At 72.5% G+C, this 57,671-nt stretch carries 45 protein-coding genes; 27 read left to right on the forward strand and 18 right to left on the reverse strand.

Annotated features, from left to right (window positions below):
• Positions 1–67: 67 nt before the first annotated feature.
• Positions 68–871, reverse strand: coding sequence for a Bax inhibitor-1/YccA family protein (locus M3147_RS00585; RefSeq protein WP_251201597.1), 804 nt, complete (start codon positions 869–871; stop codon positions 68–70).
• A gap of 155 nt (positions 872–1,026) precedes the next feature.
• On the opposite strand from M3147_RS00585, the gene M3147_RS00590 reads away from it, so the two are divergent.
• The 4 genes from M3147_RS00590 to M3147_RS00605 all read left to right on the forward strand — a co-directional run bounded on the left by M3147_RS00590 (position 1,027) and on the right by M3147_RS00605 (position 6,866).
• Positions 1,027–2,052: a glycerophosphodiester phosphodiesterase family protein gene (locus M3147_RS00590; protein WP_251201598.1), complete on the forward strand. Its 1,026-nt coding sequence runs from the start codon at positions 1,027–1,029 to the stop codon at positions 2,050–2,052.
• Between the two features lie 126 nt (positions 2,053–2,178).
• Positions 2,179–3,189: a hypothetical protein gene (locus tag M3147_RS00595; protein WP_251201599.1), complete on the forward strand. Its 1,011-nt coding sequence runs from the start codon at positions 2,179–2,181 to the stop codon at positions 3,187–3,189.
• A gap of 46 nt (positions 3,190–3,235) precedes the next feature.
• Positions 3,236–5,704, forward strand: coding sequence for an ATP-dependent helicase (locus tag M3147_RS00600; protein ID WP_251201600.1), 2,469 nt, complete (start codon positions 3,236–3,238; stop codon positions 5,702–5,704).
• 58 nt (positions 5,705–5,762) lie between these two features.
• Positions 5,763–6,866 carry an FUSC family protein gene (locus M3147_RS00605; protein WP_251201601.1) on the forward strand — a complete coding sequence of 368 codons (1,104 nt, stop codon included), beginning with the start codon at positions 5,763–5,765 and terminating at the stop codon, positions 6,864–6,866.
• On the opposite strand, the gene M3147_RS00610 is transcribed toward M3147_RS00605, so the two are convergent.
• Positions 6,863–7,585: a VIT1/CCC1 transporter family protein gene (locus M3147_RS00610; RefSeq protein ID WP_251201602.1), complete on the reverse strand. Its 723-nt coding sequence runs from the start codon at positions 7,583–7,585 to the stop codon at positions 6,863–6,865. The two genes, M3147_RS00605 and M3147_RS00610, sit on opposite strands and share 4 nt — an antisense overlap.
• Before the next feature lie 151 nt (positions 7,586–7,736).
• Between M3147_RS00610 and M3147_RS19450 the strand changes: the two genes are divergently transcribed.
• From M3147_RS19450 to ddaH, 9 genes are all read left to right on the forward strand, one after another.
• Positions 7,737–7,982, forward strand: a complete 246-nt coding sequence (locus tag M3147_RS19450) for a helix-turn-helix transcriptional regulator (protein WP_251201603.1) — start codon at positions 7,737–7,739, stop codon at positions 7,980–7,982.
• A gap of 107 nt (positions 7,983–8,089) precedes the next feature.
• Positions 8,090–9,253, forward strand: a complete 1,164-nt coding sequence (sucC, locus tag M3147_RS00620) for an ADP-forming succinate--CoA ligase subunit beta (RefSeq protein WP_251201604.1) — start codon at positions 8,090–8,092, stop codon at positions 9,251–9,253.
• A gap of 13 nt (positions 9,254–9,266) precedes the next feature.
• A complete protein-coding gene (sucD, locus tag M3147_RS00625) occupies positions 9,267–10,169 on the forward strand; it encodes a succinate--CoA ligase subunit alpha (protein ID WP_251201605.1) in 903 nt (300 codons plus the stop codon).
• Between the two features lie 139 nt (positions 10,170–10,308).
• Positions 10,309–11,793 (forward strand): hypothetical protein, encoded by a 1,485-nt coding sequence (locus tag M3147_RS00630; protein ID WP_251201606.1) that lies wholly within the window; start codon positions 10,309–10,311, stop codon positions 11,791–11,793.
• A 58-nt stretch (positions 11,794–11,851) separates the two neighbouring features.
• A complete protein-coding gene (locus M3147_RS00635) occupies positions 11,852–13,171 on the forward strand; it encodes a cell division protein PerM (RefSeq protein WP_251201607.1) in 1,320 nt (439 codons plus the stop codon).
• Between the two features lie 2 nt (positions 13,172–13,173).
• Positions 13,174–13,767 (forward strand): phosphoribosylglycinamide formyltransferase, encoded by a 594-nt coding sequence (gene purN, locus M3147_RS00640; protein WP_251201608.1) that lies wholly within the window; start codon positions 13,174–13,176, stop codon positions 13,765–13,767.
• A complete protein-coding gene (gene purH / locus M3147_RS00645; RefSeq protein WP_251201609.1) occupies positions 13,764–15,374 on the forward strand; it encodes a bifunctional phosphoribosylaminoimidazolecarboxamide formyltransferase/IMP cyclohydrolase in 1,611 nt (536 codons plus the stop codon). The genes purN and purH overlap by 4 nt, the downstream gene beginning before the upstream one ends.
• Positions 15,375–15,498: 124 nt before the next feature.
• On the forward strand, positions 15,499–16,593 hold the full coding sequence (locus M3147_RS00650; protein ID WP_251201610.1) for a Glu/Leu/Phe/Val dehydrogenase family protein: 1,095 nt from the start codon (positions 15,499–15,501) through the stop codon (positions 16,591–16,593).
• A gap of 89 nt (positions 16,594–16,682) precedes the next feature.
• On the forward strand, positions 16,683–17,972 hold the full coding sequence (gene ddaH / locus M3147_RS19225) for a dimethylargininase (protein ID WP_285872731.1): 1,290 nt from the start codon (positions 16,683–16,685) through the stop codon (positions 17,970–17,972).
• Here ddaH and M3147_RS00660 read toward each other — a convergent pair.
• Genes M3147_RS00660 through M3147_RS00675 form a run of 4 tightly spaced genes read right to left on the reverse strand, consistent with a single transcriptional unit; the run spans position 17,944 to position 25,113 of the window.
• Entirely contained in the window at positions 17,944–18,660 is a 717-nt protein-coding gene (locus M3147_RS00660) for an ABC transporter ATP-binding protein (RefSeq protein ID WP_251201611.1), read from the reverse strand. The two genes, ddaH and M3147_RS00660, sit on opposite strands and share 29 nt — an antisense overlap.
• Positions 18,657–19,706, reverse strand: a complete 1,050-nt coding sequence (locus M3147_RS00665; protein ID WP_251201612.1) for an ABC transporter ATP-binding protein — start codon at positions 19,704–19,706, stop codon at positions 18,657–18,659. Before M3147_RS00665 ends, M3147_RS00660 begins: the two co-directional genes overlap by 4 nt.
• Positions 19,703–22,450 (reverse strand): FtsX-like permease family protein, encoded by a 2,748-nt coding sequence (locus M3147_RS00670; protein ID WP_251201613.1) that lies wholly within the window; start codon positions 22,448–22,450, stop codon positions 19,703–19,705. The genes M3147_RS00665 and M3147_RS00670 overlap by 4 nt, the downstream gene beginning before the upstream one ends.
• Positions 22,447–25,113, reverse strand: a complete 2,667-nt coding sequence (locus M3147_RS00675; protein ID WP_251201614.1) for a hypothetical protein — start codon at positions 25,111–25,113, stop codon at positions 22,447–22,449. The genes M3147_RS00670 and M3147_RS00675 overlap by 4 nt, the downstream gene beginning before the upstream one ends.
• A gap of 690 nt (positions 25,114–25,803) precedes the next feature.
• Between M3147_RS00675 and M3147_RS00680 the strand changes: the two genes are divergently transcribed.
• The 4 genes from M3147_RS00680 to M3147_RS00695 all read left to right on the forward strand — a co-directional run bounded on the left by M3147_RS00680 (position 25,804) and on the right by M3147_RS00695 (position 32,387).
• On the forward strand, positions 25,804–27,582 hold the full coding sequence (locus M3147_RS00680; RefSeq protein WP_251202125.1) for an ABC transporter ATP-binding protein: 1,779 nt from the start codon (positions 25,804–25,806) through the stop codon (positions 27,580–27,582).
• Positions 27,579–29,384: an ABC transporter ATP-binding protein gene (locus tag M3147_RS00685; RefSeq protein WP_251201615.1), complete on the forward strand. Its 1,806-nt coding sequence runs from the start codon at positions 27,579–27,581 to the stop codon at positions 29,382–29,384. Before M3147_RS00680 ends, M3147_RS00685 begins: the two co-directional genes overlap by 4 nt.
• Positions 29,385–29,769: 385 nt before the next feature.
• Positions 29,770–30,435 carry a response regulator transcription factor gene (locus M3147_RS00690; RefSeq protein WP_251201616.1) on the forward strand — a complete coding sequence of 222 codons (666 nt, stop codon included), beginning with the start codon at positions 29,770–29,772 and terminating at the stop codon, positions 30,433–30,435.
• A 152-nt stretch (positions 30,436–30,587) separates the two neighbouring features.
• Complete coding sequence (locus M3147_RS00695) at positions 30,588–32,387, forward strand: sensor histidine kinase (protein ID WP_251201617.1); 1,800 nt, start codon at positions 30,588–30,590, stop codon at positions 32,385–32,387.
• A gap of 200 nt (positions 32,388–32,587) precedes the next feature.
• Here M3147_RS00695 and M3147_RS00700 read toward each other — a convergent pair whose 3' ends face one another.
• The 3 genes from M3147_RS00700 to M3147_RS00710 all read right to left on the reverse strand — a co-directional run bounded on the left by M3147_RS00700 (position 32,588) and on the right by M3147_RS00710 (position 35,047).
• Positions 32,588–34,108 (reverse strand): HNH endonuclease signature motif containing protein, encoded by a 1,521-nt coding sequence (locus M3147_RS00700; RefSeq protein ID WP_251201618.1) that lies wholly within the window; start codon positions 34,106–34,108, stop codon positions 32,588–32,590.
• A 100-nt stretch (positions 34,109–34,208) separates the two neighbouring features.
• A complete protein-coding gene (locus tag M3147_RS00705) occupies positions 34,209–34,586 on the reverse strand; it encodes an MGMT family protein (protein ID WP_308201026.1) in 378 nt (125 codons plus the stop codon).
• 8 nt (positions 34,587–34,594) lie between these two features.
• On the reverse strand, positions 34,595–35,047 hold the full coding sequence (locus M3147_RS00710) for a GNAT family N-acetyltransferase (RefSeq protein ID WP_251201619.1): 453 nt from the start codon (positions 35,045–35,047) through the stop codon (positions 34,595–34,597).
• A gap of 217 nt (positions 35,048–35,264) precedes the next feature.
• Between M3147_RS00710 and M3147_RS00715 the strand changes: the two genes are divergently transcribed.
• The 9 genes from M3147_RS00715 (at position 35,265) to nagB (ending at position 46,472) form a co-directional block, all read left to right on the forward strand.
• Entirely contained in the window at positions 35,265–36,482 is a 1,218-nt protein-coding gene (locus M3147_RS00715; RefSeq protein ID WP_251201620.1) for an NADP-dependent isocitrate dehydrogenase, read from the forward strand.
• A gap of 188 nt (positions 36,483–36,670) precedes the next feature.
• Positions 36,671–38,563 (forward strand): heavy metal translocating P-type ATPase, encoded by a 1,893-nt coding sequence (locus M3147_RS00720; RefSeq protein ID WP_251201621.1) that lies wholly within the window; start codon positions 36,671–36,673, stop codon positions 38,561–38,563.
• A gap of 82 nt (positions 38,564–38,645) precedes the next feature.
• Positions 38,646–39,863 (forward strand): ROK family transcriptional regulator, encoded by a 1,218-nt coding sequence (locus M3147_RS00725; protein ID WP_439954172.1) that lies wholly within the window; start codon positions 38,646–38,648, stop codon positions 39,861–39,863.
• A gap of 65 nt (positions 39,864–39,928) precedes the next feature.
• A complete protein-coding gene (locus M3147_RS00730; protein WP_251201622.1) occupies positions 39,929–41,194 on the forward strand; it encodes an extracellular solute-binding protein in 1,266 nt (421 codons plus the stop codon).
• Positions 41,195–41,376: 182 nt separating this feature from the next.
• Complete coding sequence (locus M3147_RS00735; RefSeq protein WP_251201623.1) at positions 41,377–42,369, forward strand: carbohydrate ABC transporter permease; 993 nt, start codon at positions 41,377–41,379, stop codon at positions 42,367–42,369.
• Complete coding sequence (locus tag M3147_RS00740) at positions 42,366–43,280, forward strand: carbohydrate ABC transporter permease (protein ID WP_251201624.1); 915 nt, start codon at positions 42,366–42,368, stop codon at positions 43,278–43,280. Before M3147_RS00735 ends, M3147_RS00740 begins: the two co-directional genes overlap by 4 nt.
• A complete protein-coding gene (locus M3147_RS00745; RefSeq protein ID WP_251201625.1) occupies positions 43,277–44,782 on the forward strand; it encodes a glycoside hydrolase family 3 protein in 1,506 nt (501 codons plus the stop codon). The genes M3147_RS00740 and M3147_RS00745 overlap by 4 nt, the downstream gene beginning before the upstream one ends.
• On the forward strand, positions 44,779–45,702 hold the full coding sequence (locus tag M3147_RS00750) for an ROK family protein (RefSeq protein ID WP_251201626.1): 924 nt from the start codon (positions 44,779–44,781) through the stop codon (positions 45,700–45,702). The genes M3147_RS00745 and M3147_RS00750 overlap by 4 nt, the downstream gene beginning before the upstream one ends.
• A complete protein-coding gene (nagB, locus tag M3147_RS00755; protein ID WP_251201627.1) occupies positions 45,687–46,472 on the forward strand; it encodes a glucosamine-6-phosphate deaminase in 786 nt (261 codons plus the stop codon). Before M3147_RS00750 ends, nagB begins: the two co-directional genes overlap by 16 nt.
• 34 nt (positions 46,473–46,506) lie before the next feature.
• Here the strand turns inward: nagB and M3147_RS00760 are convergent, their stop codons facing one another.
• The 9 genes from M3147_RS00760 to M3147_RS00800 all read right to left on the reverse strand — a co-directional run bounded on the left by M3147_RS00760 (position 46,507) and on the right by M3147_RS00800 (position 55,972).
• The gene (locus tag M3147_RS00760) at positions 46,507–46,869 is read right to left on the reverse strand and encodes a YrdB family protein (RefSeq protein WP_251201628.1); all 363 of its coding nucleotides are present in this window, start codon (positions 46,867–46,869) and stop codon (positions 46,507–46,509) included.
• A gap of 70 nt (positions 46,870–46,939) precedes the next feature.
• Positions 46,940–47,818 carry a formyltetrahydrofolate deformylase gene (gene purU / locus M3147_RS00765; RefSeq protein ID WP_251201629.1) on the reverse strand — a complete coding sequence of 293 codons (879 nt, stop codon included), beginning with the start codon at positions 47,816–47,818 and terminating at the stop codon, positions 46,940–46,942.
• Entirely contained in the window at positions 47,815–49,770 is a 1,956-nt protein-coding gene (locus M3147_RS00770) for a sigma-70 family RNA polymerase sigma factor (RefSeq protein ID WP_251201630.1), read from the reverse strand. The genes purU and M3147_RS00770 overlap by 4 nt, the downstream gene beginning before the upstream one ends.
• Positions 49,771–50,276: 506 nt before the next feature.
• Positions 50,277–51,446: an N-acetylglucosamine-6-phosphate deacetylase gene (gene nagA, locus M3147_RS00775; protein ID WP_251201631.1), complete on the reverse strand. Its 1,170-nt coding sequence runs from the start codon at positions 51,444–51,446 to the stop codon at positions 50,277–50,279.
• Positions 51,447–51,477: 31 nt separating this feature from the next.
• The gene (locus M3147_RS00780) at positions 51,478–52,266 is read right to left on the reverse strand and encodes a DeoR/GlpR family DNA-binding transcription regulator (protein WP_251201632.1); all 789 of its coding nucleotides are present in this window, start codon (positions 52,264–52,266) and stop codon (positions 51,478–51,480) included.
• A 2-nt stretch (positions 52,267–52,268) separates the two neighbouring features.
• Positions 52,269–53,111, reverse strand: coding sequence for a class II fructose-bisphosphate aldolase (locus M3147_RS00785; protein WP_251201633.1), 843 nt, complete (start codon positions 53,109–53,111; stop codon positions 52,269–52,271).
• A gap of 31 nt (positions 53,112–53,142) precedes the next feature.
• Positions 53,143–54,072 carry a 1-phosphofructokinase family hexose kinase gene (locus M3147_RS00790; protein WP_251201634.1) on the reverse strand — a complete coding sequence of 310 codons (930 nt, stop codon included), beginning with the start codon at positions 54,070–54,072 and terminating at the stop codon, positions 53,143–53,145.
• Positions 54,069–55,106, reverse strand: a complete 1,038-nt coding sequence (locus tag M3147_RS00795; protein ID WP_251201635.1) for an ROK family protein — start codon at positions 55,104–55,106, stop codon at positions 54,069–54,071. Before M3147_RS00795 ends, M3147_RS00790 begins: the two co-directional genes overlap by 4 nt.
• Positions 55,103–55,972, reverse strand: coding sequence for an SIS domain-containing protein (locus M3147_RS00800; protein ID WP_251202128.1), 870 nt, complete (start codon positions 55,970–55,972; stop codon positions 55,103–55,105). Before M3147_RS00800 ends, M3147_RS00795 begins: the two co-directional genes overlap by 4 nt.
• Before the next feature lie 396 nt (positions 55,973–56,368).
• Here M3147_RS00800 and M3147_RS00805 point away from each other — a divergent pair, with 396 nt between their 5' ends.
• Positions 56,369–57,613: an extracellular solute-binding protein gene (locus M3147_RS00805; protein ID WP_251201636.1), complete on the forward strand. Its 1,245-nt coding sequence runs from the start codon at positions 56,369–56,371 to the stop codon at positions 57,611–57,613.
• Positions 57,614–57,671: the final 58 nt, after the last annotated feature.

Raw genomic sequence — 57,671 nt, forward strand, 5'->3', positions numbered from 1 at the left:
CGTCGCCCGGAACGACGAACGGGCCGCCCGAAGGCGACCCGTTCGTGCAGTCGAACTGCTGCTGCGACTAGTCTCGCGCGATCGCGATGAAACGCAGGATCTCGAGGTAGAGCCAGATGACGGTGACCATGATGCCGAAGGCACCGGACCAGCCGTACTTCTTCGGGGCACGGTTGCGCACGCCCTGCTGAATGGCGTCGAAGTCGAGCACGAGCGAGTAGGCGGCCATCAGGATGACGAGCACGCCGATGACGAGGCCGAGCGGGATGCCCATGATCTCGACGCCGCGGAGGCCCCACGGGTCGCTGTTGACGCCGGTCCACATGAGGATCATGTTGACGAGCGAGAAGACGAGATAGCCGACCATGGCGATGAGGAAGACCTTGGTGGCCTTCTTCGAGGCGCGCACCTTGCCGCTCGCGAACAGGGCGAGCGTCACGCCGAAGACGGCGAGGGTGCCGAGCACGGCCTGGGCGATGATGCCCGAGTACTGGGTCTCGTAGATCAGCGAGATGCCGCCGACGAAGAGCCCCTGCGCGGCCGCGTAGGCGAGGATCAGCGCGGGCGAGGGCTCGCGCTTGAAGATGTTGACCATCGCGAGCACGAAGCCGACGATGGCGCCGACCCAGAACACCCACGGCATGGTCGGGGTGAGGGCGAAGCCCGCGGCGGCGCCGACGAGCAGCACACCGAACGAGGCGACGGTCTTCGAGATGGTGTTCTCGACCGTCATGACCTCGTTGTCGGGCAGCGTGGTCGGGCGGTCGTACATCTCCTGCAGCTGCTGGGCCGACACGTCCTGCGCTGCGGCCACCGCCCCCTGCTGGGAGAATGCGGGGTTCCGCGAGAAGGCGGGATTGTCGAGTGCCATGAACGGTTCCTCTGCTTTCGGCGTTCGTCGGGTGGAGGGGAATCCGGGCGCGGCTGCATACCGGATTCCTACGAATCTACCGTGTCCAGCCGTGACGACGCCGAGAATGCGCCGGAGATCATCCTCAGGTGCCATGCCGTCGCTACGCTATGCGCATGCTGGCAGACACTGCGGGCCATCCGCTCGTCATCGGACACCGCGGCGCCTCCGGCTACCGGCCCGAGCACACCCGAGCCGCCTACGAGCTCGCCTTCGCGCTCGGCGCGGAAGCCGTCGAGCCCGACCTCGTCGCCACGCGCGACGGCGTGCTGGTGCTCCGGCACGAGAACGAGATCTCCGGCACGACGGATGTCGCGAGCCGGCCGGAGTTCGCCGGGCGGCGTACGACGCGCGAGATCGACGGCGCTCAGCTCACCGGCTGGTTCACCGAGGACTTCACCTGGGCCGAGCTCGCGAGCCTCCGGGCGACCGAACGACTGGGCGCGCTGCGGCAGGCGAGCACGAGCTTCGACGGTCGGTTCCCGCTGCTGCGCTTCCGGGATCTGCTGCAGCTCGTCGAGGAGACCGCGGCGGCTCAGGACCGGCTGCTGCGCATCGTGGCCGAGTTCAAGCACGCGAGCCACTTCGCCCGGATCGGCCTGCCGCTCGACGAACTGTTCGCCGCCGAGCTCGAGGCGGCCGGCTGGGGGCGTGGCGACGCACGGCTCATCCTGGAGTCCTTCGAGCCGACGATCCTCGACCGGCTGGCCGATCGGGGCGTGCGCGGGGCCCGGGTCTTCCTGATCGAGGAGTCGGGGGCCCCGTGGGACCTGGTGCTCCGCGACGGCGCAGCCGCCGTGAGCTACGACGACGCCGTGACGGAGGCGGGGTTGATGCGGCTCGCGGGCCGCTTCGACGGCGTGAGCGTCTCGAAATCGCGGCTGGTCGGCGCGGCGAGGCGCCGCGGCCCGCTGCACGGCGCGGATCTCGTGGATGCCGCACACAGCGCCGGCCTGGGCGTCTACACCTGGACGCTCAGGCCCGAGAACCGCTTCCTCACTCCGGCGTTCCGGCGCGGCTCGGCGCGGGCCCACTGGGGGGACTGGCTGGGGGAGTTCCGCGCGGTGATCGAGACCGGCGTCGACGGCATCTTCGTGGACCAGCCCGACCTGGGGATCGAGGCACGAGGCGAGCGCGACTGAGCGCACCTCGCCGCAGCCGCCGACGTCGCGGTCGAACTTTCCACAGGGCGGGTGGATGCCTCGGCGGGGCGCACCCGTATCGCTAGGCTGAGGATCCCAGGCACGCCGGCCTCGACAGGAGGAACGATGTCCAGCACCATTCCGGGTTCAGAGCCCTCAGCTCCGGGTTCCGCCCCACTGCAACGCTCGCGCACCGCGAAGGTCGCGCTCTGGCTCTCCATCGGCATGCTGGTGGCCGCGGCCCTGCTCGGCGGGTTCTTCATCATCGTCGGCGACCAGGCCAACGTCGCCGGCCGCGCCTGGCTCACGATGCTGCTCGTCGCGGTGTTCGCCGGCACCGTGCTGCTCGACACCACCATCGCCGACGGGCCCAACCGGTGGTACCTGGCGGCCTCGACCATCGTCAACGTCGTCCTCGTGGCGATCGGCCTGATGAAGGTGTGGAACGGCTGGCTCCAGCCGGCCGACACCGCCGACCCGGGCGTCTGGGCCGCCCAGATGGGCCGCTTCATCGCGGTCGTCATCCTGCTGCGGTTGGCGCTGTTGCTGACCCAGCTCTACGGGCTCCACTTCGTCGCGCGGGCGAAGAAGACGGCCACCCGCATCTCGGGCATCGTCACGCTCATCTTCGTGTGGGCGACGGCGCTCGTCCTCTCGATCCCGTCGGCGTTCCCCGAGCCCGACTGGCCCGACTGGTGGTGGCGCACCGCGGGGGCGACTTCACTCATCGCCGTCGTCGCCGCGGTCATCCCGCTCATTCTGCGCGCCTTCGAGCCGCGAGAGGCCCGGCCGACGCCGCCGGCGAACGTGCAGGCCGGGTACGGGCAGCCTGGGTATGGCCAGCCTGGGTACGGGCAGCCGGGGTACGGCCAGCCTGGGTATGGCCAGCCGGGGTATGGTCAGCCTGGGTATGGGCAGCCGACTGCGCAGCCGGGTCCGCCGCCACCTCCGCCCGGGTACGGCCAGCCGACACCGCCGCCTCCGCCCGGGTACGGCCAGCCGACGCCGCCGCCTCCGCCCGGGTACGCGCAGCCTGCACCGCCCGCCCCGGGCCAGCCGCCGGCTCCGCAGCCGCCGGCGCCGCAGCCGCCGGCACCGCAACCACCGACCCAGCAGCCACCGGCGCCGCCGGCCTGAACCGGCGAGGTCGGCTGTCAGCGGTCCCGCCTAGACTTGGAGGGACATGACGCTGATCCTCGACCCCGACGACCCGGCCGGCTGGCGCGAGGCCGATGCTCCCGTGCGCGACAGCGCGGGCAGCCGCCTCACCGACGGACTCAACCCCCAGCAGAAGGCTGCGGTCGAGTACCGCGGGCCGGCGCTGCTCATCGTGGCGGGCGCCGGCTCCGGCAAGACCCGGGTGCTCACGCACCGCATCGCGCACCTCATCGAGACGCGCGAGGCCTGGCCGAGCCAGATCCTCGCGATCACCTTCACCAACAAAGCCGCCGCCGAGATGCGCGAGCGCGTGCAGGCGCTGCTCGGTGACAGCGCGCAGGGCATGTGGATCTCGACCTTCCACTCCGCGTGCGTGCGCATCCTCCGGCGCGAGGCGGAGTCGCTCGGGCTCAGCTCGACCTTCACCATCTACGACTCCGCCGACCAGCGCACCATCCTGAAGCGCATCATCAAAGAGCTGAACGCCGACACGATGGGCTTCACGCCCGCCGGCGCCCAGGGCAAGATCTCGAAGCTCAAGAACGAGCTGGCCGATGTCGAGACGTACGCCCGCAACGTCAACACGAACGATCCGCAGGAGCTCACGTTCCTCGAGATCTTCCGCCAGTACACGCGCCGCCTCCGTGACGCCAGCGCGCTCGACTTCGACGATCTGATCGCTGAGACCGTCTACCTGTTCCGGGCGTTCCCGAAGGTCGCCGCCCTCTACCAGCGGCGCTTCCGGCACCTCCTCGTCGACGAGTACCAGGACACGAACCACGCGCAGTACGCGCTCATCCACGAGCTCACCCGGCCCGTCGAGCCCGAGATCGTCGCCGAACTCGACGAGCACGGCATCCTCGTGCGCGGCCTCACCGACCGCAACGGGCGCATCCCCGGGGCCTCGCTCACCGTCGTCGGCGACTCCGACCAGTCGATCTACGCCTTCCGCGGTGCCGACATCCGTAACATCGCCGAGTTCGAGCGCGACTTCCCGGGTGCCGAGGTGGTGCTCCTCGAGCAGAACTACCGCTCGACGCAGAACATCCTCTCGGCCGCGAACGCCGTCATCTCGAACAACTTCGACCGCAAAGACAAGAAGCTGTGGACGGCCGACGGCGACGGCGACAAGATCGTGGGCTACACGGGCTACACCGCCCACGACGAGGCCCAGTTCATCGCCGACGAGATCGAAGCGCTGCATCGCGCGGGGGTGGCCTACCGCGACATCGCCGTGTTCTACCGCACCAACGCGCAGACCCGTGCGCTGGAGGAGATCTTCGTCCGATCGGCGCTGCCGTACCGGGTCGTCGGCGGCACCAAGTTCTACGAGCGGGCCGAGATCAAAGACGCGATGGCGTACCTCGTGGCGGTGGCGAACCCGCTCGACGAGCTCGCGCTCCGCCGCATCCTGAACACCCCGAAGCGGGGCATCGGCCCGGCCACCGAGACCGCGATCGCGAACTACGCCGAGCAGAACGAGCTGAGCTTCCGCCAGGCCATGCGGCACGCGGGTGCGCTCGGCCTCGGACCCAAGGTCACCGGAGCGATCACCGCGCTCGCCGACGTGCTCGACGAAGCCGCCGCGATGCTCGTCCCCTCCCAGGCCGGCATCGACGCCGGTACCAACGAGGGCGCGGCGAAGGTGTCCGACGTGCTCGTCTTCCTCGTGCAGCGCTCCGGACTCCTCGACGCGCTCCGCAACAGCCGCGACCCGCAGGACGAGACCCGTGCCGAGAACGTCGACGAGCTCGTCGCGCAGACGCGCGACTTCGACCGGGAGAACCCCGGCGCCACCCTCGTCGACTTCCTCACCCAGGTCTCTCTCGTCGCCGCGGCCGATGAGATCGACGACGAATCGGGCACCGTCTCGCTGATGACCCTGCACACCGCGAAGGGCCTCGAGTACCACGCGGTGTTCCTCACCGGCATCGAGGAGGGCCTGCTGCCGCACCAGATGTCGGCCTCCGAGCCCGGCGGCCCCGCCGAGGAGCGGCGGCTCTTCTACGTCGGCATCACCCGCGCCCGCAAGCGCCTCTACCTCTCGCTCGCGATGAGCCGGGCCCAGTTCGGAGAGGTCGCCGTCGCGATGCCGAGCCGGTACCTGCAAGAGATCCCCGACGAACTCATCGACTGGAAGCAGTCGCCCGGCATGGCGACGAGCCGGGGCGGCACCCAGCCGCGCGCGCTCAACGCCCGTCGCGGGTCCGAGCGCTGGGGCGGCGGCCTCGAGTCCCGCCGCGACCTCGACCGTTTCAGCGTCACCCGGGCACCCGCCGCCAAGACGGAGTGGGCCAACAAAGTCACCGGCACCGTGCGCGACAACGGCGACCTCACGCTCGAGGCCGGCGACCGCATCCGGCACACCGACTTCGGCGAGGGGCGCGTCACCCAGGTCACGGGCGAGGGCACCAAGCGCATCGCCCACGTCGCCTTCGACACCGCCGGGCAGAAGAAGCTCCTCATCAAGATCGCGCCCATCGAGAAGCTGTGAACTGGCAGACCCGGGCGACCCGCGAGAGGACGGCGGCTCTGCCGCTCGGACGGGCCGCGTGAACCGCGCGGTCGCGGCGATGGCCGGGTGGTGGCGCTCCGCTCGTCAGCTCGACCTCGAGGTCGCGCTCCGGGCGGCCGTCGCCGCGGCGGCGCCGCTCGCGATCCTCGTCGCCGTCGGCCGCATCGATTGGGCCGCCTACGCCGCGTTTGGCGGGATGACGGCGATCTTCGGACGCAGCGAGCCGTACCGCACCCGGCTCCGCACCGTCACCACCGCGGCCGTCGTGCAGCTCGCGGCGACCGGACTCGGCATCCTGCTCTCCGTCGGCGGCGCCGGACCACTCGTGCAGGCCGCCGTGCTCGCGCTCGTCATCGCGGCCGTGATCGTCGCGTACAACATGCTCGGCGTGACGCCCTCGACGCCGCTGTTCGCGGTGTTCGGGCTGCTCGTCTGCGCAGCGCTCCCGGTCGACGACGGCACCGGGTGGCAGCGCTGGGGCGTCGCGGTCGCGGCGACCGTCCTCGCCTGGCTCCTGGCCATGTCCGGCTGGCTGCTGCGGCGGCTCGCCGGGCGTCGGGCGCAGCGGCTGTTCCGGCCGCTGCCGCGGAGCACCCCGGTCCGCGGGCGGGGCCACACCGACCCGCGGCTCTGGCTGAACGTCGTGCAGAACGTCGTCGCCGCGCTTGCCGCCGGGGCCATCGCGATCGCACTCGGCACGGGCCATCCGTACTGGGCGGTCGTCAGCGCCGTCGCGGTCATCCCACCGGCGCGCGCCGGCCACACCGTCTCACGGGCGGTGCACCGGGTGCTCGGCACGATCGGCGGCGTGGCGGTCGCGGCGCTGCTGCTCTGGCCGGAGCCGTCGATCTGGCTGCTCGTCGCCGCCGTCGCGGTCTGCCAGTTCGGGGCCGAGGTGCTCGTCACCCGGCACTACGGCACGGCGCTCGTCTTCATCACCCCCATGGCGCTGACCGTGGCGCATCTCGCGTCGCCGGCCCCGCTCATCGGACTGCTGGGCGACCGCGTGCTCGAGACGGTGATCGGCGCGGCGGTGGGCGTCGTCGCGGTCCTCGCCGCCCGGCGATTCGTCGAGACCGTGCCGATGCCCCCGCCGACGACCGCGACGCCGAGCGTCGGCCGTGGGGGACCTCGGGCTTAGACCGCGCCGCCGAGGAGCCAGCCGATCAGCCAGGTCACCGCGAGAGCGAGTGCGCCGCCGACGACCACACGCGCCACAGCACGGCCGCGCGGGGCGCCCCCGATCCAGGCGGACAGCCAGCCGGTGATCGCGAGCGCGACGATAACCGCGCCGAACGTCGCCGCGATGCGCCACTCGGCGGGCGGCAGCAGGATCGCGAGCATCGGCAGCACCGCGCCCACGAGGAAGGACAGGGCCGATGCACCGGCCGCGTGCCAGGGGTTCACGACGTCGGCCTCGGCGATGTGCAGCTCCGCTTCGAGGTGGGCGGCGAGAGCATCGTGCGCGGTGAGCTCGCGGGCGACCTGCTCCGCGGTCTCGGCGCTCAAGCCCTTCGAGCGGTAGATGCCGGCGAGCTCGTCGAGCTCCTGCTCCGGCATGGCCGCGAGTTCCCAGCGCTCCTTCGCGATGAGGGCGTGCTCGGTGTCGCGCTGGCTCGACACCGAGACGTACTCGCCGAGTCCCATCGAGATCGCCCCGGCCACGACGGACGCGACGCCCGCGACGAGGATCGGGCCGGTCTCGCTCGTCGCCGCGGCGACGCCGACGACGAGCGCGGCGACCGAGATGATCCCGTCGTTCGCGCCGAGCACCCCGGCGCGGAGCCAGTTCAGCCGTTCGTGCACGCGCGGGTCGTGCGGTTCGTCGGAGTGGAAGGGGGCTGCCGCGGCATCCGTCATGCCGGCAGTCTCGCAGGGCGCGACCCGCACCGCCAGGATGCCGAGGCTGCCCTCATCGGGCCGGCGCCGGTAGGCGGGCGATGAGCGCCATCGCGTCGACCGGGGCGCGCACCTTCGCGTCGTTGTCGAAGAGCTCGCCCAGGCGATCGGCGTGCACTACCAGACCGTCGGCTATCTCGAGCGGGGCGAGTTCAACCCGAGCCTGCACCTCGCTCTGCGCATCGCGCGCTTCTTCGAGGTGCCCGTCGAGTTCGTCTTCTCGCTCCACGAGTTCCCGCGGATCGCCCCGGACGGGATGCCTCGCCGCTCAGCCCGCCCGCGGTCGGGCCGTGCTTCCAGCGCCGGTCCGAGCGGCCCCGGGCGACCCCGGTTCGGCGGCGTCGGACAAGGGGAGTAGCATGGCAGGCGGCCCGTGCCGATAGCTCGACATCGAGAGAGTTTCGGGGCCGGGTCCCTCACCCACCATCCCTGCGCGAACCCGCGCGGACCGATTGGAAGCAGAGCGTGGATCTTTACGAGTACCAGGCCAGAGACCTCTTCGAGCAGTACGGGGTGCCGGTGCTCCCCGGCATCGTGGCCGACACCCCCGAAGCGGTGCGTGCGGCCGCCGAGCAGCTCGGCGGCGTCGTCGTGGTCAAGGCCCAGGTGAAGACGGGCGGCCGCGGCAAGGCCGGCGGCGTCAAGGTCGCGAAGACCCCCGACGAGGCGTACGAGGCGGCCAAGGCCATCCTCGGGCTCGACATCAAGGGCCACGTCGTGAAGCGCGTCATGGTCGCCGGTGGCGCCCGCATCGCGCAGGAGTTCTACTTCTCCGTGCTGCTCGACCGGGCCAACCGCTCCTACCTCTCGCTCACGAGCGTCGAGGGCGGCATGGAGATCGAGCAGCTCGCCGTCGAGAAGCCCGAGGCGCTCGCGCGCATCGAGGTCGACCCGATCGCCGGCATCTCGCTCGAGAAGGCGAAGGAGATCGCCGTCGCCGCGAACTTCCCGGCCGAGCTCGTCGACCGCGTCGCCGAGGTCTTCGTGAAGCTCTACGAGGTCTACGACAAGGAAGACGCGACGCTCGTCGAGGTCAACCCGCTCATCCTCGACGAGGACGGCAAGATCATCGCCCTCGACGGCAAGGTCAGCCTCGACGAGAACGCCGAGTTCCGTCACGCCGGCCACGCGCTGCTGGAAGACAAGGACGCCGCCGACCCGCTCGAAGCCAAGGCCAAGGCGCTCGACCTCAACTACGTCAAGCTCGACGGCGAGGTCGGCATCATCGGCAACGGCGCGGGCCTCGTCATGTCGACGCTCGACGTCGTCGCCTACGCCGGCGAGAACCACGGCTCGGTGAAGCCCGCGAACTTCCTCGACATCGGCGGCGGCGCCTCGGCCGAGGTCATGGCCAACGGCCTGTCGATCATCCTCGGCGACCCGCAGGTGAAGAGCGTCTTCGTGAACGTCTTCGGCGGCATCACCGCCTGCGACCAGGTCGCGAAGGGCATCGTCGGCGCGCTCGCCGAACTCGGCTCCGCCGCGAACAAGCCGCTCGTCGTGCGGCTCGACGGCAACAACGTCGTCGAGGGCCGCCGCATCCTCGAGGAGGCGGCGCACCCGCTCGTGACCCTCGCCGAGAACATGGACCAGGGCGCCGACAAGGCCGCCGAGCTGGCGAACGCGTAAGGACAGCAGAACCATGACGATCTTCCTCAACAAGGACTCCAAGGTCATCGTCCAGGGCATCACCGGCGGCGAGGGCTCGAAGCACACCGCCCGCATGCTCGCGGCCGGCACCCAGGTGGTCGGCGGCGTGAACGCCCGCAAGGCCGGCACCACCGTGCTTCACCAGGACGCCTCGGGCGCCGACGTCGAGCTGCCCGTGTTCGCCACGGTCGCCGAGGCCATCGCCGCGACCGGCGCCGACGTGTCGATCGCCTTCGTGCCGCCGGCCTTCACGAAGGACGCCGTGATCGAGGCCATCGACGCCGAGATCCCGCTCCTCGTCATCATCACCGAGGGCGTGCCCGTGCAGGACTCCGCCGAGTTCTGGGCCTACGCCAAGGAGAAGGGCGGCTCGACCCGCATCATCGGGCCGAACTGCCCCGGCATCATCAGCCCCGGTGAGTCGCTCGTCGGCATCACCCCCGCGAACATCACCGGCAAGGGCCCGATCGGCCTCGTCTCGAAGTCCGGCACCCTCACGTACCAGATGATGTACGAGCTGCGCGACCTCGGCTTCTCGACCGCGATCGGCATCGGCGGCGACCCCGTCATCGGCACGACGCACATCGACGCGCTCGCCGCGTTCGAGGCCGACCCCGAGACGAAGGCGATCGTCATGATCGGCGAGATCGGCGGCGACGCCGAGGAGCGTGCGGCCGACTTCATCAAGGCGAACGTGACGAAGCCGGTCGTCGGCTACGTCGCCGGCTTCACCGCGCCCGAGGGCAAGACCATGGGCCACGCCGGCGCCATCGTCTCCGGCTCGGCGGGCACCGCCCAGGCCAAGAAGGAGGCCCTCGAGGCCGCGGGCGTCAAGGTCGGCAAGACGCCGAGCGAGACGGCCCGTCTCCTGCGCGAGGTCTACTCGGCGCTCTGATCGCCGGAGCAGCGCTCCTCCGCTCCGCACGAAGGCCCCGTCGGCATCGACCGACGGGGCCTTCGTCGTGCCCGGCCGGAGCCGTGCCCGCACTGTCGCGCGCGGCATCCGAGCCGCTATCGTCATGCCAGGGGGGAACATGGCGAAGACGCAGGCGGACCTCGAGGCGCGGATCGCGCTGCTCGAGGCGGAGAACCGGGAGCTGCGCTCCCGCGAGACCGAGCGCGGCACGGCCGGTGACGGTGCGGACGCCTCGGCCGGCACCGGCGGGGGACACCGGAAGCCCGGGCGCTGGCGGTCGATCGTGTCCGGCATCCTCGTCGTCCTCGCGCTCCTGCTCACCCCGGTCGCGCTGCTGAGCTCCTGGGCGCGCCTCGAACTCGTCGACACCGACCGCTTCGTGGCGACCTTCGCCCCGCTCGCGGACGACCCCGAGGTGCAGGCGTTCGTCGCCGACACCGTCACCGGGATCATCGAGGAGCAGGTCGACATCCCCGAGCTCACCTCCGAGGTGTTCGACGGCATCCGCTCGCTCGACCTGCCGCCCCGCGCGGCCGACGCGCTCGGCCTCCTCGAAGGCCCTGCGGCGCAGGGCCTGCAGGCGCTCGTCGCCCAGACGGTGAGCCAGGTGATCGCCTCCGACGCCTTCGCCGACACGTGGGCGACGGCACTGCGGGTGAGTCACCGGCAGGCGATCGCCGCGATCCAGGGCGATCCGAACGCCGCGCTCGAGATCGGCCCAGGCGGGCAGCTCTCGGTGCAGCTCGGTCCGATCATCGAGACGGTGAAGCAGCAGCTCGTCGACCGGGGGGTGGGGTTCGCGAGCGCCATCCCGGTCGTCGACCAGAGCATCGCGATCGCCCAGGCCGACTCGCTCGTGCTCGTGCAGACCGTGTACGCGCTCGCCGTGGCCGTCGGCACCTGGCTGCCCTGGGTGGTGCTCGCGATGCTCGTGGGCGGCGTGCTGCTCGCCCGCAACCGACCGCGGGCATTCGTCTGGACGGCCGCGGGCTTCGCGCTCGTCATGGCGACCCTCGCCGCCGGGGTCGGCATCGGCCGGCTGTTCTTCGTCGGCACGGTGAGCCCCTCGATCATGCCGGCCGGCGCCGCGGGCGCCCTGTACGAGCAGATCATCGAGCTCATCCGCTCCACGATCGTCGCCGGACTCGTGCTCGGCCTGCTGACGGCGATCATCGCCTGGTGGGCCGGGCCGTTCCGCCCGGCGCAGGCGCTCCGAGGCTTCTCGAACGCGATGTTCGCGGCGATCCGGCGACAGGCGGCGAAGTACGGCATCACGACAGGCACCTTCGGCATCGCCCTCGACCGCTTCCGCTCGGCCGCCTACCTCGGCATCGCCCTCGTCGCGGTGCTCGTCGTGCTGTTCGGCCGCCCGCTCACGACCGGGCTCGTGGTGACGACCGTGCTCGTCGCGCTGCTCGCCATCCTGCTGGTCGAGCTGCTGCGCCGGCCGGCCGAGGAGCGCGCGGACGCGCAGGCGGCGGACGGGGACGCGCGCGCGGACCCCGCCCCACCGGCGGCCGGGCGGTCGACTCAGCTCGACGACGCCGCCGCGGACGCCGCGGTCGCCGACGACGCCGTCGCGACGGCGCGCGGACGGGAGTGACGCAGCCTCGTCGTGGCGAGCGGCGACGCGTCCTCGTTCCGCTAGGCTCGACCGGGTCATGAGACGCACCACGGTCGCCCTGCTCGCCGCGCTCGAGGCCCTCGTCTCGGCGCTCGTCGGCTACGGCATCGCCCTCGTGCCGCTCATGCTGCTCTGGGGCATGCACTTCCAGCTGGGCCTCGGGCTCGACGTCGTGTTCCGCGCCGCCGCCGACGTCTGGCTCCTCGGCCACGGCGTCGACCTCACGGTCCAGCTCGACGAGGCGACCGCCGCCGGTACGGGGGTGCCCGGCGCCGAAGCGGCGTTCCCGATCACGATCGCGCTGCTCGGATTCGCGCTGCTCACCCTGCTCGTCGCCCGCCGCATCGGGCGCCGCGCGGTCGCCGCCGGAGCTCCGGTGACGGGCCTCGTCGCCGCGGTCGTCGTCTCCGGGGCCGTGGGGCTCGTCGCCACCCTCGCCGCCCGGCACCCGGCCGCGCACGCCTCGATCTGGCAGGGCGCGCTGCTCCCGGCGGCGATCACGGCCGCGGGGGTCGTCATCGGCCTGCTGAGCTCGGAGGAGCTGCGCGACCGGCTCATCGATCTGCTGCCCTCCGCCGTCCCCGACGAGTGGCTCGAGCTCGCCGGGCGGGCGTGGCGCGTCGGCGTCGGCTCGGCCTTCGCCGTGCTCGCCGTCGCCGGGCTCGTCGTCGCGTGGGCGATCGTCTCGAGCTACGCCACGATCACGGGGCTGCACCAGGTGCTCGGCGCCGGCTTCGACGGGGGCGTCGCCATCTTCGTCGCGGAGCTGGCACTCCTGCCGAACCTCGTGCTCTGGGGGGCATCGTGGCTGCTCGGCCCCGGCTTCGCCATCGGCGCCGGCACCCAGGTCACGCCGGCCGGCACCCTGCTCGGGCCCGTGCCCGGCCTGCCCGTCGCGGGCGCACTGCCGAGCGACGGCTCCCCGATGTCGGGCCTCTGGCTCGTCGTCCCGGTGCTCGCGGCCTTCGTGGGCGCATACCTCGTCTGGCGGGTCGCGGCGGGCGCAGCGGATGCCACGACCGGCAGCCGCAGCGAGCTCGACCCCGGAGCCGGCAGCGAGTGGAGCCCGGCACCGCACGCCGCGCCGGGCCGGGTGCCGTGGTGGCATCCGCTCGTCGTCGGCGTGGGCGCGGGCCTCCTCGCCGGACTCGTCCTCGGCCTCGGCGCCTGGTGGTCGGGCGGGGCGATCGGCCCGGGCCGCCTCGCCGAGACCGGCCCGGACGGCTGGGCCGTCGCGGGCGTCGCCGCACTCACCGTCGCCGTCGGCGCGGTCGTCGGCGGCTTCACGGCCCGCGCCCGCGCCGGCCGCCGAGCGTCGCCGGCCGAATCGGTGGCCGCCGAACCCGATACACTCTGAGCGTGCTGAAGCTCGTCGTGCTCATCTCCGGCGGCGGCTCGAACCTCCGCGCGCTGCTCGAAGCCTCCCGCGATGCCGAGTTCCCCGCCCGGGTCGTCGCGATCGGCGCCGACCGCGAGGCCGACGGGCTCGCGCTCGGCGAGGAGTTCGGCATCCCGACCTTCACCGTGCCGTTCACGGCCTACGAGAGCCGCGACGCCTGGGGCGAGGCGCTCATCGACGAGGTGCGCCGCTGGGACGCCGAGCTCGTCGTGCTGTCCGGCCTCATGCGACTCGTGCCGCCCACCGTGGTTCGCGCCTTCTCGCCGCAGCTCATCAACACCCACCCCGCGTACCTGCCCGAGTTCCCGGGCGCCCACGCCGTGCGCGACGCGATCGCCGCCGGCGCCACCCAGACGGGCGCGAGCCTCATCGTCGTCGACGACTCCGTCGACGGCGGTCCGATCATCGCCCAGGAACGCGTGCCCGTGCTGCCCGGCGACACCGAGGCCAGCCTGCACGAGCGCATCAAACCCGTCGAACGCCGTCTCCTCATCGAGGCTGTGCTCGACATCGCCAACGCCCACCTCGATCTGAAGGACCTCGCGCGATCATGAGCGGCCCCGCCATCGACCCCAGCCTGTACCGCGAGCGGGACGTCGTGCCCGTGCGCCGTGCCCTCATCGCCGTGAGCGACAAGCGCCGGCTCGCCGAGCTCGCCTCGGCGCTCGTCGAGGCGGGCGTCGAGATCGTCTCGACCGGCGGCACCGCGAAGGCGATCGCGGACGCCGGCCTGCCGGTGACGCAGATCGCCGAGGTGACGGGCTACCCCGAGCACCTCGACGGTCGGGTGCGCACCCTCCATCCCGCCGTGCACTCGGGCCTGCTCGCCGACCTCCGCCTCGAGCACCACGAGCGGGAGCTCGCGGGGCTCGGCATCGCGCCGTTCGAGCTCGTCGTCGTGAACCTCTACCCCTTCGTCGAGACCGTCGCCTCGGGCGCCGAGCCCGCCGCGGTCGTCGAGCAGATCGACATCGGCGGCCCGGCGATGGTGCGCGCCTCGGCGAAGAACCACGCGAACGTCGCCGTGGTCGTCTCGCCCGACCGCTACGAGGAGCTCGTCGCGGCGGTCGCGGCGGGTGGCACCACACTGGCCCAGCGCCAGGAGCTCGCTCGCGAGGCCTTCCGGCACACCGCCACGTACGACGTCGCGGTCGCGAGCTGGATCGGCAGCGTCGTCGCGCCCGACCAGGAGGCCTCGGTGTCCCCGTTCTCCGCCTGGGTGGGCGGCACATGGCAGAAGCAGGCCGACCTCCGCTACGGCGAGAACAGCCACCAGCGCGCCGCGATCTTCGCGACGAACGGCGGCCGTCCCGGTATCGCCCAGGCCGTGCAACTGCACGGCAAGGAGATGAGCTACAACAACTACGTCGACGCCGATGCGGCCGTGCGCGCCGCCTTCGACTTCGACGAGCCGGCGGTCGCGATCATCAAGCACGCGAACCCCTGCGGCATCGCCGTCGCGGCGCCCGGCGTCGCCGACCCGATCGCCGACGCCCACCGCCGGGCGCACGAGTGCGATCCCGTCTCGGCCTTCGGCGGCGTCATCGCCGCGAACCGCACCGTCACGCGCGAGATGGCCGAGACCGTCGCCGGCATCTTCACCGAGGTGCTCGTCGCGCCGGCGTTCGAGGCCGAGGCGGTCGAGCTGCTCAGCCAGAAGAAGAACCTCCGCCTGCTCACGCTGCCCGAGGGCTTCGCCGCCACCGCGGTCGAGCTGAAGCAGGTCTCCGGCGGCATGCTGCTGCAGGAGGCCGACCGCTCCTTCGCCGCGCCGGCCGACTGGAGGCTCGTGGCCGGCGAGCCCGCCGACGAGGCCACGCTCGCCGACCTGGCCTTCGCCTGGACCGCGAGCCGGGCCGTGAAATCCAACGCGATCCTGCTCGCGTCCGGCGGTGCCTCCGTCGGCGTCGGCATGGGGCAGGTCAACCGGGTCGACTCCTGCCGGCTCGCCGTCGAGCGCGCCGGGGAGCGCGCGGCCGGGTCGGTCGCCGCCTCCGACGCCTTCTTCCCCTTCGCCGACGGGCTGCAGATCCTGCTCGACGCCGGCGTGAAGGCCGTCGTGCAGCCCGGCGGATCGGTGCGCGACGAGGAGGTCGTCGCCGCGGCGAAGGCCGCCGGCGTCACCATGTACTTCACCGGGGAGCGGCACTTCTTCCACTGACCCTCGCGCGCTGCGGTCCCCGATCCCGGGGCCGTTCGCCGGGCGGTACGCTGGAGCGACGGGCGCTCACGAGGCGCTCGCACCAGCATGCCCACGAGGCGTCAGAGTCAAGGAGAACCGATCGATGTCGATCACCCCTGCACCGGCCGCACCCGCGACCGAGGTCCACGTCCAGCTGCCCCAAGCGGCCCCCGATCATGAACGGGTGCTCATCACCCGCGGGCCGCGATCCGGGCTCACCATCATCGTCGCCGTGCACTCCACGGTGCTCGGCCAGGCGCTCGGCGGGGCCCGGCTCTGGCGGTACGAGCACTGGACCGATGCGCTCGGCGACGCGCTGCGGCTCTCCCAGGCCATGACGATGAAGAACGCCGCAGCCGGGCTCGCCCGCGGTGGCGGCAAGTCGGTCGTCGCCATCCCGGCGGGGGTCGAGCTCGACGACGCCGCCCGCCGCGACGCCATGCTCGACCTCGGCGACGCGGTCGAGTCCCTCGGCGGCGCCTACATGACCGCCGAGGACGTCGGCACGAGCGCCGAGCTCATGGCCGTGGTGCACGAGCGCACCGAGCACGTCTGCGGTCTGCCCGCCGAGGCCGGCGGTGTGGGCGAGCCCGCCGACGCGACCGCCGCCGGCGTCTTCGCCGGCATGCTCGCCACCCTCGAGCACGTCTTCGGCTCCGCCGATCCCGCAGGCCGGCACTTCGTGGTCGCCGGACTCGGGCAGGTCGGCGGACGACTCGCCCGGATGCTGGCCGCCCGCGGTGCGCGGCTCACCGTGACCGACGTCTTCGAAGGCAAGCGGGCACTCGCCGAGGAGCTCGGCGCCGCCTGGGTCGCGCCCGCCGAGGCGCACCTCGTCGAGGCCGACGTCTTCGTGCCGTGCGGGCTCGGCGGGGTGCTCACCGGTCAGGTCGTCACCGAGCTGCGGGTGCGGGCCGTCGTGGGGGCGGCGAACAACCAGCTCGCGGCGCGCGGGGTCGCGGACCGCCTCCGCGAGCGCGGCATCGCGTGGGCACCGGACTTCGTCGTGAACGCCGGCGGCGTCGTCTACCTCGACCTCGCCTCGACCCCCGACGTCACCGCAGCGGAGCTCGACGCGCGCATCGCCGGGATCGGCGACACCATCGGTGCGATCCTGCGGGAAGCGGATGCCTCGGGCATGACGACCCTCGAAGCCGCCGAACGACTCGCGCTCGCCCGGCTGCAGGCCGCCGGCTGACCCGCGCGGAACGACCCTCCGACCGAGCGGTCGCGGGCGGTGGCGGCGACGCCCCGCCCGCGGTCGCTCGACCACTAGGCTCGATGACCATGACGTCCCCCGCGCCAGCCGACCCCGCCGCCGAAACGAGCGGCGACCCAGCCGAGCCCCCCGCGAGACCCGCGCCCGTGCGCCGCACCGGCGGTGGACGCCAGGTGCTCGCGGTGCTCGGATCCGCCGCGGCCGTGGGCGGCCTCGGCTTCCTCGGAGCCCTGCTCGCCTTCTTCATCGGCAACGGGCACACGCCCGAGGTGTTCGTGCAACTGACGGGGCACTTCGCGCTCGCCGGATTCTTCGCCGCCGCGCTGCTCGCGATCTCGAACGCCGCCGGCGCCCTGCGCACCTGGTTCCTCGCCCTCATCTCGGGCTTCGCCGCCGCCGTGCTCGCCGCGATCCTCGCGACCACGGTCACGGTGCTCGCCACCGGTCGGGGCATCTCGGGGGAGCTGTTCCTCTTCGTCGTCGGGTCGCTCGTGAGCCTGAACCTCGTGTTCGTGCTGCTCGTGACCCTCGGGGAGCTCTGGCTCGCGCCGTTCGTGGCCCGCGCCATCCAGTCCTACCAGCCGGAGCGGATGCCTCGGCGCATCGCCCTCGTCCGCATCCCCGCCTCGAACCTCGCCGACGGCGAGCTCACCCACCTCGAGCGGCTGCCGATCGATCAGGCCAAGGCCGACGAGCAGTGGGACAACTACTGCGCCACGCTCGTCGCGGAGGGGTGGGAGACCGTCGAGGTCGACGCCGCACCGGAGCTCGCCGATTCGGTCTTCGTCGAGGACACCGTCGTGCTCTTCGACGATCTGGCGGTCATCACGAGCCCGGGCGCCGCCTCCCGGCGAGGCGAGACCGACGGAGTCGAGCGGAGCGTCCGCGACCTGCCCGGTCTCGAGCTCGCCCGCATCGAGGCGCCGGGCACGCTCGAGGGCGGCGATGTGCTGAAAGTGGGTCGCACCGTCTACGTCGGCGCCTCGAGCCGAACGAATGCCGAGGGCATCCGCCAGCTCCGAACGCTGCTCGGAGGCCGCGACTACACGGTCGTCGCGGTGCCCGTGACCCGGGCCCTGCATCTGAAGAGCGCGGTCACCGCGCTCCCCGACGGCACCGTCATCGGGCACCCGGAGCTCGTCGATGCACCGAGCCTGTTCCCGCGTTTCCTGCCGGTTCCCGAGCGCGAGGGCGTCGCCGTCGTGCTGCTCTCCGACGACACGCTGCTGATGTCGGCGGCCGCGCCGGAGACCGCCGAGCTCCTGTCCGGCCTCGGCTACCGCGTGCTGACCGTCGATATCAGCGAGTTCGAGAAGCTCGAGGGCTGCGTCACCTGTCTGTCGGTGCGGGTGCGCTGAGCCCCGGCGCCGGGCGAGCGGTCCCGACGCCGTCGTGCAGCTCCAGCAGGTGATCGGCCCGCTTCACGAGCGAGGGATCGTGGGTGGTCACGACCGCGGCGACGCCGTGCTCGTGGACGAGCTCGCCGATGAGGTCCATCACCTGTGCCGCCGTGCCGCTGTCGAGCTGCCCGGTCGGCTCGTCGGCGAGCAGCAGCTGCGGACGGGCGACGAGCGCCCTGGCGATGCCCACGCGCTGCTGCTGACCGCCCGAGAGCTCGTACGGGCGCTGTGCGGCGTGCTCGGCCAGGCCGACCAGGCGGAGCGCCTCGGCGACGCGCTGCTCGCGTTCGGCGGGATCGACGCGCTGCAGCCGGAGCGGGACCGAGACGTTCTCGGCCGCGGAGAGCACGGGGATCAGCCCGAAGGACTGGAAGACGTAGCCGAGGCGATCGCGCCGCACCTCCGCGAGGGACGCCTCGTCGAGCGCCGAGAGCTCGAGTTCGCCGAGGTGCACCCGGCCCGAGTCCGGGCGGTCGAGGCCGCCGAGGAGGTTCAGCAGCGTCGTCTTGCCGGCCCCCGAGGAGCCGGTCACGACGAGGAGCTCGCCTGGGCGGACCTCGAGGGAGACCTCGCGCACGGCGTGCACCTCGCCGGCCCGACCCGAGAAGGTGCGGGTGATCGACTCGGCGCGCAGGGTGGCGGTCATGCGGCTCCTCCGTCCGGGGCCGGCCGGTCGCCGGCGGCGGGGTCGGGCGCGGCGTGCCGCCCGCGGCGGCGAGGGGCGTCGTCAGCGGACGGCGCAGCCGACGGGGTCGCGGATGGCACCGGGCCCTGGGCAGGCGCCGCCTCGCGGGGCCGTGGCGGCGGGGCGCCCTCGTGCCCGGGCCAGACGCCCACATGGTCGGGTTCGAGCGCGAGCCGGACGCGCTCGCGCAGTTCGAGCGAGGCGACGAAGTCGTGGGGGAGCTGCAGCCGCCCGACTCGGTCGAGCACCGCGAACTCCTCCGCCACGGCCTGCTCGGCGCCGTGCTCGTCGAGCCGTGTCGAGCGCAGCACCTCGGTGGACGTGCGTCCGTCGCGGATCTGCACGGTGCGACGTACGTGTTCGGAGACCGTCGGGTCGTGCGTGACGATGAGCGTCGTGACGCCGAGCTCCTCGTTCACGCGGCGCATCGCCTCCAGGACCGACGCGCTCGTGGCCTCGTCGAGCTCGCCCGTCGGCTCGTCGGCGAGCAGCACCCGTGGCGCGTTCGCGAGGGCGACGGCGATCGCCACCCGCTGCTGCTGACCGCCGGACAGCTCGCCCGGGCGCCGGTCGGCGAACTCCGCGACCTCGAGCAGCTCGAGGAGCTCGCCGATGCGCGCTGCCCGTGCGCCGCCCTTGACGGTGCCCGCGACGTTGATCGCGAGCGCCAGGTTCTCGGCGGCCGTGAGGTACGGCAGCAGGTTGCGCGAGGTCTGCTGCCAGATGAAGCCCACCGTCCGGCGCTGGTACCCGACGCGTTCACGTCCGCCCATCGTCAGCAGGTCGTGACCGGCGACGCGCGCCACGCCCGCGGTCGCGGTGTCGAGTCCCGAGAGGATCGTCAGCAGCGTCGACTTACCCGATCCCGACGCGCCGACCACGGCGACCATCTCGGCCGCCTCGACCCGGAGATTCAGCCCCTGCAACGCCTGCACCTCGACGCCGTCGGCGCTGAAGATGCGCACGAGGTCGACGCAGAGGATGTGCGGTTCGGCGAGATCGGTCATGATTCCTCCTCCTTGCGGAGCGCTCGGGCGGCATCCACCCGGCCTCCGATGCTCGCCGCGACCCAGGCGCCGATCGCGGAGACGGCGATCGCGCCGACGAGCACACCGCCCACCAGCAGCGGATCGATCGAGATGGGCGGCTGCACGACGGCGCCGGTGAACGCCGCGATGTTGATCGCGGGCAGCACGACCGCCGGCAGCAGCAGTCCGAGCGCGGCGCCGGCGACGACGGCCGCGACGACGACCGGGCCGATCTCCCAGGCGACGAGGGCGCGCTCCTCGCGCCGGCGCAGGCCGAGCGTCGACAGCAGCGGGAGCAGTCGCTCACGCGCGGGGCGGCCGACGACGAGCGTCAGCACGATCGCGAGCGCTGTTGCGAGGCTCGTGAGCACGATCGCGATCGCGAGCGCGATCATCAGCCCCCGGGCGGCCGGACTCTCCGACAGCGAAGTGGCCATGGAGTCCGGCGTCTCGGCGGTCGCCTCCTCGCCGGCGATCGCGACCGCGGCGTCCGCCACCGTCTCGGCGGAGGTGTCGGGCGTGACCCGGAGGAGCACGGTGCGCGGGACGAGCGTGTCGGTGAACGGTCGTGCCTTCGACCGATCGATGAGCAGCCAGTCGCGTCGCGGGGTGACCGCCGTCTCGGCGGTGATGCCGTCGACGACGTCGATCTCCTGCCCGTCGAGCCGGACCCGGTCGCTGTCGGCGAGCCGAGCAGCGAGCGCGCCGGAGGCGAGCACCGGTACCGGGCGGTCGGCGGCGTCGCCGGCACCGAGGACCGCCGGGAGCGGCACGACCCCGCTGCGGCCCTCCTGGACGGCGGTCATCTCGGCGATATCCACGACGACGACCGTCGTCGGACGGCGCTGACCGTCGACCTCGAGCGGGGCGGAGCTCGTGGAGTACACGGGCGCGATGGCTTCGACCCCGTCGATCGCGCGGAGCTCGTCGAGCTGCGCGGTCGTCAACGGGCCCGCGTGCAGTTGGACATCGGCCCCGACCTGGACGTCGGCCGAACGCTCGATCCCGCCCCGGACCGTGCCGAGCAGCACGGCGGAGAACACCGCGACCGCGACGCCGACGACGACCGCGAGCACCGGGACGAGCCCGGCGGACGGGTCGCGCAGCGCGCGGGCTGCCCCGAGGAAGGCCACGAGCGAGCGACGACGCTCGAGCACGGTCACCAGGCGGCGCAGCGGCAGCGGGTAGACGCGGAGCACGATGATGCAGACCACGAGGGCGAGCAGGAGCGGCACCGCCGCGAGCAGCGGGTCGACGCTCGCCGGGCCCGTCGGGTCGGTCCCCGCCAGCCCGCGACGGAACAGCAGCACGACGGCGGTGGCGGCGACGAGCGTCACGGCCAGCTCGGCGATCCAGCGGCCTCGCGCCGCGACGCCGCCCAGATCGGCCCTGGCACGACGCAACGGGCTCAGCTGCCCGGCCGAGGCGGCGAGCAGGACCCCGGGGGCGAGTGCGAAGGCGGCGGCGAGCCACCAGCCGCCGCTGCCCGCCTCGGAGCTCACGGCGAGGATGCCGGCGATGCCGCCGACGAGCAGCCCGGGCAGCCCGATGATCGCCCCTTCGGCGCCGAGGACAGCGCGCAGCTGGGCGGTGGATCCGCCGCGTGCCGCGGCAAGCTCGAGGCCCGTGCGACGGCGTTCGAACACCACGAGCGCGCCGAGCACCAGCACCGCGACGGTGACGCCGATCGGGCCGGAGGCGACGGTCGCGAGCACGGCGTCGACCGCGACGGCCTCGCTGCGCGCCTGGATCAGCACCTCGCGCAGGCCGCTGCGGAAGGTGATGCTGTCGGCGGTGCGGAAGGAGAGCGTCTCGGCGCTCTGGTCGAGCGGCTCGACGCGGGACTCGACCTCGCCGAGCTGGTCGATGAGCGTCGTCACCTGCTCGGCCCGGACCTCCCCGTACTCGAGCGGGAACCACACCTGGAGCTCGATCGGGAGCGAGACCGACTGAACCGTCTCCCACGAGCTCGGATCGAGCATCGCGACGCCCGTGATGATCGGCGGGCTGAGGCCGACCTCCTCCCGGTTCGCGCGCAGCGCCGTCGGCACGTGACTCCAGAACGGATCGGCGGGGTCGACCGCGGTGTACGTGCCGGTGACGACCGCCGGCACCCGGCCGGTCGGGAAGTCGATGGTGCGGGTCTCGCCGACGGCCCACTCCAGCCGCTCGGCGACGGGGACGGAGAGCACGATCTCCATCGGCTCCTCGCCGGGGACGGCGCCGTCGAAGGCGGCCGGCCAGTCGCCCTCGCTCAGCTCGGCATGCTCGCGCAGTCGCGGATCGAAGCCCGGCTGGACACGGTAGATCGTGCTGCCGAGGCTCTGGTCCGCGGTGGTGGCGACGACCGGGTCGCCGACGACGGCGGCGCTCGGCGGGCCGAGGACGGCGCGCAGCTCGTCGGGCAGCCGCTGACGGATCTGCTCGGCCTGCTCCGCCTGCGAGCCCCAGACGGCGGCGACGTCCTCGGGGAGGGTCGACTCGCCCGGTCCGACCGGGGGGCGATTCCTGGTCGACGCGGTCAGGTCGAGCTCCCGCGGTTCGGCGGCCGCCATCGACTGCCGCAGCGACTCCGTGTGCAGTGCGGTGATCGCCCGGGGCAGCGCCACCGCGGCGAAGGCGGCGACGGTGACGAGCACGGCCAGCAGGATCGACGCGGTGGGGGAGGCCTGGAACTGCCGGCCGACGAGGCCAGCGGAGGACAGCCGGGAGTGCCTGCTCATCGCACCTCCTCCCGTCCGGGGCGTCCGGCGGCGGCGGTGACGGTGTGGGCCGAGAGCAGCGCCACCGCGGCCGTCGCCAGCGCGAACGCGGCGAGCGCCGCCGCGAGCGGCCACCACTCGATCGCGAGCGTCGGGGTGAGCGCGGCCGGAGCAGCGGGCACGGCGGCGCGCGCGAGCTCCGCCGCGGTCGCCCACGCGGCGACGGCGCCGATCGCGGCACCGAGCACCATCGCGGTGCCGACGGCCGCGGCGAGCTCGGCGAAGCGCGCCCGCCCTTGCATCGCGGCCGGTGCGCCGAGGGCTCGCAGCACGAGTACCTCGCCACGGCGGGACGCACCGAACGCGGCGGCGAGGGCGATGAGGGCGGCGAGGGCGGCGGCGAGGGCGCCGATCGCCCCGAGCCAGAGGGCCGTGATCGCGGGGGAGACGAGGTTCGCCGTCGATGCGGTGGCCCGGGCGAGCGCCACTGCGCCCCCGGGGCGGTCCCGGTCGAACGCGGCGACGACGGCGGTCGGATCGGGAGTACCGAGCCAGAGCTCGTCCGCGCTCGGCGTGCGGGCGCCGGCGTCGGCCACCGCGGCGTCGAGGTCGGCGCGGTCGGCGAGCACGCCGAGCGCCCCAGCGCCGGGAACGGCCTGCACGACCGCCGCGACCTGCGCGTCGATCGTGCCGTCGGCGCTGCCCAGTCGGAGGGAGATGCGGTCGCCGGGAGCCGCGCTCGTGCCGGCGGCGAGTTGCTCGTCGATCGCGACTGGGAGGAGCGAGGCATCCGCCGCGTCGATCGCCCGGATCGCGCTATGGACGTCGTCGGGGAGCCCCGGCGCCACCTGCGGGAGGGTATCGAGCCCGGTGGCGATGAGCGTCGCCGTCTCCGGGCCGACCCGGATCTCGCGCCGCACCACCGGCTCGACGACGGCCCCGGGCAGTTCCGCGGCGGCGTCGGCCGCGGCGGTCGGATCCGCGGCGCCGACCACCCTGACCTCCCCGCCCGTCGCCAGGGCTGCGGCGTCGGCGTCGAAGCGCTGCCAGCTGCCGGCGACGGTCGCGGTGAGCACGATCCCCGCGACACCCAGCATGGCGGTGAAGGAGGCGGCCGCGAACATGGGCGCCCGACGGGCCAGCTGCCGCAGGGGGAGCGACGGCACGAGCCCCGGCCGCGCCGAGGCGACGCGCTCGAGCAGCCGGGAGACGAACGGCGTGCAGGCGAGGGCGCCGAGCGCGAGGGCGAGCAGCACGAGCACGGGGGCGAGCACGGCGAGCGGGTCGACCGCGGTACCGCCGGCAGCCGTGCGGACGAGCGGCGAACCGTACAGCCGGAACTGCCAGAGGGAGACGGCAGCGGCGACCGCCACGAGCACCGTGCCGCCGAGCGCAGCCGCACGGGTGCCTCGGCCGCTGTCCTCGCCGGTCGAGCGGGTCACCGGTCGCCGCGCCTCGCCCCACGCGCTCCCTGCGAGCAGCAGGACGGCGACGAGCACGGCAGCCGCGGCGACCGCGGCAGCGATCCACATCGACCGCGGCTCGCCCGGGCGGAGCAGCAGCAGCGCGAGTTCCCCCGCCGCGGCGCCGGCGACGGCGGCGGGCGCGGCGACGGCGGCGGCTTCGCCCGCCTGCCACCCCACGAGCTGCCGGGTCGCCGCGCCACGGGCGCGCAGCAGGACGGTCTCGCCGCGACGGGCGCCGGCGAGCAGGGTGCCGAGCCGGCCGAGGGCGGCGATGCCCGCGGCCGCGAGCAGCAGCAGCGGGAGCGGCGTGATCGCGCGCACTGCGTCGAGCCCCGTCGTCGCCGCATCGATGGTGGCGGGCAGGCCGCCGAGCTGGCTGAGTCCGTCTTCGCCGATGCCGGGCTGCGCGGCGAGGGCGGGCGTCGTGCGTGCGATGTCGGCGGTCAGCGCACGTGCCGAGTCCGGGGTGAGCGTGTCGATGATCGGCGTGGCCGTCCAGCGCACCCGAACCGCGACCGGCAGGCGGTCGAGCGCGTCCTCGTCGACGAGGAAGGGGCCCGCTGCTCCGTCGGCCGAGCCGGTGGCGATGAGCGGTTCGCCGAACCAGGCCGGCGCCCTGGCATCGTCCGGCAGCCAGGTGCCGACGACCTGCAGGCGGCGGTCGGCGAGCTCGACCGTGTCGCCGACGGCGAGCCCGAGCGCGTCCGCTGCGCCCGCGTGCACCGCCGTCGGGATGGGGGCGGATGCCTCGCCGGCGTCGGCGTCGGCGTCGGTCTCCGGTGCCGGCTCGGCGGGGTCGTTCGAGGCATCCGGCCAAGCGCCGTCGACGAGTCGCGCCCGCTCGGCGGCCGCCGGGTCTGCGAGGAGCACGAGCCCGGCCTCGGACACGGTATCGACCCCGTCGACCGTCGGGACGGGGGAGCTCTCCGCCGAGCGGGTCCACTCGATCGTCTCGGCGGGAAGCGTCCGATCGAGCACCTCGGCGCCCGCCTCCGCCTGCGCCTCCGGATCGATCGAGCGGCGGATCTCCCAGCGCACGGCGCCGTCGGCCCCCGCGACGGCGCCGATGCGGTCGCGGAGACCGGTGACGGCGGCGCCGGCGGTCTGATCGATGATCGCGGTGCCGACGCCGGCGAGCACGAGGACGACGGCGGCGACGCCGGCGAGCACCCCGGAGCGCGCACGGGCACGAGCCAGTGCCAGCCGTGCCGATGCCACGCGCGGAGCCTCCTCGATGCAGGGTTCGGGTCGCCGCGGCGATCGGTGCAGCGGTGCGCCGGCGTCGAATTCGGACAGCATACCCCGCACCGGGGACTTGCGTACCACTCCGAACTCTGAATAGTCTGTAAGGCTGTCGCACCACGAGTGAGGCAGGCTATGGATCACGAGACGATGACGCAGGAGGACCCGATGTCAACAGCCCACACTTCCGCCCGTTCGGTCGCGGTCGCTGGCGCTGGCATCCGCGCCCCGCGCCGTCCCGCTGCCACGCCGGAGCACTAGCTCCGACACGTCGCGCCGGACGAGGTCCGGCCGAACTGCCGCTCCAGCGGCCACCAGTACCGGGCGCCCCCGATCGCGCGAGCTCCGCTGCGAGCCTCGCCGTCCAGCATCCCGGATCCCGCTTCCCGGCACCGCGTTCCGGCTCCGCTCCAGGCGCCACGACCCGGTTCCGCCTCAGGCACCGCCCCGTCGGCCGCGACGCACCGGTCCGCCATCCGCATCTCACCGCACGCCTCCGCGTGCGCGGCACTGCCGCAGCACGCCGTTCCGAAAGGGCCATCCTTGACCACCCCACCCACCCATCCGCCCGGTCACGCAGCCGAGGCGCCGCGCCTCGGCGCGGTGCGCGCGCTCTGGCGCCTCCGCGAGTTCGCCGGGCCCGCGCTCCCGGCATTCTCGTTGAGCATGGGCGCCGCGCTCGTCGCGCAGCTCTTCGCGCTCGCGATCCCGCAGGTGCTGCAGCAGATCGTCGACGGCCCGCTCGCCGACGGCGATGCGACCGCCGTCTGGCCGCTCGCGATCCTCGTCTTCGTGCTCGGGGCGATCGAGTCGATCCTCTACGCGCTCCGCCGCTGGCTCGTCGTCGGCCCGGGCACCAAGGTGGAGGCGCGCATGCGCGACGCGTTCTACGCGAAGCTCCAGGACCTCCCGGTCAGCTTCCACGACCGCTGGCCGAGCGGACAGCTGCTCTCCCGCGCAGTCAGCGACCTGAGCCTCATCCGCCGCTGGCTGAGCTTCGGACTCGTCCTGACCGGCGCGAACCTCGTCATCATCGTGGTCGGCGTCGGCATCCTCATGTCCATGAACTGGCTGCTCGGGCTGATTTTCCTCGTCTGCTCCCTCCCGCTCTGGTGGGCCGGCTACCGCTTCGAAGGCGAGTACTCCGAGAAGTCGCGCCTCAGCCAGGATCAGCAGGGCGACCTCGCGACCGCGGTCGAGGAGTCGGTGCACGGCATCCGTGTGCTGAAAGCCTTCGGGCGGGGCAAGCACGCGCTGTCGACGTTCCGGGCCCAGGCCGAGTCGCTGCGCCGCACCGAGATGGAGAAAGCGCGCCTCGACGCGAACATCTGGGTGTGGATCATGGTCGTCCCGGCCATCGCGCTCGGCGCCTGCCTCGTCGTCGGCATCTGGCTCGCCGCGAACGGGCAGCTCACGGTCGGCGAACTGGTCGCGTTCTTCGCGACCGCGACGGTCCTCGCCTGGCCGATCGAGTCGATCGGCTTCATGCTCGCGTTCGCGCTCGACGCGCGCACCGCCACCGACCGCTTCTTCGACATCATGGACAGCGAGAACACCATCCTCGACCCCGAGGCCCCGCGCACGCTCGAGCGTCCGCGCGGCGAGCTCGCGTTCGAGGGCGTGCACTTCCGCTACCAGGACGCCCCGTCGCGGTTCCCCGACTTGCTCGACGACGTCGAGCTCGTCGTCCGGCCGGGCGAGACCATGGCGCTCGTCGGCCTCACCGGCAGTGGCAAGACCACGATGACCGCGCTCGCCACCCGGCTGTACGACGTGACCGGCGGCGCCGTCACGCTCGACGGCGTCGACGTGCGCGCGTTCACCCGAGAGGAGCTGCGCCGGCACATCGCGATGGCGTTCGAGGACGCCACGCTGTTCAGCGCCTCAGTTCGGGAGAACGTGCTGCTCGGGCGTCCGGAACTCGTCGGAGACGACCCGGCCGTGCAGGCGGAGGCGCAGCGCGTGCTCGAGGAGGCGCTGCGCATCGCGCAGGCCGGGTTCGCGTACGAGCTGCCGGAAGGACTCGACACGAAGGTCGGCGAAGAAGGCATGAGCCTCTCCGGCGGTCAGCGTCAGCGCCTCGCCCTCGCCCGTGCGGTGGCGGCGAAGCCCGCGGTGCTCGTGCTCGACGACCCTCTCTCCGCGCTCGACGTCACGACCGAGGCGAAGGTGGAGGAGGAGCTGCGCAGCGTACTCGCCGACACGACCGCGCTCATCGTCGCGCACCGCCCCTCGACGGTCATGATGGCCGACCGGGTGGCGCTGCTCGAAGCCGGCCGGATCACCGCCGTCGGGACCCACTCCGAGCTGCTGCGGGAGTCGGAGCACTACCGCTTCGTCATCTCCAGCCTCGAAGAAGAGGAACTCGCCGCGAGCGACCCGTCGGGCCCGTTCGCGCAACCGGAAGAAGAACCCGAGACCGATCGAGAGGAGGTCGCCCGATGAGCGTCACCGGCGTTCAGGGAGAAGAGCGCGAGCACTACACGCGCGCCGAGTCACGGCAGATCCGCCGGCGTTCGATGCGTCTGCTCGGCTCCCTGCTGCATCCGCTGCGGCCCACGCTGTGGCTCACCGTCATCGCGGTCATGCTGTCTTCAGCCGCGCAGGTCGCGGGCCCGGCGATCATCGCCTACGGCATCGACACCGGCATCCCCGCCCTCATCGGGCAGAACTGGTGGCCGGCCGCACTGTCGGGCGCCGCGTACGTGGTCACCGGCCTGGTCGGCGCGTTCCTCATCGCGGTCTACATCCGGCTCTCGGCGCGGATCAGCCAGGCCGTGCTCATCGATCTGCGCACGCGGGTGTTCCTGCACACGCAGAAGCTCTCGCTCGAGTTCCACGAGTCGTACACCTCGGGCCGGATCATCTCGCGCCAGACGAGCGACCTCGACGCCATCCGGGAGCTCATGGACGAGGGGCTCACGCTGCTCGTGCGCGGGCTCATGTACATGGTGTTCACCGCGGTGATGCTCATCATCCTCGACTGGCCGTCGGGCGTGGTGCTGCTCATCGCCCTGGTGCCGCTCGGCATCCTGACCCGGTGGTTCCAGTTGCGATCGCAGCAGCTGTTCCGTCGCTCGCGCGTCGCCTCGGCACGCCTCATCGTGCAGTTCGTGGAGACGATGACCGGCATCCGGGCGGTGCAGGCGTTCCGCAAGGAGCGGCGCAACGAGCGGGAGTTCGGAGCGCTCGTCGAGGACTACCGCGATGTCAACGCGAAGGTGCTCGGCCTGTTCGCCGTGTTCAACCCCGGGCTCGCGCTCATCGGCAACACCGCCGTGGCCGCGACGATCGTGCTCGGCGGATTCCGCGTGGTCGACGGCTCGTTGCAGGTCGGCGTGCTGCTCGCGGCCGTGCTGTACACGAAGCGCTTCTTCGACCCGATGGAAGATCTCGCGATGTTCTACAACGGGTACCAGTCCGCCGCGAGCGCGCTCGAGAAGATCTCGGGCGTGCTGGAGGAGGAGCCGAGCGTGCCAGACCCCGAGCGACCGGTCGACCTGTGGAACGCGAGCGGCCGCGTGCGCTTCGACGGCGTCGAGTTCGCGTACACGAAGGACCGGGTCGTGCTGCCGCGCTTCGACCTCGACATCCCCGCCGGGCAGACGATCGCCCTCGTCGGATCCACCGGCGCCGGCAAGTCGACGCTCGCGAAGCTGATCGCCCGGTTCTACGACCCGAGCGACGGTGCCGTGACGCTCGACGAGCATGACCTCCGCACCCTGCACCCGAAGGATCTGCGCCGCGCGATCGTCATGGTCACGCAGGAGGCGTACCTGTTCTCCGGGTCGGTCGCCGACAACATCGCGCTCGGGAAGCCGGACGCCTCGTTCGACGAGGTGGTCGCCGCCGCGAAGGCGGTCGGCGCGCACGAGTTCATCGAGGGACTGCCGAACGGCTACGACACCGACGTGAACAAGCGCGGCGGCCGGGTGAGCGCGGGACAGCGGCAGCTGATCTCGTTCGCCCGGGCGTTCCTCGCGAACCCGGCGGTGCTGATCCTCGACGAGGCGACGAGCTCGCTCGACATCCCGAGCGAGCGGCTGGTGCAGGAAGGACTCACGAAGCTCCTCGCCGATCGCACCGCGATCATCATCGCGCACCGACTGTCCACGGTCGCGATCGCCGATCGTGTGCTCGTGATGGAGCACGGGCGGATCGTCGAGGACGGTTCGCCGGCCGAACTCATCGGCGGGGACGGGCGCTTCGCCGCCCTGCACGCGGCGTGGCGCGACTCACTGGTGTGACGACGGGATGACAGAGGCGGGGCGGTCCACTCGGGCCGCCCCGCCTCGTCGTCCGCGGGGTCGCGAGAGCGGCTGCAGGCTGCCGCACGCGCGGTGGCGTCGGGGAAGACGGGGACGGGGCTTCGCGCGAAGAGCGCCGGGGTGGTCGGCCGGACGCGGGGTCAGGGACGCGCGGGTGGGTAGGCGGGCGCGTGGTACGGGGCGCGGGGTCGGGGGCGTGCGGCCGGGGGTGTGCGGCCCGGGGGTGTGCGGCCGGGGCGGCGATCGGGAAGCGGACGGCACCCCCGGATTGGGACCTGCCCCGCCGTTTCCAGCGCGATACAGTGAGCGGGGCGGTGTGTCCGCCCACGGCCGCGCCTCCCGAGCGCCGTCGAACGGAGGAGCAATGGGCGATTCGACCACGCCCCTGCGAGTCGTCATCGCGGACGATGCGATGCTGCTCCGCGAGGGAATCCAGAAGGTGCTCGAGGACGCGGGGATCGAAGTCGTCGCCTCCGTCGGGACGGCCGACGAGCTGCTCGCAGTGCTCGACGAAGTCGCGGTGGATGCTGCGGTGCTCGACATCCGCATGCCGCCCGGGCACAGCGATGAGGGGGTCGTCGCGCTCGAACGGATCCGCGCCGGCGGGTCGACGATCGGCGTGCTCCTGCTCTCCATGTATGCCACCCCGGAGTACGCGCTGCGCGTGATGGGCGCGGGCAGCGGCACCGGGTATCTCCTGAAGGAACGCGTCGCCCAGCCGCAGACGCTCGTTCGCGCGGTCGAGACGGTTGCCGGGGGAGGTTCCGTCGTCGATCCCGAGGTCGTCGAGCAACTGGTCGGGCGCAGCCGCGTCGACGACCCGATCTCGCGGTTGACCGAGCGTGAACGCTCGGTACTGGAACTCATGGCGCAGGGATACTCGAACGGCGGCATCGCGCAGGCACTGTTCCTCGGCCTGAAGACGGTCGAGACGCACGTGCGGAGCATCCTGCAGAAACTCGGCCTCGAGGAATCGCCCGACCACCATCGCCGTGTCCTCGCGGTCCTCGCGCTCCTCGGCGAGCGGTGAGCGGGGCGTCGCCCTGGCTGCGCCTGCTTCGGCAGCGAAGACGATGACGAAGATGAAGATGCTGACGACGGTGATGGCGGTGACCGGGTGAGTGCGGTGACTGCGCCGATCGTGGTGTCCGGGGTGACGGCGACGCGGACGGTGATGGCGAGATGATGGCGCCGGGTCGCAACGGCCGCATCGTCCGGCGCACGATCACGCTCACGATCGCCGTCGGCTTGAGCCTGGCGATGGCGGTCGCCGGCTACTGGGCGACACCCGCTGAGGCGCGCCCGGAGACGTCCTACGCGACGTTGCATGCGCTCGTGCCGCTGGTCTTCGCGGCCTGCGCCGGCGTCGCCTGGGCCATCAGTGAGAGCCGCTGGCCGGCGCGCCTGATGGTCGCGTTCGTCGTGCTGTGGATCCCGCAATCGATCTATGCCGTCATCGGCGGCGTCGGGTGGCTCTGGCCGATCGTGCGCGGCGTTGATCTCGGCTGGGCGGTCGTGACCGGCATCATCGTGCTCATCTATCCTCGCGGCGTGCTGCGCGAGCGGTTCGATCGCTGGGTGGTCGGCATCGCGGCTGTCGGCTCGGCGGTGAACCTCCTCGCGGTGCTCCTCCTCGCCGAGCCTGGTGACGGGGTCTGCGCGTGCAGCGCACCGAACCCGTACCGGGTGGCCGCGCTCCCCGAACTGTTCGCAGCGATCGATGTGGGGTACCGAATCATCGGCGTCGTCCTCGCGCTCGCCATCGCGGTGCGGCTGCTGTTCCGGTGGATGCGCGGGAGCGTCCCCGCGAGAACCGTCGCATTCCTCATGCCGCTCGCGCTGCTGGCGTGGGCGACGACGCTCACGGCGCAGGCGGTGAGCTACGCGGCGGAGGCGCGGGGCGATCAGATGCTCGCGACCATCTCCCTCATCGCGATCGCCTCGATCCCGGTGAGCTTCGTCGCGGGAGTCTCCCACGCCCGCAACATGCGGGCCCGCGTCGCCGACCTCATGCGGATCACCCGGGAGGGCGCCGACCGAGGCCTCTGGGCGGAATCGCTCGCCCGAACGCTGCGAGACGCCTCGGTCCGGGTGTACTGGTGGGACGAGGAGCGTGGGGTGTACGCGGATGCCTCGGGGGCGCCGATCCCAGAAGGGGACGCCGATCCCCGGGGGAGCCAGAGCGTGCTGCCGGTGGCGTCGCCGCTCGGGGTGCCGATCGCGCTGATTCGACACGATCGAGTGCTGACGGACAACATGCGCTTGCTCGACGGCGTCTCGAGCGCGCTCAGGCTGTCGGTCGACAACGGGCGGCTCCGTTCGGAGATCGAGCGCACGCTGGCGCACGTGCGGGAATCCCGCCAGCGGATCGTCGAAGCGGGGGACGAGGCGCGGCGGCGCATCGAACGCGACCTGCACGACGGTGCGCAGCAACAGCTCGTCTCACTCGCCATGCGGTTGCGCCGGACAGCTGATCAGGCACGTGACCGGGGTATGCCCGCGATCGCCGACGAGGTCGACGCGGAGATCCTGTTGCTGAACGCCGCGCTGAAAGAGCTTCGGGAGCTCGCGCAGGGGATCCACCCGAGTCTGCTCGCCCAGGGCGGGCTCCCGCTTGCGCTGCCCGAGCTCGCCGGCCGATGCTCGGTGCCGACCGAGGTCCGGGTGGACCTCGTCGGCCGGGTGCCCGAACTCGTCGAGGCGACGGCGTACTTCGTCGTCGCGGAGGCGCTCGCGAACATCGACAAGCACGCCGGCGCCTCGCGCGCATGGATCGATGCGGCGTCGGATGGCGCGGAACTGCGGCTGAGCATCCGTGACAACGGTGCGGGCGGCGCGCGACTCGACCGCGGCACCGGCCTCGTCGGAGTCGTGGACCGGGTGGAGGCGGTCGGCGGCGCGCTCGAGCTTGTCAGCGAGCCAGGCCACGGGACGACCGTCGCCGTCCGGCTGCCGCTCGTCGACGGCGCCAGCGCCCCGTAGGAGGCCAGGTCAGCCGGTAGGAGGGCGGGTCAGCCGGTAGGAGGACAGGTCAGCGCGTACGAGGACAGGTCAGCCCGTAGGAGGACGGCGCCAGCCCCTAGGAGGACGGGGCCAGCGCCCGCACGAGGGCGGCCGCTCGGCAGGAGCCGGGCACCAGGGCCGTCCGGTTGCGTCGGGCGATTCCGGCGCGGGAGCGAGGGTCAGTCGGGAGCGAACGGGTCGAGTACATCGGCCGGCGTCTTCGACGGCATCGCGCGAGGCCGGCGCTCGGGGTCGACTCGAGGTGGTGGGATCAACCAGTACTCCCCGCCCGTCCGTCGCACCTCCCACCCCTCGTTGTGATAGCGGAGGTGGTCGCGTCGACAGAGGAGGATTCCGTCGGCGAGGTCGGTGCGACCCTCGTCGCGCCGCCAATGATCGATGTGATGGGCCTCGGTCCAGGAGGGCGGACGGTCGCACTCGGGATCACGGCAGCCGCCATCGCGCACCGCCATCGCCGACTTCTGCGCCTCGCTGAACAGCCGCTCGTCACGGCCGAGGTCGAGGACCACGCCGTCGTCGAAGCGGATGGGGAGGTACCCCTCGCAGAGCTCGGCGGCGACGCGTGCGAGTGGCACCCGATCGCTGTGCCCCGCGAGAGCGCCGCTGCCGCGGCCTCGCTCGAGCGACGCGGCGTTCACGACGAGGTGCACCGAGGGTCGGCGCTCGCCGAGGAGCCGACCCGGGTTCACCGAGGCGCCGGCGCGGAGCAGCTGCACGAGTCCTTCGGCGGCGTTGCGCTCTCGGGCCAGCCGGGCCTCGGCGTAGGCGCGCTCGCCGTGGACCGGATCGCCGAAGCGTCGCCGAATTCGTCGGTCGAGTCTGCGCGGGTGGCTGAGCCGGTCGAAGAGCGCCTTGACCTCGGCGCCCGCCACCGGCTCGAGCTCGAACTCGCCTCGGATCATTCCGGCCGGCGTCGTCCACATGCGCCAGTACTGGGCTCTCTGCTGGCCCTCGGCGCGCCGGTCGACGCCGGCGGGATCGAGCCGATCCCGCAGCGCCCGAGCGGCCCGTCTGGCCTGATCGGGGGTGCGGTTGCGGCAGGCTGCGACGAGTTCGGGCAGCGCACGGGCGATGCGGACCGCCAGCGGCTCGGCCGGGGACGCGTCGCCGGTGGTCGGATCGACCGCCGGTGGGGCGTCGTCTCCGGGGAGGAGGCCGTCGGGCTCGTCGACAGGGCCGATGCCGGAACGCAGGGCGTCGGCGACCGCGACGGTCAGCTCGCCGCGGGCGAGCGCGTGGCCGATCGCGGCGTGCCACGGTGGGCTGATGGCGGAGGCGGCGCCGGACGCCGCCGCGCCTGCGTCGACTGGAGCGTCCGGATCGGCCACCCGGTCGGCCGCGTCGGCATCGTTCGGCTCGGCCGCCGCGGCGATTCGACCGACTTCGAGCAGGGTTTCGGCCTCGCGGCGGCTCGCGCCGGTGACGTGCTGCACGAGCGCGGTGGCGGTCGCGTGGCCGTCACGACGAGCGAGCCCCTGCGAGCCGAACTCGGTTCGCGAGCGACGTGCGGCCTCGGCCACCCCGAGCGCCTGGAGGCGTTCGATCTCGTGGCGCAGCTCGCTCAGCGCGCGGAGGGTTTCGAGGAGTTCACGGTCTGAGCGATCCGCCGGTTGCCACGAGCGTGCGGCGGTGCGCATCGCCTCGCCGAGTGCGGCGAAGGGTGGGTAGGCGGCGGGCATGGACTCATGTTGCGCTGCGGCGCCGGGCGCGTGGGCGCGCAAGAGGTGATCGGTGGAGAGCGCGGGGGGCTGCGAGGGTGTGGGGGAGGGGGCTGCCGCCTCAGGCGCGCCAGCGGCAGGCCGCGAGATCGATGCGGTAGCCGTCCTCGGTGTCGGCGGGGAGCAGCGGAGTGCCTTCCCGCTCGTACTGCGCGCGGGCGGCTGCGCCGTGGCCGCTCGGCGGGTGCCCGCCCGCGCGGATGACCCGCCACCAGGTCACCGTGCCGCCTGAGCGCGCCATCACCCGGCCGACTGCCCGGGCACCCCGGGTGCCGAGGATCGCCGCGACGTCGCCATAGGTCGCGACGCGGCCGGCGGGAATGTCGGCGACGACTGCCAGCACCGCGTCAGCGAAGCTGCCGAAGGCGTCGGCACCGTCGGCACCGTCGTCGCCCTCAGCGCCGACACCACCGGTCGAGCTCGCATCGTCGAGCGGCACGGGCCCGCTCAGAGCTCGAGCGCCCCGATGATGTCGCCGTAGGCGGTCTCGCCGACGTCGACGAAGCCGACCCGGTGGAAGAAGGCCTCGGGACCCTCGTCGCCCGGCTCCCAGAGCACGGTGATGCGGTCGAAGCCGCGCTGCTTCGCCTCTTCGGCGAGGGCGGTGGCGAGGAAGCGACCGACGCCCTGCCCCTGGACCTCGGCGTCGACGTTGATGCGCCAGATGCACGCTCGGAACTCCTCGTGCACGTTCTCGGGGTCGAAGTTGCCGTGGATGAACCCGACGACCCGGTCGTCGAGGAGCGCCACCCGCTGCCAGGCGGTCTGCGGGTTCACGACGGAGGCCTCGGCGGAGTAGGTGACGGGGGCGATGAACTGCTCCTGCCCGGGCTTCAGCGACAGCGTGTTGGCCGCGACGATGTTCGAGGCGGACAGGTCTTCAAGTCTCAGCGCACCCATGCGAACAGGCTAACGGCTCGCGGCCCGTGCCGGTATCCGCCTCTGGTCCGATCCTCCGAGGGCCCGTCGTTCGGCGGATCCGCGCACCGGGATCTCTCGATGTCGAGATATTCGCGCGACACGGTAAACTGTCCGGCGGCGCGAACTCGCGCCCCGCCGGTTCTCGAGCCCGCACGACGGGCCCGCTTCCCCGCCCGCATTCAAGGAGACATCCCTTTTGTCGAAGATCAAGGTTGAAGGCACTGTCGTCGAACTCGACGGCGACGAGATGACGCGCATCATCTGGCAGGCCATTAAAGACCAGCTCATCCACCCCTACCTCGACGTGAACCTCGAGTACTACGACCTCTCGATCCAGAAGCGCGACGAGACCGACGACCAGATCACGATCGACGCCGCGAACGCGATCAAGCAGCACGGCGTCGGCGTGAAGTGCGCCACGATCACCCCCGACGAGGCGCGCGTCGAGGAGTTCGGCCTGAAGAAGATGTGGCGTTCGCCGAACGGCACGATCCGCAACATCCTCGGCGGTGTGATCTTCCGCGAGCCGATCATCATCTCGAACATCCCGCGCCTCGTTCCCGGCTGGAACAAGCCGATCATCGTCGGCCGCCACGCCTTCGGCGACCAGTACCGCGCCACGGACTTCAAGTTCGACGGTCCCGGCACGCTCACCATGACCTTCACCCCGCAGGACGGCTCCGAGCCGCAGCAGTTCGAGGTCTTCCAGGCCCCGGGCGCCGGCGTCGCGATGGGCATGTACAACCTCGACGAGTCGATCCGCGACTTCGCGCGCGCCTCGCTGAACTACGGCCTCTCGCGCAACTACCCGGTGTACCTCTCGACGAAGAACACGATCCTGAAGGCCTACGACGGCCGCTTCAAGGACCTGTTCCAGGAGGTCTTCGACACCGAGTTCAAGGAGAAGTTCGACGCAGCCGGCCTCACCTACGAGCACCGCCTGATCGACGACATGGTCGCCTCCTCGCTGAAGTGGGAGGGCGGCTACGTCTGGGCCTGCAAGAACTACGACGGCGACGTCCAGTCCGACACGGTCGCGCAGGGCTTCGGCTCGCTCGGCCTCATGACGAGCGTGCTCACCACGCCCGACGGCAAGATCGTCGAGGCCGAGGCGGCGCACGGCACGGTCACGCGCCACTACCGCCAGCACCAGCAGGGCAAGCCGACCTCGACGAACCCGATCGCCTCGATCTACGCCTGGACGCGCGGTCTCGCGCACCGCGGCAAGCTCGACGGCAACGAGGAGCTCATCGAGTTCGCGAACACCCTCGAGGACGTCGTCGTGAAGACGGTCGAGTCGGGCGCCATGACGAAGGACCTCGCGCTCCTCGTCGGCCCGGAGCAGGAGTACCTGACGACCGAGGGCTTCCTCGACGCGATCGACGCGAACCTCAAGGCGCGCCTCGCGGCCTGACGACGCGGGCCGCGATGCGGCCGACGATGAAGGGCGGATGCTTCGGCATCCGCCCTTCGTCGTGCCGGGTGAGCGGGCGCAGCGGGCAGGATGCCCCGCGAGCGGAGCGGATGCCGGGCGCGAACGCCGCCCGCGTCGTAGGCTGGGCCCATGACCGGCGCGGGGGAGCCGGCGGGAGGAGCGGGCTCGTGGCACGGATCCTGCGCATCGCCAGGCGCTACTGGGCGGTCACCCTGACGGTGATCGTGGGGCTCACGGGGATCGTGCTGTGGGCGGCGGGCGCCGGCGCGGCCGTGCCGTGGCTGTTCAGCGTCTATGCGCTCGCCATCGCGGCGTGGCAGGGCGTCGGCATGGTCCGCGACCTGCTCCGCGGTCATTGGGGCCTCGACATCCTCGCGATCACGGCGATCGTCGCGACCGTGCTCGTCGGCGAGTACATCGCCGCGGTCGTCGTCGTGCTGATGCTCACCGGCGGCGAGGCGCTCGAGGACTACGCCAACCGCCGCGCGAAGCGAGAGCTCGACGCGCTCCTGACGAGGGCCCCGCAGCAGGCGCACGTCCGCCGGGACGGCGAGATCGTCGACGTGCCGGCCGACGCCGTGCGCCCCGGCGACGTGCTGCTCATCCGGCCCTCGGAGCTCGTCCCGGTCGACGCGGTGCTGCTCTCCGCCGAGACGACGATGGACGAATCGCAGATCACGGGCGAGAGCGTGCCGGCCGAGAAGCACTCCGGCGATGCGGTGCTCAGCGGTTCGGTGAACGGCAGCGCCGCGGTCGAGGTGCGGGCGACCGCGACGGCTGCCGACAGCCAGTACCAGCAGATCGTCGCGCTCGTCGCCGAGGCCTCCGAGTCGAAGGCGCCGGTCGTGCGACTCGCGGATCGCTACGCCGTGCCGTTCACGGTCTTCTCGCTCGCGCTCGGCGGCATCGCCTGGTGGGTCTCGGGCGACCCGGTGCGCTTCGCCGAGGTGCTCGTGCTCGCGACCCCGTGCCCGCTGCTCATCGCGGCGCCGGTCGCCTTCCTCGGCGGCATGAGCCGGGCGGCGAAGAACGGCCTCATCGTGAAGTCCGGCGGCGTGCTCGAGCTCCTGGCACGGGTGCGCACCGCCGTGTTCGACAAGACCGGCACGCTCACGAGCGGTGAGCCGGAGCTCGCGGAGATCCGCCCGGAGGCGGGGTTCGACGAACGGGAGCTGCTGCGTCTCGTCGCGAGCGCAGAGCAGTACTCCTCGCACGTGCTGGCTGCTGCGATGCTCCGCGCGGCTGCGGCGCGGGGGCTCGTCCTGGCCGAGGCGGACCGCGCGGGCGAGACCGCCACGAACGGCGTCGTGGCCACGATCGAGGGCCGCGAGGTGGTGGTGGGCAAGTTCCGCTTCGTCGCCGAGCACGCGCCGGATGCCCGGCGCACCGAGATCGCCGCGGGACAGCTCGCGGTCTACGTCGCGATCGGCGGTCGCTACGCGGGCGCGGTGCTCGCCGCCGACCACGTTCGCCCGGACGCCGCGGCCACCCTTGCCGAACTGCGCCGGCTCGGCGTGGAGGAGACGATGATGCTGACCGGTGACGCCGAGGCGACCGCGCGGCACATCGCCGAGGAGCTCGGGATCACCAGAGTGCACGCGGAGTGTCTGCCGGGCGACAAGGTGCGCGATGTGCAGGCGGTCGAGCGTCGGCCGGTCATGATGGTGGGCGACGGCGTGAACGATGCGCCGGTGCTCGCCGCGGCCGACGTCGGGGTCGCGATGGGAGCGAAGGGGACCACGGCCGCGAGCGAGTCGGCGAACGTGGTCGTGCTCGTGGATGAGATCGCCAGGGTCGCGCGCGCCGTTCGAATCGGGCAGGACACGGTTCGGATCGCGCTGCAGAGCATTTGGCTCGGCATCCTGGTGAGTGTCGGGCTGATGCTCATCGCGGCGTTCGGGGTCATCCCGGCGACGCTCGGCGCGGTGCTGCAGGAGGTCGTGGACCTCGTTGCCATCCTCGCCGCGCTCCGGGCGATCGGCGGGCGACTGGACCGGCGGGAGACGGCCCCGAGCGAACCGCGAGTGCCGGCGGCGGCGAGTGGGTCGTCGGTCCGCTGAGGCGGATTACAACTCGATAACGAGGGGCTCGCATCGGGAATTCCTCTTGCGCGAAGTTTGTTCGTAAGCTTTACTAACTTTCGTGACTGCTACGGAAGCACCTCGTGGAACGGCGCAGGCGGAGCTCGCGGGCCCCGCCACCGGCGCCAGTGCGCTGGCCGGGCTCTCGAGCCGGAGCCGCGCCCTTCGCCCCTCTGGCAAGGTGCTGCCCGAGCACGCGCGCAGCCACAACCGCGCGCTCGTGCTCCAGACCCTCTACACGACCGGCGCGCAGAGCCGAGCGGACCTCGCCCGCGGGACCGGACTCACCCGCGTCACCGTCTCCGACCTCGTCGCCGAGCTGATGGCCGAGGGGCTCGTCGTCGAGCTCGGCCAGCGCGAGGACGCCCGCCCCGGCAAGCCCGCGACCCTCCTCGACGTCGACCGTGGGGCGTTCCGGATCGTCGGCATCGACGTCTCCGGGCACCGTGTCGTCCGCGGCGCCGTGCTCGACCTCTCCGGCGCCATCCTCGAGCGCGCCGAGTCGCCGCTCGGCGGCGCGACGGGGGAGCGGGCGTTCGAGCTCGTCGCGGAGCTCGCCGCGCGGCTCGCCGCCCTCGCCACCGCCCCGGTGCTCGGGGTCGGCATCGGCACCCCCGGTGTCGTCGACCCCCGTGGCACCGTCCGCTCGGCCCCCAACCTCGGCTGGACCGACCTGCCCCTCCAGGCCAGGCTCTCCGCCCGCCTCGGCCTGCCCGTGCACGCCACCAACGACGCCAACGCCGCCGTGCTCGCCGAGCACGGCGCCGCCGAGGCCGACGACCTCATGCTCGTGAAGATCGGCCACGGTGTCGGTTCCGGCCTCATCGTCGGCGGCCGCCTCGTCACCGGTTCGGGATTCGCCTCCGGCGAGATCGGCCACGTCGTCGTCGGCACCGACGGCGGCCCGCGCTGCGTCTGCGGTCGCGACGGCTGCCTCGAGGCCTGGCTCTCAGTGCCCCGCCTCACCGAGCAGCTCGACGCCCTCGGCGCCGACGCCGACGAGGCGGCCCGCGCCGAGGTCCTCGCCGAGGCCGGCCGCCGGCTCGGCATCGTCCTCGCGCCCGTCGTGGGCGCCCTCGACCTGCCCGAGATCGTGCTCAGCGGTCCGGCTCACCTGCTCGACGGACCGCTCATCGACGCGGCCCTCGAAACGCTCCGGAAGCGGACGATGGCGGAACAGACCCGCGATCTGAGGCTCCGGATGACCGCGCACGGGCAGGACATCGTCCTGCACGGCACGGCCGTCATGGTCCTGTCCGGAGAACTCGGGGTCTCGTAGACGAGCCCTCGCCCTGAGAGAACAGCGTCCTGCTGCTCCTTCACCCCCAGAAAGGAAACAACGCAATGCGGAAACTCGGCATCGTGGCCCTCGGCGCCGCTGCTGCGCTCACCCTCGCCGGCTGTGCCTCGGGAGACGCCGGCGGCGGGTCCGGCGAGAACGCCACCATCCGCGTCTGGCTCGTCGGCACCGACACGCCCGACACGGCTCGCGACTACCTGGTGAAGACCTTCGAGGAGGAGAATCCCGGGTCGAAGCTCGTCATCGAGGAGCAGGCCTGGGACGGCCTCGTCGACCGCCTCACCACGAGCCTGTCCGGCTCGGACAGCCCCGATCTCGTCGAGGTCGGCAACACCCAGGCCGCCGCGTTCACCTCGGCGGGCGCGTTCCTCGACCTCACCGACCAGTACGACGCGCTCGGCGGCGACGACCTGCTCCCCGGCTTCGTCGAGGCGGGCAGCTACGACGGCAAGTTCTACGCCGCACCGCTGTACTCCGGCTCGCGTCTCGTCTTCTACAAGAAGGACGCGATGGAGGCGGCCGGCCAGACCGTGCCGACCACGCTCGACGAGTACGTCGCCACCGGCGCCGCGCTCGCCACCGCGAACCCCGGCAAGTCGGGCATCTGGTGGCCCGGTCAGGACTGGCGCAACGCGCTTCCCTTCGTCTGGGAGAACGGCGGCGAGATCGCCGTTCAGGACGGCGACACGTGGGACGCGCAGCTGAGCTCGCCCGAGTCGCTCAAGGGCCTCGAAGAGGTCCAGCAGGCGATGCAGACCGCGTCGGTCGCGCCGAAGGACGCGAACGAGACGAGCCCCGAGGTCGGCTTCTGCGACGGCACCACGCTGCAGCTCTCGGCCCCGAGCTGGGTCAAGTTCTCGATTCTCGCCCCGGTCGACGCCGAGGCCCCCGGCTGCCCCGACCAGGAGGACAACCTCGGCGTCTACGCCCTCCCGGGCAAGGACGGAGGACCCGCTCAGGTACTCGCAGGCGGCTCGAACATCGGCGTGTCGGCCAAGTCGGCGAACCCTGACCTCGCGGTCGAGGCGCTGAAGATCATCCTCTCGGACGAGTTCCAGACGATCTACGCCGAGGGCGGCCTGGTCCCGGCGAAGCTGTCCGTTGCAGACAAGCTCGGCACTGATGATGTCGCGAAGGCGATCGCTGCTGCTGCCGGCAACGCGAAGGCCACGCCGACGTCGCCCCGCTGGGCGGACGTCGAGGCCGCCCGCATCCTCGAGGACCTCTTCGTGAACATCGCCCAGGGCGGCGACGTGAAGACCCTCGCCGAGGAGGCGGACAAGCAGATCGAGGACATCCTCAACAGCTAGTCGGCACCCCACCGACGAAGCGAGTCGGTACCCGCCGACTGCGCGGTGCCGTGGGCCCCATTCCCCCGCGGCACCGCACCCGACCGGGGTCGGCGACGACCACACACGTCGCCGGCCCCGATCCCCGGGGGCGAGACCCGAACCCGCCCCCGGACTTCCCTCGATCTTTCAGGAGTACCAGCATGACCACGGTCGATCAGGACCTCGAGCCGGCCGCCCCGAGCGCCGTCGAGGGCGAACGGCTCACCGCGCCGGGCGGGGGCAAACCGCAGCGTCGCGGTCGTCGCGCCGCCGGCTTCACCCCCTACGCGCTCATCACGCCGGCCATCATCGTGCTGGCGGCGATCGTCGGCTGGCCCCTCGTCCAGCTGATCATCACCTCCTTCCAGGAGTTCGGCCGGGCCCAGGTCTTCGGCGCCCCGCCGAACTGGGTGTGGTTCGACAACTACATCGACGTCTTCACCGACCCGGTCTTCTACGGCGTGCTCGGCCGCACGCTCCTGTTCGCCGGCGCGTGCGTGCTCGTGACCATGGTGCTGAGCACGCTCATCGCCCTCATGCTCGTGCGACTGCCGAAGGGCTTCCGCATGCTCCTCACCGTGGGCATGCTCCTCGCCTGGGCGATGCCGGCACTCACCGCCACGATCGTGTGGGGCTGGATGTTCGACACCGCGTACGGCGTCATCAACTACGCGCTGGTGAACTGGTTCGGCCTCGCCGAGTTCGACCAGCACCAGTGGCTCATCAACCCGCTGAGCTTCTTCATGGTCGCGGGCATCATCGTCGTCTGGGGCGCCGTGCCCTTCGCAGCGTTCACCCTCTACGCGGGGCTCACCCAGGTGCCCGGCGAGGTCCTGGAAGCGGCCCAGCTCGACGGCGCCGGCGGCTTCGCCCGGTTCCGGCTGATCATCTTCCCCTACCTGAAGCCGATCTTCATGATCGTGACGATGCTGCAGGTGATCTGGGACCTCAAGGTGTTCACACAGATCTTCGCCCTGCAGGACATCGGCGGCATCCGTGCCCAGACCAACACGCTCGGCGTGTACATCTATCAGACCTCGATCGCCGGTGGCGACTTCGGCCACGGCGGCGCGATCGCCGTCATCACCGCGGTCCTGCTCATGGCGATCTCCATCTACTACATCCGTCAGGTACTCAAGGAGGAGGAGCTGTGAGCGCCGCCGTCACCCCGACCACCCGTGCGGTCACCGCGCCCGGCTCGCTCGATCGCGCACGGCGCGGCGGCGGCCGCCGCCGGGTCACGACGTGGCTGCTCTCGGCGCTCTCCGTCGTGCTGTTCGTGCTGTTCGTGTTCCCCGTGTACTGGATGGTGAACACCTCCTTCCAGCCGAACAACGACGTGCGCGGCTCCGAGGTGCACTTCTTCCCGGACAACTTCACGCTCCGCAACTACGAGACGGTGATCTTCGACCCGGGCCGCACCCCGTTCCTCCCGGCTGCGGCGAACTCGCTCGTCGTCACGCTGCTGACCGTCATCATCGCCCTCGTCTTCGCCTTCCTCGCCTCCGTCGCCGTGACCCGCTTCCGGTTCAAGAGCCGCCGGGCGTTCATCCTGACGATCCTCGTGATCCAGATGATCCCGGGCGAGGCGATGATCGTCTCGGTGTTCCGGGTCGTCGACGGCTGGCAGCTGCTGAACACGATCGCGGGCCTCACGATCGTGTACATCGCGACCGTGCTGCCGTTCACGATCTGGACGTTGCGCGGCTTCGTGAACGGCGTGCCCGTCGAACTCGAGGAGGCCGCCATGATCGACGGCTGTTCGAGAGCGGGCGCCTTCTGGCGGGTCACGTTCCCCCTGCTCGCACCCGGCCTGATCGCCACCGGCGTCTTCGGCTTCATCCAGGCCTGGAACGAGTTCATCATGGCGCTCGTGCTGAACGCCCGGCCGGAGATGATGACCCTGCCCGTGTGGCTGCGCACCTTCCTCGTCGCGAACGGCACCACGAACTGGGCCGGCATCATGGCCGGCTCGACCCTGATGGCGATCCCCGTCATCGTCTTCTTCCTCATCGTGCAGGGCCGGATGACGAGCGGTCTCGTGAGCGGAGCCGTCAAGGGATGAGCGAGCAGACCCGACCCGCCGCGGCCGAGACGCTGCGCCGGGACATCCTGACGACCCTGCTTCCGGGCTTCGACGGACCGGTGGCGCCCGAGTGGGTGCTGCGGCGGCTCGCCGACGGGCTCGGCGGCGTGTGCCTCTTCGGCATGAACGTGGAGAACCCCGAGCAGCTCGCCGCGCTGAACGCCTCGCTCCGCGCCGCGAACCCGTCCGTCGTGATCGCGATCGACGAGGAGGGCGGGGACGTCACCCGACTCTTCTACGACCGCGGTGCTCCGTACCCGGGCAACGCCCTGCTCGGCCGGCTCGACGACGTCGCGCTCACCGAGGGGGTGGCGCGCGCGGTGGGCGAGGCTCTCGCGGCGACCGGCTGCACCCTGACGTTCGCGCCCGATGCCGACGCGAACTCCGACCCCGACAACCCCGTCATCGGCGTGCGCAGCTTCGGCAGCGACCCCGAGCTCGTCGCCCGGCACACCGCGGCGTGGGTGCGCGGCATCCAGTCCACCGGCGTCGCCGCGAGCGCCAAGCATTTCCCGGGCCACGGCGACACCGCGACCGATTCGCACCTCGCGCTGCCGGTCGTCGACGTCGACCTCGAGACGCTGCGCACCCGGGAGCTCGTGCCCTTCCGCGCCGCCGTGGCGGCGGGCACCGCGACGATCATGACGAGCCACATCCTGCTTCCGCAGCTCGATGCGGAGAATCCGGCGACCCTCTCCCCGCACATCCTGCATCGCCTGCTCCGCGGGGAGCTGGGTTTCGAGGGCGTCATCGTGACCGACGCCCTCGACATGCAGGGGGCGAGCGGCGTGCACGGCATCCCTGAGGCGGCCGTGCGCGCGCTCGTCGCCGGCTGCGACCTGCTCTGCATCGGTTCCGACAACGACGACGCCGAGCTCGAGGGGATCGTGCTCGCCATCGAGGCCGCGGTCGCCGCCGGACGGCTCGACGCCGACCGCGTGGCGGAGGCGGCAGCGAGGGTGCGGGCGCTCGCCGAGCTCCCGCTCGCGGGCGCGGCGGCGGCGGGCCGGATGCCGAGCGCAGCCGAACTCCTGCCGGCGTTCGAGGTCTCCGACGCGGCGACGGCCGTGCTCGCCGGTGGCGTGGGCACCGTGGTGCGCGTCGAGACGGAGGCGAACATCGCCATCGGCGAGGCGCCGTGGGGCGTGTTCGCCGCGGAGGCCGAGGCCACCGCACCGGGCTGGGTCAGCCTCGCCCGCCGCGAACGGCTGGCCGACGGCGAAGCGGTGCCGGACTGGGCGGCGCTGCCGGGCCCCGTGCTCGTCATCGGCAAGGATCTGCACCGGCACGGCTTCGCCCGTTCCGCGATCGACGCGCTGCGGGCCGTGCGGCCCGACGTCGTCGCGCTCGATATGGGCTGGCCGTCCGACGACCGCCGCTACGCAGACGTCGCCACCTTCGGGGCCTCGCGCCTCGTCGGCGACGCCGTGATCGGGCTCGTCGAGGAGGCGGGCCGGGCGACGCCCGCGAGCTTCGCGTGAGGCTCGGCATCGACATCGGCGGCACGAAGACCGCCGCCATCGCCCTGGACGAGGCCGACACGCTCAGCGAGATGCTCCGCATCCCCACGGCGATCGGCGCGGAGGGGGTGCTCGAGACGGCGTTCGCGACGGCCGAGCGGATGCGCGAGCTCACCGGTGCTCCCGCCGGCGGGTTCAGCTCGATCGGCATCGGCATTCCCGGGGCGGTCGACACCGCGACCGGGCGGGTCGCCCATGCGGTGAACCTCGGCGTCGAGGGGCTCGACCTCGGTCCTCGGCTGAGCGATCGGCTCGGCGTCGAGGTGCGGGTGGAGAACGATGTCAAGGCCGCCGCGCTCGGCGCGCAGCACCTGCTCGCCGGCGCGGGTCAGGCTCCGACGTCGATGGCGTACGTGAACCTCGGAACGGGGCTCGCCGCCGGCATCGTGCAGGGCGGGGTGCTGCTGCGCGGCGCGAGCGGCGTCGCGGGCGAGGTCGGGCATCTCCCCGTCGATCCGGCGGGCGTGCGCTGCGCCTGCGGGCAGCGTGGATGCCTCGAGACCGTCGCCTCCGGCTCCGCGATCGCGCGGATGTGGCCGAGCCGGCATCCGTTGCCCGCGCAGGAGCTCTTCGACGCCGCCGATGCGGGCGACGAGCGGGCGGTCGAGGTGCGCGAGCGGTTCCTGGCGGGGGTCGCTGCGACGGTGCGGGCGCTCGTGCTGACCGCGGACGTGGAGCAACTCGTCATCGGCGGCGGGCTCGCCGCGCTCGGTGGCCGACTCGAAGCTGGCGTGCACCGTATCCTGGGGGAGTGGTCCGCCGAGTCGGCGTTCCTCGACTCTCTCGACCTCGCCCGACGGGTGCGGGTCATCCCCCTCGGATTCCCCGCGGCCGCTGTCGGTGCCGCGCTCGTAGGAGAACAGCTATGGCCGAAGTCGTGATCGTCTCCGACCAGGACGCCGCGGGCGCCCTGGTCGCCGATGCCATCGTGCAGCTCATCCGTCGCAAGCCCGACGCGGTGCTCGGGCTGGCGACCGGCTCGACCCCGCTCGCGAGCTACCGCGCCCTGGCCGAACGCATCGCCCACGACGGGGTCGACGTGCGCGGCGTGCGCGGCTTCGCGCTCGACGAGTACGTCGGGCTGCCCGCCGGGCATCCGGAGAGCTATCGCGCGGTCATCACGCGCGAGGTCGTCGAGCCGCTCGGGCTCACGCCGGAGCTCGTCCGCGTCCCGAACGGCGACCCGGCCGAGGTGCAGCATGCCGGCGCCGACTACGAGGCGGCGATCACCGCGGCGGGCGGCGTGGACCTGCAGATCCTCGGGATCGGTCGCACCGGCCACATCGGCTTCAACGAGCCGGGCTCCTCGCTCGCCTCGCTGACCCGCGTGAAGACGCTCACCGAGCCCACGCGGGCCGACAACGCCCGCTTCTTCGACTCGCCCGACGATGTGCCGATGCACTGCATCACCCAGGGCATCGGCACCATCCTCCGCGCCAAGCATCTCGTGCTGCTCGCCTTCGGGGAGGCGAAGGCCGACGCCGTCGCCGCCGCAGTCGAGGGGCCGGTCTCCGCGAGCCAGCCCGGCTCGGCCATCCAGCTGCACCCGCACACGACCGTCGTGGTCGACGAAGCGGCGGCGTCGAAGCTGCAGCAGACGGCGTACTACCGGCACGCCTGGGCGAACAAGCCCGCCTGGCAGGGCATCTAGCCCAGGGCGGATGCCGTCCGCCCGCCCTGAGCGATCAGGCGCTGAACTCGCGTCGGCCGTTGATCACGCCGCTGACGGCGGCGACGACGGCGAAGGCGATCGCGACGATCGGCTGGCCCATCAGCCACCAGGCGATGGCCGCCGAGGAGAAGACGGCGATCTCGACGAGCGCCTTCACGAAGGGGTCGACGGCGAACACCGCCTTCGGAGAGCGGAACAGCGCCCAGAGCAGGATCGCGAAGAGCGGGGCGCCGATGCCGATCAGCACGCCGGGCCAGGGGAGCGGGAACGCCGTGAAGCCGAAGATGCCGAGCGTGACGATCGCGAAGAGCTCGAGGACGAAGCGGAGCAGGTCGTTGAAGCCGATCTTCGGCTGGGCGGTGCTGGGGGCGTTCACGACGATCAAGCCTAGTCGCGCCGCGGGCCATCCGCGGCCACTGCAGCCCGGCCCCCGCGCCGCGTGAGCCTCAGCGGAAGATGATCGTGCGCGCCCCGTCGGCGAGCACGCGGCGCTCCGCGAACCACTTGACCGCCTGGCTGAGGGTGCGGCTCTCTTCGTCCTGCCCGATCGCGACGAGCTCCGCGACGGAACGCGAGTGATCGACGCGCACGACGTTCTGCTCGATGATCGGCCCCTCGTCGAGGTCGCTCGTCACGAAGTGCGCGGTCGCGCCGATGAGCTTCACCCCGCGGGCGTGGGCCTGCCGATAGGGGTTCGCCCCTTTGAACCCCGGGAGGAAGGAGTGGTGGATGTTGATGCATCGGCCGGCGAGTGCCTCGCACAGCTCGGGGGAGAGGATCTGCATGTACCGGGCGAGCACCACGAGCTCGATGTCGTGCTCGTCGATCGCCTCGAGCACGCGCCGCTCGAATGCCGCCTTCTCCTCGGCGTTCGTCACCGCGAGCGACTCGAACGGCACCCCGTAGAAGTCGACGAGGTCGCGCAGCGTGCCATGGTTCGAGAGCACGAGCGGGATGTCGACGGGCAGCTGCCCGGCGCGCTGACGGAACAGCAGGTCGTTCACGCAGTGCCCGGCCGTGGAGGCGAGCACGAGCGTACGGAGCGGGCGCGCGACCTCGTCGAGGTGCCACTCCATGCCGTAGCGCTCGGTGACGGGCAGGATGGCACCCTCGAACTCTGCGCGGTCCGCATGCGACTCGACCTGCAGGCGCATGAAGAACCGGCCGGTGTCGAGGCTCGCGAACTGCTGGCTCTCGGTGATGTTGCCGCGCGCCGCCACGATCGCCCCGCTCACCGCGTGCACGATGCCCGGTCCGTCGACGCAGACGAGGGTCAGCACCCAGTGGTGCAGGTGCGCGGGGGCGAGGTCGGCGGCGGAGGTCATCCCGCCAGAGTACCGGGTTCGACGGGGCCGTCCGCCGCGTCGGCGACCTCGTCGGGGAGGGCGACGCCCGCGACGAGACCGCCCTCCTCACCCCAGCGCTGCACGCCCGGCACGAACGGTCCGACGCGGTCGCCGACGGTGTACCGCACGCCGATGCTCGCGGGGTCCTCGACCACGCCGACGTACCCGCGCTCCGACCAGCCGCCCTCACCGAGCACGAGTCGGTCGACCACCCGACCGTCGGCGAGGAGCTCGACGGTCGCGCCGGGGATGCCGTTGAACAGGCCGTACCAGGCGGCGTCGAGGAGTCCGCCGTAGTACAGGACCGGCGCGTGGAGCGAGACGGGGATCTCGGTGGGATCGGACGTGTTGCCCGCCACGTCGCGCTGCGAGACCGCGAGCCGGCTCTCGCCGGCGGGCAGCGTCGTGAGTTCGAGCATCCAACGGCCGTCGGGCCCGGCCACGGTACTCATCGAGCCGTCGTCGGCGGATGCCTCGGCGCCCGCTCCGTCGGCGGCGAACACGACGGGCGCCTCCTGGCTGACGGGCGTCGCGGTGACCGTCGCGCCCGGTTCGGCGGTGCCGCGCAGCCGGGGGAAGACGAGCCCGCCGACGGTGTCGAGGTCCTGGTCGACCGAGGGCGGCAGCGCCGAGGTGTCCGGCGGGTTGGGCGTCGGCGTCGGCGTGGGGCTCGGCGTCGGGGTCGGGCTCGGCGTCGGGCTCGGGCTCGGGGCGGTCGGAGCCGCGGCGGGCGGGGCTTCGTCCGCGGGCGGTGCCACGACGGGCGGTGCGATCGGGGGCGGAGGCGGCGGAGCGGGCGGCGCGACCACCGGCGCGTCCGCGGGGCCGGCCGCCGGCGCCTCGATGGCCGGCGCCTCGGCGACCGCCTGCTGCTCCGGCGTTCCGGCGTTCAGGCCGGGCAGGACGACCGCCGCGGCCACCGCCGCGGCGACGAGCACGAGGGCGCCGACTCCGGCGCCGACCGCGAGGCCCGCCCCGCCGACGCCGCCGGCCGCGGCGCCGCCGGCTCCGGCACCGCCCGCTCCGGCACCGCCGGCTCCGGCGCCGCCTGCTCCGCCGGCTCCCGCGGCACCGGTGGCACCCACGGTGCTTGCGGCGCCGGCAGCGAGCCCGGCGCCGCCGACGCCCATCGCGACGTCGACGACCGGAGTGTGCTGCTGCAGCCAGGCCGAGTAGGCGGTGGCGCCGCCGATGCCGGCCGCGAGGGGCAGCAGCACGAGCGCGAGCCGCGAGCCGACCTCCTTCGCCTCGGCCGCGACGATGGTGCACTTCGCGCATCCGTCGAGGTGCCGCTCGAGTCGGGAGGTGTCGCGCTTGCCGAGCTTGCCTCTCGCGTACCCACCCAGATGATCGATCGTCCAGCGGCACTCCGGTTCGGCGGCCGACTTCAGGTGCGCGCGGATCCAAGCCTGCCGGAGACCCTCGCGCGCCCGGTAGGCGAGTGCCGCCGTCGAGTTCGCGCTCATTCCGACGAGCGGCGCGATCTGCGCCGGCGTCATCTGCTCCACCTCGGAGTACCAGAGCACCTCCTGCCACCGCGTCGGCAGGGAGCGGAACGCCTGCGCCGTCGTGCTGCGGTCGAGAGCATCGAGGGTCGCGGACTCGTTGGTGTCGGGGTCCTCGAAGGACTCGAGCGTCTCGAGGTTCGTCTCCTGCCGCGCTCGCCCCCACCCGGCTGCCGTGTTGCGGATCGTCGTGAAGAGGTAGGGGCGGAACGCGCCCCGCGGCCCGCCGCCGGCGAGGATCGCGTCGTAGATCTTCGTGAAGGACTCGGAGACGAGGTCGTCCGGATCGAGGCTGCTGTACGAGCGGGCCACGGTGCGACCGGAGGCGGCGTGCCGTTGCCACAGCTCGGCGTACGCCGCCGAGTCGCCCTGTCTCGTCTGGTCGACGAGGTCGAGGTCCGAGACCTCGCTCACGGCGTTCCGCATCGTCATCCTCCTCCCGGGCTCGTCGTACGTGGCCCGATCGAGAGACGGTGGAGCAGCCGCGTCATGACGCGGAAAAAGATCGGGTCACAGCATTTCAGCAGATTTCTCTGGAAATCGCGTCATGATCGCGTCAAGACCGCATCTGTTCAGCGAAGGCATCCGCACGGATCGCGGCGCCGGGAGACCCGAACCCCGGCGAGATCCGCACCGCGCGGAGGCTCTGAACCGGGCGGGGGAAGCCCGGTTCGGTACCCGGCCGGGCTTCGGAGGCGATGGGGAACACGCCTCCGAACCCGGTCCACCGGGGTGCTGGTTCCCTGAGCTCGTCGAAGGGAACGCGGCGCGCTTCGACAAGCTCAGCGAACCAACCCTGGTTCCCTGAGCTCGTCGAAGGGAACGCGGCGCGCTTCGACAAGCTCAGCGAACCAACCCTGGCGCGCTTCGACAAGCTCAGCGAACCAACCCTGGCGCGCTTCGACGAGCTCAGCGAACCAGTGGGGCGGCGCTCAGCCGGCGAACGGCACCAACGTGCGGCCCGCGCCCCAGACGGCGCGCACGGCGAGCTCGTCGTCGAGCAGCACGGCGTCGGCCGCGAAGCCGCGGTCGAGGCGGCCGAGCTCGTGCGCCCGGCCGATCGCTGCGGCGGGCGTCGAGGTCAGCGCGCCGATCGCCTCGTTGAGCGGGATGCCGCAATCGAGCACGGCGCGTCGGAGGGCGATGTCCTGCGTCAGGGTCGACCCGGCGATCGAGCCGCCGTGCTTGAGCCGGGCGACCCCGTCGAGCACGACGACCTCGAGCGAGCCCAGGATGTACTCGCCGTCGGCCGCACCTGTGGCCGCCATCGCGTCGGTGATGAGCGCGAGCCGCCCGGGAGCTCCCGAGAAGGCGAGCTTCACGACGTCGGGATGCACATGCACGCCGTCGTTGATGATCTCGAGGGTCACGTGATCGGCGTGCATCGCCGCCACCACCGGGCCGGGGGCGCGATGGTGGATGCCGCGCATGCCGTTGAAGGCATGCGTCAGGATCGAAGCCCCGGCGTCGAAGGCGGCGAGGGCTTCCTCGAAGCCGGCACCCGTATGCCCGACGGCCACCGCGACCCCCTGGCCGACGAAGCGTGAGACCGCCTGGGCGGCGCCCTCGTGCTCGGGGGCGATGGTGATCTGACGGAGTGTGCCGCCGGCGGCATCCAGCAGCGCGTCCACGTCGGCGAGCGTGGCCCGGCGCAGGAGCTCAGGATCGTGCGCGCCGCGGAACTCGTGGTCGAGGAACGGCCCCTCGAGGTGGGATCCGAGGATCCGCGGGTCGTGCCCCGCGAGCTCGGCGATCATGCCCAGGCGCTCGGCCATCGCCTCGACGGGGGCGGTCACCAGCGACAGCACCGAGCGGGTCGTGCCGTGCGCGGTGTGCACCGCGAGGGTGCGCTCGACGCCCTCGGGGCCGTCGTCCACGGACGCACCGCCGGCGCCGTGGCAGTGCAGGTCGATGAATCCCGGGGCGAGCCATCCGCCCGCCGCGTCGACGACCTCGGCGTCGGGAGCCAGCTCGGCGCGCCAGCTGTCGCCGAGGCCGCGCGCTTCGACGACGCCGCCCTCGAAGCGGACCCAGGCGTCGGGCGTCGTTTCCGCATCGGTGACGAGACGGGCCGAGTGGATGACGATGGGCGCGGTGCTCACGGGTTCAGCCTAGTTGCGCGGGGAAGGACGCTCATTCGGCGACCAGCACCTCGTAGCCGTGCTCGGCGAGCGCGTCCCGCTGCTCCTTCGTGATGCCCGAGTCGGTGATGACGAGGGGGAACAACCGGGGCCCGCCCATGGTCGCGAACGCGGTGCGGCCGAGCTTCGAGGAGTCCGCCACGATGATCGCCCGGCCGGCGCGCGTGGCCATCAGGCGGTTCACGGCGGCCTCGCGCTCGTCGTGGGTCGTCGGCCCCTTCACCGGGTCGATGCCGTTGACGCCGATGAACGCGATGTCGACGGTGACCGAGTTCAGCACCTGTTCCGCGTAGCTGCCGACGAGCTCGTAGCTGCGCGGGTGCAGCACGCCGCCCGTGACGACGAGCTTGATCTGCGGCCGGGTCGCGAGCTGGGTGGCGATGTTCACCGCGTTCGTCACGACCGTGAGGTTCGGGGTGGGCGACGGTTCCATGATGTCCGGCCGCATCGCGAGGGCGTTGCCGATGGCGGTCGTCGTCGTGCCGCCGGACAGGCCGATCACCGCGCCAGCCGGCACGAGGCGGCTCGCGGCCTGCGCGATCCGCTCCTTCTCGTCGGTGTGCTGGTGGTTCTTGTACCGCAGGGGCAGGTCGTAGGCGACGGTCTGCGCGACGGCCCCGCCCCGCGTGCGGGTGAGCAGCTGCTGCTCGGCCAGGGTGTCGAGGTCGCGGCGGGCCGTCGCCGGTGACACCCCGAGGCGTTCGACGAGCTCCTCGACCTCGACCCGTCCGCTGTCCGCGAGCAGGTCGAGCACCGCGTTCAGTCGCTCGGCACGATTCATGGTCACCTCTCGGTCAGCGCGAAGTTCCGCAGCATCCGCGCCGCTTCGACGGCGACGGCCTCCCGGCCCTCGCGCACGTACTTCCGCGAATCGACGATATCGGGCCGAGCGCCGAGGACCTCGCGGACGGCGCGCGTGAAGTGGCCGTTCAGATGGGTGGAGACGTTGATCTTCGTCATGCCGGCCTCGATCGCCCGCGCGATCTCCTCGTCGGCGACGCCGGATGAGCCGTGCAGCACGAGCGGCACGCGCAGGGCATCGTGCAGCCGGGCGATGAGGTCGAGGTCGAGGGCGGCCGTGCGGTCGGTCATCGCATGCGAGGAGCCCACGGCGACGGCGAGGGCGTCGACGCCGGTCGCCTCGACGAACGCCGCCGCCTCGGCCGGATCGGTTCGGACGCCGGGCGCGTGCGCGCCGTCCTTGCCGCCGACCTCCCCGAGCTCGCCCTCGACGAAGACCCCGGCGGCGTGCGCCTTCGCGGTCACGCGGGCGGTCACCGCGACGTTCTCCTCGTAGGGGAGCGCGCCGCCGTCGAACATCACCGAGCCGAAGCCGAGCGCGATCGCCTCGTCGACGAGCTCCTCGCGCTCCGCATGATCGAGATGCACGGCGACGGGCGTCGTCGCCCGGCGTGCGACGGCGAGCGTGGCCAGCCCGATCGGCTCGAGCGCGCCGTGATAGTCGGCGCAGTTCTGCGACACCTGCAGGACGACCGGCAGCCCCGCCTGTTCGGACGCGGCGACGAGCGCTTCGGCCGTCTCCAGGTGGATGACGTTGAAGGCGCCGAGCCCGGTGCCGGACGCTGCGGCGGCGCGGACGAGTCCGGCGGCGGGGACGAGGGGCATGCGAGGCCTTTCCGGTGTGGTGCCGGGAGCGTCAGGCTCCGGCGGGACGATCGACGATGAGGCGGTCGGCGAGCTCGGGATGCCGCGGCGAGATCTCGCCCGCGCCGGTGGCGAGCACCGCGGCGGCCGACCAGGCGGCGGCGGTGACGAGCAGTCGTTCGTCGTCGACGGCGGCGTCGTCGTGGAGCAGCACGGCGGCGGCGGCGACGGCCGCGTCGCCCGCGCCCGTCGGGTTGCCGGCGAGCGGTTCGGGGAGGCGGGCGCGGAGGGGCGGCGCGTCGGCGCGGACGAGCAGCATCCCCTCGGCGCCGAGGGAGCAGAGCACGCGCCGGGCGCCGCGCCGGAGCAGCTCCCGTGCGCCCTCGAGCGGGTCCTCGAGGCCGGTGGCCTCGGCGAGTTCGGCCCGGTTCGGCTTCAGCAGCGCCGCGCCGGCGGTTGCGGCGGCGAGCACGGCCGGCCCGGACGTGTCGACGATCGCGGGCACCGCGTGCGCCGTGGCGAGGTGGACGAGTCGCGGCACGAGCTCGGGATCGGCGCCCCGGGGCAGGCTTCCTGAGACGACGAGCACGCCCGCGCCGGGCAGGGCCGCCTGCACCTCGTCGAGGAGGGCGGCCCACTCGGCGGGGCTCGGACTCGTGCCGCGTTCGTTGAAGATCATGGTGTCGCCGAGCGTCTCATCGACGATCGCGGCGCTGCGCCGCGTCTCGGCGGTGACGGGCACGAGCCGGTGGGGCACGCCGCTCGCTCGCAGTTCGTTCGCGAACTCCTCGCCGACCGGGCCGCCGGCGGTCGTGACGGCGAGGACCTCCGCGCCCTGCGCATGGGCCACCCGGGCGACGTTCAGACCCTTGCCGCCGGCGCGGGCGAGGGCGGCGTCGACGCGGTGCGAGCCGCCGGGCACGACGCGCTCGGCGCGCCAGGTCAGGTCGAGCGCGGGGTTCGGGGTGACGGTGACGATCATCCGGCGGCCTCGGCATCCGCGGCGGTCGCGCCGCCCAGCGCGGTGCCGCCGTCAGCCGTACCGGCCTCCGCGGCGGCGTCGCCCTCGAGCTCGCGGGCGATGAGCGCGGCGCCGAGGAGTCCGGCGTCCTCGCCGAGCTCTGCGGGCACGAGCTCGGGCCTGCGGTGGAAGCTCAGCCGGGCATCGAGCCGTTCGCGGAGCGGGCCGAACAGGCCCTCGCCGGCGCGCGACAGCCCGCCGCCGATCACGACCGCGCGCGGCGCGAGCACCGCGGTGAGCTGGGCGATCGAGAAGGCGAGCGCGTCGAGGGCCTCAGACCAGACGGCGGATGCCTCGGCGTCGCCGCCGGCCGCCAGGGCGAGCACTTCGCGGGCGCCGTCGACGGGGCGTCCGGAGCGCTCGACGTAGTGCCTCGCGATGGCGCCGGCCGAGGCGATCGCCTCCAGGCAGCCCATCGCCCCGCAGGCGCAGCGCGGCGAGTCGGCGACCGGGGAGTGCCCGATCTCGCCCGCGTAGCCGCCGGCGGTGTGCGGTCGGCCGTCGAGGATCAGCGATCCGGCGATGCCGGTGCCGATGACGAGCACGACGACGTCGTCGAAGGCGCGGGCGGCGCCGAGTCGATGCTCGGCCCAGCTGGCTGCGCGGACGTCGTGGTCGAAGGCGACGGGCAGGCCGATCTCGCGCGCAGCGAGCGCCCGGATCGGCGCGTCCGCCCAGCCCAGGTTGCTCGCGAAGACGCCGACGCCGCGCTCGGCGTCGACGATCCCTGGGACGACGACGCCCGCGGCGACCGGTTCGACCTCGGGGAACCGCGCGCGCAGCTCTCGGGAGAGCTCGCCGAGCCGACGCGTCACCGAGGCGGCGGTGCGCCCGGGCTCGAGCGGGGTCGGGGTCCGGCTGAGGCCGAGCACGCGCCCGGCGTCGTCGAAGAGCGCTGCCTTGATGTCGGTGCCGCCGACGTCGAAGGCGAGCACCGCCGGACCGGCGCCCACGGCGGCCGGCCCGACGGCGGGGAGGTCGGAGGATCGGTTCACGGATTCAGGATGACCGATCGCGTGAGGTTCCGGGGGCGGTCGGGGTCGAGCCCCTTGGCACGGGCCCGTGCGAGCGCCACGCGCTGGGCGCGCACGAGGTCGGCCATCGGGTCGAGCGAGCTCGTCTCGAAGCGGGCGCCGGTCGCGACGACGTCGGCGGCGAGCCCTTCGGGTGCCGTGCCGAACTGCCAGGTGACCCGGCCGGGTGCGGCGATGGCGATGGGGCCGTGGCGGTACTCCATCGACGGGTACGACTCGGTCCAGGACTGGGAGGCCTCGCGCATCTTCAGCGCGGCCTCGTGGGCGAGGCCGACGGTCCAGCCGCGGCCGAGGTAGCTGAACTGCTCGGCCTCGATCAGCTCGGGGTCGAGCTCGGCCGCCACGGCGGTGGCGGCATCCGCGACCGCCCGGTCGAGATCCTCTCCGAGGCTCGCCCGGAAGAGGGCGAGCGCCGTGGTGGCGAAGCGGGTCTGCACCACCGACCGCTCGTCGGCGAAGGGCAGGAGCACGGCATCGTCGACGAGGGAGACGAGCGGCGACTCCGCATCACCGATGACGCCGATGGTGCGCACGCGGCCGCGGAGGCGCTCGACGAGCTCGAGCACCTCTGTCGTCGTTCCCGAGCGGGTGAGGGCGACGACCGCGTCGTAGCCGCGGTCGACGAAGGCTTCGGAGGCGGCGAAGGCGTCGGTCTCGCCGTGGCCGCCGGACTCGCGGAGGACGGCGTAGGACTGGGCCATGAACCAGGAGGTGCCGCAGCCGACGACGGCGACCCGCGCACCCGTCGCGGGCAGCACCGCCTGCTCGGCGCGGAGACCGGCGGCGCGCGCCCAGGTCTCCGGCTGCGAGGCGAGTTCGGCGGCCATGTGTGCTCCGCCGGCGGGCTGGGGGGTGGTGGGGTCGGTCACCGAGTCGCTCCTCCGTGGTCGGTCGTCGGGCCTGCCCGTTCGGCACGGCTGACGACGCATCAATGCTCGCGGATGATCGTTTCATGCATGTTGCAATCATGTCAATGCAAGCAAGTCTGGTGTTGTGGCTGATTGAGACGGTATGTATAGTTTCCGAACAAATTCGGATAACGATCCGGGGATGCCTCTTGACGGGCGCCGACGGCCGCGGCCATCATTTCGAGCACCGTCTGGGCGAAGCTGATCGGTTCTCCGGAGGGACATTCACCACCCGTCATCCGACGGACTGAATGCACGCACTGTCGCGTGAAGCGTTCTGCGGCTGTGCACCACCAACACAGTGAGGAAGCACACATGAAGAAGTCCCACCGGTTCGGCGCGATCGCGCTGGCCGCCGCGGCGACGCTGACGCTCGCCTCGTGCGGCTTCGGCGGCGGATCGAGCGGGGGCGACGCCTCCGGCAAGACCACCCTGAACCTGCTCGTGCCGAGCTACTCCGACAACACCCAGGGCCTCTGGGAAGACGTCATCTCGGGGTTCGAGAAGGCCAACCCCGACATCAAGGTCGAGCTCGAGGTCCAGTCCTGGGACAACCTGGAGTCGGTCATCGCGACGAAGATCCAGGGTGGAGAGGCGCCCGACATCTACAACGGCGGCCCCTTCGCCGGCTTCGCGGCCGACGAGCTGCTCTACCCGGCCAAGGACGTCGTCTCGTCCGACACCTACTCCGACTTCCAGGACGCGTTCCTCGCGAATGCCGAGGTCGACGGCACCGCCTACGCCCTGCCGCTCATCGCCTCGGCGCGTGCGCTGTTCGTGAACAACGCCCTGCTCGAGCAGGCCGGGGTCGCGGCACCGCCCACGACCTGGGACGAACTGCTCGACGCGGCGACGAAGGTCTCCGCGCTCGGCGGCGGTGTGGCCGGCTACGGCATGCCGCTCGGCTCCGAAGAGGCGCAGGCCGAGGCGGCCGTGTGGCTCTGGGGCGGCGGCGGCAGCTTCGGCGACGCCTCGAAGATCACGGTCGACGACCCGGCGAACCTGCCCGGCGCCGAGCAGATCAAGAAGATGATCGACGCGGGTGCCACGCAGGCCGACCCCGGCTCGACGAACCGTTCGCCGCTCATGGACATCTTCGTCCAGGGCAAGATCGGCATGCAGGTCGGCCTCCCGCCGACCGTCGGCCAGATCGAGGAAGGCAACCCCGACCTCGACTACTCCATCGTGCCCATCCCGACCAAGGACGGCTCCGCGTTCACCCTCGGTGTCATGGACCAGCTGATGGCGTTCAAGAACGACGACAGCAAGAAGGACGCCATCACGAAGTTCTTCGACTACTACTACTCGGCCGACGTGTACGTGCCGTGGGTGCAGACGGAGGGCTTCCTGCCGGTCACCAAGTCGGGTGCCGAGGCGCTCTCGGGCGAGGAAGCGCTGAAGCCCTTCCTCGACGTGCTGCCGGACGCGCAGTTCTACCCGTCGACGAACCCGAAGTGGTCCGCGACGGACGGTGCGTTCAAGTCGCTCTTCGGTCAGATCCAGACGAAGTCGGCGCAGGACGTCCTGACCGAGATCCAGGCGCAGGCCGACGCGGGCTGAGCCCCGACTCACCACGGAAAGGGTTCGGTGACCACCGCACCATGAGCTCCACAACCGA

This window comes from Agromyces mediolanus, assembly GCF_023715325.1.
GTDB classification, from domain to species: Bacteria; Actinomycetota; Actinomycetes; order Actinomycetales; family Microbacteriaceae; genus Agromyces; species Agromyces mediolanus_A.

Coding starts and splice junctions, on each gene's coding strand:
- M3147_RS00585 (WP_251201597.1), bottom strand. CDS start 871: ATGGCACTCGACAATCCCGCCTTCTCGCGGAACCCCGCATTCTCCCAG.
- M3147_RS00770 (WP_251201630.1), bottom strand. CDS start 49,770: ATGCGGAACGCCGTGAGCGAGGTCTCGGACCTCGACCTCGTCGACCAG.
- M3147_RS00650 (WP_251201610.1), top strand. CDS start 15,499: ATGTCGATCACCCCTGCACCGGCCGCACCCGCGACCGAGGTCCACGTC.
- nagB (WP_251201627.1), top strand. CDS start 45,687: ATGGCCGAAGTCGTGATCGTCTCCGACCAGGACGCCGCGGGCGCCCTG.
- purU (WP_251201629.1), bottom strand. CDS start 47,818: ATGACCTCCGCCGCCGACCTCGCCCCCGCGCACCTGCACCACTGGGTG.
- M3147_RS00745 (WP_251201625.1), top strand. CDS start 43,277: ATGAGCGAGCAGACCCGACCCGCCGCGGCCGAGACGCTGCGCCGGGAC.
- M3147_RS00630 (WP_251201606.1), top strand. CDS start 10,309: ATGGCGAAGACGCAGGCGGACCTCGAGGCGCGGATCGCGCTGCTCGAG.
- M3147_RS00730 (WP_251201622.1), top strand. CDS start 39,929: ATGCGGAAACTCGGCATCGTGGCCCTCGGCGCCGCTGCTGCGCTCACC.
- M3147_RS00680 (WP_251202125.1), top strand. CDS start 25,804: ATGGGCGCCGCGCTCGTCGCGCAGCTCTTCGCGCTCGCGATCCCGCAG.
- M3147_RS00635 (WP_251201607.1), top strand. CDS start 11,852: ATGAGACGCACCACGGTCGCCCTGCTCGCCGCGCTCGAGGCCCTCGTC.
- M3147_RS00590 (WP_251201598.1), top strand. CDS start 1,027: ATGCTGGCAGACACTGCGGGCCATCCGCTCGTCATCGGACACCGCGGC.
- M3147_RS00600 (WP_251201600.1), top strand. CDS start 3,236: ATGACGCTGATCCTCGACCCCGACGACCCGGCCGGCTGGCGCGAGGCC.
- sucD (WP_251201605.1), top strand. CDS start 9,267: ATGACGATCTTCCTCAACAAGGACTCCAAGGTCATCGTCCAGGGCATC.
- M3147_RS00805 (WP_251201636.1), top strand. CDS start 56,369: ATGAAGAAGTCCCACCGGTTCGGCGCGATCGCGCTGGCCGCCGCGGCG.
- purH (WP_251201609.1), top strand. CDS start 13,764: ATGAGCGGCCCCGCCATCGACCCCAGCCTGTACCGCGAGCGGGACGTC.
- M3147_RS00710 (WP_251201619.1), bottom strand. CDS start 35,047: ATGGGTGCGCTGAGACTTGAAGACCTGTCCGCCTCGAACATCGTCGCG.
- M3147_RS00700 (WP_251201618.1), bottom strand. CDS start 34,108: ATGCCCGCCGCCTACCCACCCTTCGCCGCACTCGGCGAGGCGATGCGC.
- M3147_RS00800 (WP_251202128.1), bottom strand. CDS start 55,972: ATGGCCGCCGAACTCGCCTCGCAGCCGGAGACCTGGGCGCGCGCCGCC.
- M3147_RS00785 (WP_251201633.1), bottom strand. CDS start 53,111: ATGCCCCTCGTCCCCGCCGCCGGACTCGTCCGCGCCGCCGCAGCGTCC.
- M3147_RS00690 (WP_251201616.1), top strand. CDS start 29,770: ATGGGCGATTCGACCACGCCCCTGCGAGTCGTCATCGCGGACGATGCG.
- M3147_RS00790 (WP_251201634.1), bottom strand. CDS start 54,072: ATGATCGTCACCGTCACCCCGAACCCCGCGCTCGACCTGACCTGGCGC.
- M3147_RS00665 (WP_251201612.1), bottom strand. CDS start 19,706: ATGACCGATCTCGCCGAACCGCACATCCTCTGCGTCGACCTCGTGCGC.
- M3147_RS00595 (WP_251201599.1), top strand. CDS start 2,179: ATGTCCAGCACCATTCCGGGTTCAGAGCCCTCAGCTCCGGGTTCCGCC.
- M3147_RS00780 (WP_251201632.1), bottom strand. CDS start 52,266: ATGAATCGTGCCGAGCGACTGAACGCGGTGCTCGACCTGCTCGCGGAC.
- M3147_RS00695 (WP_251201617.1), top strand. CDS start 30,588: ATGATGGCGCCGGGTCGCAACGGCCGCATCGTCCGGCGCACGATCACG.
- M3147_RS00660 (WP_251201611.1), bottom strand. CDS start 18,660: ATGACCGCCACCCTGCGCGCCGAGTCGATCACCCGCACCTTCTCGGGT.
- M3147_RS00670 (WP_251201613.1), bottom strand. CDS start 22,450: ATGAGCAGGCACTCCCGGCTGTCCTCCGCTGGCCTCGTCGGCCGGCAG.
- ddaH (WP_285872731.1), top strand. CDS start 16,683: ATGACGTCCCCCGCGCCAGCCGACCCCGCCGCCGAAACGAGCGGCGAC.
- M3147_RS00685 (WP_251201615.1), top strand. CDS start 27,579: ATGAGCGTCACCGGCGTTCAGGGAGAAGAGCGCGAGCACTACACGCGC.
- M3147_RS00610 (WP_251201602.1), bottom strand. CDS start 7,585: ATGACGGATGCCGCGGCAGCCCCCTTCCACTCCGACGAACCGCACGAC.
- M3147_RS00735 (WP_251201623.1), top strand. CDS start 41,377: ATGACCACGGTCGATCAGGACCTCGAGCCGGCCGCCCCGAGCGCCGTC.